The organism is Nostoc sp. 'Peltigera membranacea cyanobiont' 210A (assembly GCF_002246015.1).
GTDB lineage: Bacteria > Cyanobacteriota > Cyanobacteriia > Cyanobacteriales > Nostocaceae > Nostoc.
Genome location: NZ_NOLJ01000012.1, coordinates 1 through 57671, shown reverse-complemented (window position 1 = coordinate 57671; position 57671 = coordinate 1). Strand labels below are relative to the sequence as shown.

53 protein-coding genes and 1 pseudogene (1 of these 54 running past the window's edge) are annotated in these 57671 nt (G+C 42.3%); 28 read left to right on the top strand and 26 right to left on the bottom strand.

Features of this window, described 5'->3' with window-relative positions:
* Nucleotides 1–71 carry the 5' portion of a hypothetical protein gene (locus CDG76_RS37845; RefSeq protein WP_190241030.1) on the bottom strand. Its footprint begins 106 nt before the window's first position, so 71 of the gene's 177 nt are visible here — the first part of the coding sequence; it begins with the start codon at nt 69–71; the stop codon falls past the left edge of the window.
* 1 nt (nt 72) lies between these two features.
* Between CDG76_RS37845 and CDG76_RS30405 the strand changes: the two genes are divergently transcribed.
* Together CDG76_RS30405 and CDG76_RS30400 are read left to right on the top strand one after the other, a co-directional pair.
* Nucleotides 73–792: a response regulator transcription factor gene (locus CDG76_RS30405; protein WP_094352571.1), complete on the top strand. Its 720-nt coding sequence runs from the start codon at nt 73–75 to the stop codon at nt 790–792.
* Nucleotides 793–972: 180 nt separating this feature from the next.
* Complete coding sequence (locus CDG76_RS30400) at nt 973–1293, top strand: hypothetical protein (RefSeq protein ID WP_094352570.1); 321 nt, start codon at nt 973–975, stop codon at nt 1291–1293.
* 60 nt (nt 1294–1353) lie between these two features.
* Here CDG76_RS30400 and CDG76_RS30395 read toward each other — a convergent pair whose 3' ends face one another.
* Nucleotides 1354–1833 (bottom strand): hypothetical protein, encoded by a 480-nt coding sequence (locus CDG76_RS30395; protein WP_094352569.1) that lies wholly within the window; start codon nt 1831–1833, stop codon nt 1354–1356.
* Nucleotides 1834–2273: 440 nt separating this feature from the next.
* On the opposite strand from CDG76_RS30395, the gene CDG76_RS39465 reads away from it, so the two are divergent.
* The gene (locus tag CDG76_RS39465; protein WP_317616145.1) at nt 2274–2414 is read left to right on the top strand and encodes a hypothetical protein; all 141 of its coding nucleotides are present in this window, start codon (nt 2274–2276) and stop codon (nt 2412–2414) included.
* Nucleotides 2415–2491: 77 nt separating this feature from the next.
* Here CDG76_RS39465 and CDG76_RS30385 read toward each other — a convergent pair whose 3' ends face one another.
* From CDG76_RS30385 to pdxA, 3 genes are all read right to left on the bottom strand, one after another.
* On the bottom strand, nt 2492–2725 hold the full coding sequence (locus CDG76_RS30385; RefSeq protein WP_094352568.1) for a hypothetical protein: 234 nt from the start codon (nt 2723–2725) through the stop codon (nt 2492–2494).
* A gap of 8 nt (nt 2726–2733) precedes the next feature.
* A complete protein-coding gene (locus CDG76_RS30380) occupies nt 2734–2964 on the bottom strand; it encodes a hypothetical protein (protein WP_094352567.1) in 231 nt (76 codons plus the stop codon).
* A gap of 125 nt (nt 2965–3089) precedes the next feature.
* Nucleotides 3090–4229 (bottom strand): 4-hydroxythreonine-4-phosphate dehydrogenase PdxA, encoded by a 1140-nt coding sequence (gene pdxA, locus CDG76_RS30375; RefSeq protein WP_094352566.1) that lies wholly within the window; start codon nt 4227–4229, stop codon nt 3090–3092.
* A gap of 204 nt (nt 4230–4433) precedes the next feature.
* Here pdxA and petM point away from each other — a divergent pair, with 204 nt between their 5' ends.
* From petM to CDG76_RS30345, 6 genes are all read left to right on the top strand, one after another.
* On the top strand, nt 4434–4538 hold the full coding sequence (gene petM / locus CDG76_RS30370; protein ID WP_094344256.1) for a cytochrome b6-f complex subunit PetM: 105 nt from the start codon (nt 4434–4436) through the stop codon (nt 4536–4538).
* Between the two features lie 323 nt (nt 4539–4861).
* Nucleotides 4862–5860 carry an SDR family oxidoreductase gene (locus tag CDG76_RS30365; RefSeq protein ID WP_094352565.1) on the top strand — a complete coding sequence of 333 codons (999 nt, stop codon included), beginning with the start codon at nt 4862–4864 and terminating at the stop codon, nt 5858–5860.
* 130 nt (nt 5861–5990) lie between these two features.
* On the top strand, nt 5991–6908 hold the full coding sequence (locus CDG76_RS30360; protein ID WP_094352564.1) for an NAD(+) kinase: 918 nt from the start codon (nt 5991–5993) through the stop codon (nt 6906–6908).
* 323 nt (nt 6909–7231) lie between these two features.
* Entirely contained in the window at nt 7232–7918 is a 687-nt protein-coding gene (gene nblR, locus CDG76_RS30355; protein WP_094352563.1) for a response regulator transcription factor NblR, read from the top strand.
* Between the two features lie 151 nt (nt 7919–8069).
* A complete protein-coding gene (locus tag CDG76_RS30350) occupies nt 8070–8576 on the top strand; it encodes a DUF192 domain-containing protein (RefSeq protein WP_094352562.1) in 507 nt (168 codons plus the stop codon).
* 506 nt (nt 8577–9082) lie between these two features.
* On the top strand, nt 9083–9310 hold the full coding sequence (locus CDG76_RS30345) for a DUF2949 domain-containing protein (protein WP_094352561.1): 228 nt from the start codon (nt 9083–9085) through the stop codon (nt 9308–9310).
* 312 nt (nt 9311–9622) lie between these two features.
* Here the strand turns inward: CDG76_RS30345 and CDG76_RS30340 are convergent, their stop codons facing one another.
* The 4 genes from CDG76_RS30340 to leuS form a co-directional block, all read right to left on the bottom strand.
* On the bottom strand, nt 9623–10777 hold the full coding sequence (locus tag CDG76_RS30340; protein ID WP_094352560.1) for a pyridoxal-phosphate-dependent aminotransferase family protein: 1155 nt from the start codon (nt 10775–10777) through the stop codon (nt 9623–9625).
* Nucleotides 10778–11995: 1218 nt separating this feature from the next.
* Nucleotides 11996–12337, bottom strand: a complete 342-nt coding sequence (locus CDG76_RS30335) for a DUF5615 family PIN-like protein (protein WP_094352559.1) — start codon at nt 12335–12337, stop codon at nt 11996–11998.
* Between the two features lie 3 nt (nt 12338–12340).
* Nucleotides 12341–12667, bottom strand: coding sequence for a DUF433 domain-containing protein (locus CDG76_RS30330; RefSeq protein ID WP_094352558.1), 327 nt, complete (start codon nt 12665–12667; stop codon nt 12341–12343).
* 182 nt (nt 12668–12849) lie between these two features.
* Nucleotides 12850–15468 (bottom strand): leucine--tRNA ligase, encoded by a 2619-nt coding sequence (gene leuS, locus CDG76_RS30325; protein ID WP_094352557.1) that lies wholly within the window; start codon nt 15466–15468, stop codon nt 12850–12852.
* 337 nt (nt 15469–15805) lie between these two features.
* On the opposite strand from leuS, the gene CDG76_RS30320 reads away from it, so the two are divergent.
* On the top strand, nt 15806–16261 hold the full coding sequence (locus CDG76_RS30320; RefSeq protein ID WP_094352556.1) for a gamma-glutamylcyclotransferase family protein: 456 nt from the start codon (nt 15806–15808) through the stop codon (nt 16259–16261).
* A gap of 16 nt (nt 16262–16277) precedes the next feature.
* Here CDG76_RS30320 and CDG76_RS30315 read toward each other — a convergent pair whose 3' ends face one another.
* From CDG76_RS30315 to CDG76_RS37840, 3 genes are all read right to left on the bottom strand, one after another.
* The gene (locus CDG76_RS30315; RefSeq protein ID WP_094352555.1) at nt 16278–16901 is read right to left on the bottom strand and encodes an anti-sigma factor family protein; all 624 of its coding nucleotides are present in this window, start codon (nt 16899–16901) and stop codon (nt 16278–16280) included.
* Between the two features lie 166 nt (nt 16902–17067).
* Nucleotides 17068–17724: a sigma-70 family RNA polymerase sigma factor gene (locus tag CDG76_RS30310; protein ID WP_094352725.1), complete on the bottom strand. Its 657-nt coding sequence runs from the start codon at nt 17722–17724 to the stop codon at nt 17068–17070.
* A 365-nt stretch (nt 17725–18089) separates the two neighbouring features.
* On the bottom strand, nt 18090–18242 hold the full coding sequence (locus tag CDG76_RS37840; protein WP_190241029.1) for a hypothetical protein: 153 nt from the start codon (nt 18240–18242) through the stop codon (nt 18090–18092).
* Between the two features lie 666 nt (nt 18243–18908).
* Here CDG76_RS37840 and CDG76_RS39765 point away from each other — a divergent pair.
* Nucleotides 18909–19553 (top strand): L,D-transpeptidase, encoded by a 645-nt coding sequence (locus CDG76_RS39765; protein ID WP_442946398.1) that lies wholly within the window; start codon nt 18909–18911, stop codon nt 19551–19553.
* Between the two features lie 63 nt (nt 19554–19616).
* Here CDG76_RS39765 and CDG76_RS30300 read toward each other — a convergent pair whose 3' ends face one another.
* From CDG76_RS30300 to CDG76_RS30280, 5 genes are all read right to left on the bottom strand, one after another.
* The gene (locus tag CDG76_RS30300) at nt 19617–20156 is read right to left on the bottom strand and encodes a late competence development ComFB family protein (RefSeq protein WP_094352554.1); all 540 of its coding nucleotides are present in this window, start codon (nt 20154–20156) and stop codon (nt 19617–19619) included.
* A gap of 121 nt (nt 20157–20277) precedes the next feature.
* A complete protein-coding gene (locus CDG76_RS30295) occupies nt 20278–21213 on the bottom strand; it encodes a M23 family metallopeptidase (RefSeq protein ID WP_094352553.1) in 936 nt (311 codons plus the stop codon).
* A gap of 524 nt (nt 21214–21737) precedes the next feature.
* Nucleotides 21738–22436, bottom strand: coding sequence for a DevA family ABC transporter ATP-binding protein (locus tag CDG76_RS30290; protein WP_094352552.1), 699 nt, complete (start codon nt 22434–22436; stop codon nt 21738–21740).
* A gap of 75 nt (nt 22437–22511) precedes the next feature.
* The gene (gene devC / locus CDG76_RS30285; RefSeq protein WP_094352551.1) at nt 22512–23684 is read right to left on the bottom strand and encodes an ABC transporter permease DevC; all 1173 of its coding nucleotides are present in this window, start codon (nt 23682–23684) and stop codon (nt 22512–22514) included.
* Between the two features lie 94 nt (nt 23685–23778).
* Nucleotides 23779–24975, bottom strand: coding sequence for an ABC exporter membrane fusion protein (locus CDG76_RS30280; protein ID WP_094352724.1), 1197 nt, complete (start codon nt 24973–24975; stop codon nt 23779–23781).
* A 673-nt stretch (nt 24976–25648) separates the two neighbouring features.
* On the opposite strand from CDG76_RS30280, the gene CDG76_RS30275 reads away from it, so the two are divergent.
* The 4 genes and pseudogenes from CDG76_RS30275 (at nt 25649) to CDG76_RS30260 (ending at nt 31421) form a co-directional block, all read left to right on the top strand.
* Nucleotides 25649–28570, top strand: coding sequence for a HEAT repeat domain-containing protein (locus CDG76_RS30275; RefSeq protein ID WP_094352550.1), 2922 nt, complete (start codon nt 25649–25651; stop codon nt 28568–28570).
* 279 nt (nt 28571–28849) lie between these two features.
* Nucleotides 28850–29470 (top strand): annotated as a pseudogene (locus CDG76_RS30270) (hypothetical protein).
* Nucleotides 29471–29526: 56 nt separating this feature from the next.
* Complete coding sequence (locus CDG76_RS30265; protein WP_094352549.1) at nt 29527–30489, top strand: hypothetical protein; 963 nt, start codon at nt 29527–29529, stop codon at nt 30487–30489.
* A gap of 17 nt (nt 30490–30506) precedes the next feature.
* A complete protein-coding gene (locus CDG76_RS30260) occupies nt 30507–31421 on the top strand; it encodes a hypothetical protein (protein WP_094352548.1) in 915 nt (304 codons plus the stop codon).
* A 102-nt stretch (nt 31422–31523) separates the two neighbouring features.
* On the opposite strand, the gene CDG76_RS30255 is transcribed toward CDG76_RS30260, so the two are convergent.
* The 3 genes from CDG76_RS30255 to CDG76_RS30245 all read right to left on the bottom strand — a co-directional run bounded on the left by CDG76_RS30255 (nt 31524) and on the right by CDG76_RS30245 (nt 34802).
* Nucleotides 31524–32222, bottom strand: coding sequence for a DevA family ABC transporter ATP-binding protein (locus CDG76_RS30255; RefSeq protein WP_094352547.1), 699 nt, complete (start codon nt 32220–32222; stop codon nt 31524–31526).
* Between the two features lie 100 nt (nt 32223–32322).
* Entirely contained in the window at nt 32323–33498 is a 1176-nt protein-coding gene (gene devC / locus CDG76_RS30250; RefSeq protein ID WP_094352546.1) for an ABC transporter permease DevC, read from the bottom strand.
* A complete protein-coding gene (locus CDG76_RS30245; protein WP_094352545.1) occupies nt 33495–34802 on the bottom strand; it encodes an HlyD family efflux transporter periplasmic adaptor subunit in 1308 nt (435 codons plus the stop codon). The genes devC (CDG76_RS30250) and CDG76_RS30245 overlap by 4 nt, the downstream gene beginning before the upstream one ends.
* A gap of 404 nt (nt 34803–35206) precedes the next feature.
* On the opposite strand from CDG76_RS30245, the gene CDG76_RS30240 reads away from it, so the two are divergent.
* Nucleotides 35207–35821 (top strand): TetR/AcrR family transcriptional regulator, encoded by a 615-nt coding sequence (locus CDG76_RS30240; protein WP_094352544.1) that lies wholly within the window; start codon nt 35207–35209, stop codon nt 35819–35821.
* A gap of 159 nt (nt 35822–35980) precedes the next feature.
* Here the strand turns inward: CDG76_RS30240 and infC are convergent, their stop codons facing one another.
* Nucleotides 35981–36493, bottom strand: a complete 513-nt coding sequence (gene infC, locus CDG76_RS30235) for a translation initiation factor IF-3 (RefSeq protein WP_094352543.1) — start codon at nt 36491–36493, stop codon at nt 35981–35983.
* Nucleotides 36494–36708: 215 nt separating this feature from the next.
* On the opposite strand from infC, the gene CDG76_RS30230 reads away from it, so the two are divergent.
* From CDG76_RS30230 to CDG76_RS30215, 4 genes are all read left to right on the top strand, one after another.
* The gene (locus CDG76_RS30230) at nt 36709–38049 is read left to right on the top strand and encodes a DEAD/DEAH box helicase (protein ID WP_094352542.1); all 1341 of its coding nucleotides are present in this window, start codon (nt 36709–36711) and stop codon (nt 38047–38049) included.
* Nucleotides 38050–38234: 185 nt separating this feature from the next.
* Entirely contained in the window at nt 38235–39887 is a 1653-nt protein-coding gene (locus CDG76_RS30225) for an adenylate/guanylate cyclase domain-containing protein (RefSeq protein WP_094352541.1), read from the top strand.
* A gap of 232 nt (nt 39888–40119) precedes the next feature.
* On the top strand, nt 40120–41487 hold the full coding sequence (locus tag CDG76_RS30220) for an NAD-dependent succinate-semialdehyde dehydrogenase (RefSeq protein WP_094352540.1): 1368 nt from the start codon (nt 40120–40122) through the stop codon (nt 41485–41487).
* A 138-nt stretch (nt 41488–41625) separates the two neighbouring features.
* Complete coding sequence (locus CDG76_RS30215; RefSeq protein WP_094352723.1) at nt 41626–43269, top strand: acetolactate synthase large subunit; 1644 nt, start codon at nt 41626–41628, stop codon at nt 43267–43269.
* A gap of 373 nt (nt 43270–43642) precedes the next feature.
* Here CDG76_RS30215 and CDG76_RS30210 read toward each other — a convergent pair whose 3' ends face one another.
* On the bottom strand, nt 43643–43879 hold the full coding sequence (locus CDG76_RS30210) for a hypothetical protein (RefSeq protein WP_094352539.1): 237 nt from the start codon (nt 43877–43879) through the stop codon (nt 43643–43645).
* Nucleotides 43880–44094: 215 nt separating this feature from the next.
* On the opposite strand from CDG76_RS30210, the gene CDG76_RS30205 reads away from it, so the two are divergent.
* The 4 genes from CDG76_RS30205 to CDG76_RS30190 all read left to right on the top strand — a co-directional run bounded on the left by CDG76_RS30205 (nt 44095) and on the right by CDG76_RS30190 (nt 48299).
* A complete protein-coding gene (locus CDG76_RS30205; protein ID WP_317616144.1) occupies nt 44095–45192 on the top strand; it encodes an ATP-binding protein in 1098 nt (365 codons plus the stop codon).
* A 14-nt stretch (nt 45193–45206) separates the two neighbouring features.
* On the top strand, nt 45207–45425 hold the full coding sequence (locus tag CDG76_RS30200; RefSeq protein WP_094352538.1) for a hypothetical protein: 219 nt from the start codon (nt 45207–45209) through the stop codon (nt 45423–45425).
* Nucleotides 45422–45814 (top strand): type II toxin-antitoxin system VapC family toxin, encoded by a 393-nt coding sequence (locus tag CDG76_RS30195; RefSeq protein ID WP_094352537.1) that lies wholly within the window; start codon nt 45422–45424, stop codon nt 45812–45814. Before CDG76_RS30200 ends, CDG76_RS30195 begins: the two co-directional genes overlap by 4 nt.
* A gap of 121 nt (nt 45815–45935) precedes the next feature.
* Nucleotides 45936–48299 carry an AAA family ATPase gene (locus CDG76_RS30190; protein ID WP_094352536.1) on the top strand — a complete coding sequence of 788 codons (2364 nt, stop codon included), beginning with the start codon at nt 45936–45938 and terminating at the stop codon, nt 48297–48299.
* A gap of 32 nt (nt 48300–48331) precedes the next feature.
* Here the strand turns inward: CDG76_RS30190 and CDG76_RS30185 are convergent, their stop codons facing one another.
* Nucleotides 48332–48646, bottom strand: a complete 315-nt coding sequence (locus CDG76_RS30185; protein WP_094352535.1) for a hypothetical protein — start codon at nt 48644–48646, stop codon at nt 48332–48334.
* A gap of 365 nt (nt 48647–49011) precedes the next feature.
* On the opposite strand from CDG76_RS30185, the gene CDG76_RS30180 reads away from it, so the two are divergent.
* On the top strand, nt 49012–50094 hold the full coding sequence (locus CDG76_RS30180) for a class I fructose-bisphosphate aldolase (RefSeq protein ID WP_094352534.1): 1083 nt from the start codon (nt 49012–49014) through the stop codon (nt 50092–50094).
* A gap of 185 nt (nt 50095–50279) precedes the next feature.
* Here the strand turns inward: CDG76_RS30180 and CDG76_RS30170 are convergent, their stop codons facing one another.
* The gene (locus CDG76_RS30170; RefSeq protein ID WP_094352532.1) at nt 50280–50948 is read right to left on the bottom strand and encodes a ribonuclease T2 family protein; all 669 of its coding nucleotides are present in this window, start codon (nt 50946–50948) and stop codon (nt 50280–50282) included.
* Nucleotides 50949–51174: 226 nt separating this feature from the next.
* Between CDG76_RS30170 and CDG76_RS30165 the strand changes: the two genes are divergently transcribed.
* On the top strand, nt 51175–52341 hold the full coding sequence (locus tag CDG76_RS30165; RefSeq protein ID WP_094352531.1) for a pyridoxal phosphate-dependent aminotransferase: 1167 nt from the start codon (nt 51175–51177) through the stop codon (nt 52339–52341).
* A gap of 129 nt (nt 52342–52470) precedes the next feature.
* On the opposite strand, the gene CDG76_RS30160 is transcribed toward CDG76_RS30165, so the two are convergent.
* Together CDG76_RS30160 and CDG76_RS30155 are read right to left on the bottom strand one after the other, a co-directional pair.
* Nucleotides 52471–52728: a helix-turn-helix domain-containing protein gene (locus tag CDG76_RS30160; RefSeq protein ID WP_094352530.1), complete on the bottom strand. Its 258-nt coding sequence runs from the start codon at nt 52726–52728 to the stop codon at nt 52471–52473.
* A gap of 724 nt (nt 52729–53452) precedes the next feature.
* Complete coding sequence (locus tag CDG76_RS30155; protein WP_094352529.1) at nt 53453–54622, bottom strand: tetratricopeptide repeat protein; 1170 nt, start codon at nt 54620–54622, stop codon at nt 53453–53455.
* 428 nt (nt 54623–55050) lie between these two features.
* Between CDG76_RS30155 and CDG76_RS30150 the strand changes: the two genes are divergently transcribed.
* Complete coding sequence (locus CDG76_RS30150; RefSeq protein WP_094352528.1) at nt 55051–56313, top strand: proton extrusion protein PcxA; 1263 nt, start codon at nt 55051–55053, stop codon at nt 56311–56313.
* A 152-nt stretch (nt 56314–56465) separates the two neighbouring features.
* Nucleotides 56466–56942 carry a hypothetical protein gene (locus CDG76_RS30145; protein WP_094352527.1) on the top strand — a complete coding sequence of 159 codons (477 nt, stop codon included), beginning with the start codon at nt 56466–56468 and terminating at the stop codon, nt 56940–56942.
* Nucleotides 56943–57671 lie beyond the last annotated feature (729 nt).

The window sequence follows — 57671 nt, the reverse complement described above, 5'->3', positions numbered from 1 at the left end:
TGGTACTCAACAAAAACACGTAAAGTAAAGCTGGCACAACAGCAAATCGCCCAATCTACAATAGACAGCATTATGGTTATGGTTACTGCTACTACTCCCAAAATTCTGATCGTCGATGACGACTTCGGCGTGCGAAATCTCGTCTATCGTTTTTTAAGTCGGAAATATCAAATAGAGTCCGCAGCAGATGGTAAGACTGCCTTATCGTTGTTTGAGCAATTCAACCCAGCTTTAGTAATTCTGGATTGGAATTTGCCGGATGTTACTGGTTATAGCCTTTGCCAAGAAATGCAGAGTCGTACTAATGTTTTAGTGTTGATACTCACTAGTAGGACTGACGAGGCTGATAAAATTAAAATCTTAAGCGCAGGTGCTGATGATTTCATGACTAAACCATTTAGTCTTGCAGAAGTTGAAGTTAGAGTAGAAGCTCTTTTGAGGCGGATACGCTACATCAATCCCTCCCCAACACAACGTATCGTTTTCAAGCAGCTAGTAATTAATCCAGAGGGCCGCGAGGTAACACTTAACGATAAAACTCTTGCCTTAACAGCGCTGGAATTTAATATCTTACATTTTTTGGCAAGTCATCCTAATCAGGCTTGGAGTCGTCCACAGCTAATCCAAAAAATCTGGGGTTGCGATTACGTAGGAGATGGCCGGGTGGTTGATGTGCATATTGGTCAACTTCGCAAAAAGATGGAAGTCGACCCCAGCATACCGGAGTTTATTAAAACTGTGCGGGGCTATGGTTATAAGTTTGAAGCGCCTGATGATATTACTAATTCGTAATTCGTAGTTAATGAGTATTTGCACCATTGTTTATTAATGGAGAAAAAAAGCACATTTCATTGATGGGATAATAATCATAAATTATCATGACATCTAACTTACCTAAATACTTTTACTGAGGCTTGTTTGTATAAGTTGCGTTAATTTTGGGGCGTTGATACAAACTGATTTGGTAATTTCGTGTCTGCTCTAGCCTCAGACAGTAACTTTATTGCTTTTAATATATCGTCTAAAGATAAATTCCAACAAAATCAAAATTTACTGAGCTTATCAGAAGTTTCACCTATTGGTAAAATTTGGGATAAGCACAGAGCGAATACTGATAAAGTCTTGCAGTATTACGCCAAAGCAGACGAACATTATTTTCAGCAGTATGCTTGGCGCATGAAAATGTGTTCCGAGTTGCTGGAATTTCAATTAGTGCCAAACGAATCGGAAGGTATTCTCAAGTTAAAGTTATTAGATGCGCGATTTTGTAGGGTTCGTCATTGTCCAATATAGAGTGACATCAGCGATAGAAGAACAGCCCCATAATCCTTACAGGAAAAGGATTACATAAGTTTAGAACCGTAGATACTGTGGCTTAATCGGGCGAAAAGACAAAGACCAGCGATCAGATACAACCGGAAGTAGTTCATGGGTATTATTAGAATTAAAGTGGATAACCTGACCATCTTCAAGGTGATATTCCTGATTATCAATGCGGAAAGTAGCACGTCCAATATTGACTAATGCTACCAGAGGTTCAAAAACAGAGTGTTCAGGGTGTGGTTTCATGCCACCACATGGACGATAATGGCAGAGTAAGGCACAATTCCATCCTGGAAAAATGCGATCGCCAAGTCGATTAACCCTCTCATCCCAATGTCCTTTGTTAATTACCGCAGGGTGTACTAGTATTACCTCTGATCTAAACCATTTGTGAGTTCGACCAGAAGCAATCTCACTAGAAGGCATTGACTTCATGCCAAATTGATGATTGCACAAGTCATGAAGACTTTTAATATCGCAACCAAAGTCTTCAATATTATCAAAATTCATAATCAACTCCTAAAAATCAAAAACTCTTCAACCCAAAATGAACAAAAAAAAGGAAGTCCTATCCACTCAACGAGTAAAAAACTAGATTTCCTCACACCTCCCAGGCGTTAGCCGGTTCAATTTTCGCTACAACACGAAGGGCACAAAAAAAGAAATCCCAGCCACCCAACGAGGGGATGACTGGTTAAATTGCCTTTACTTGAAGCTAGTAAATAGCTTCGATGATTTAGTTATAAAATCTCAAAATAGATTAGAAAATAACAATGACTGATCCAAAGCCTACTCGCACAGTTCGTCAGGGAAGAATATTCCCTGATATTCGGTGGTCAGAAGAAAAAAAAGCTCAATAGAAAGCTGAACAAGAGGCATTTTACCAACGCTCTAAAGTTATTTTTGACCGAGTTCAGCCAGAGTTAATCAAAAGTCACTACAACTGGTATATGGCTGTTGAGCCTGAGAGTGGAGATTATTTCATTGATCAAGATGAATTAGCTGCTATAAATAAATCTCGCCAGTGCTACCTAAATGCTCCGGTGTTTATATTTCGGATTAATGAAACAGGAATAGCTGGCACAATATGATTCAAGGCAGCTTTGGTGATGAAATACAACCATTCTTTGAAATAGATTTTAGAGTCGTTGAAACGAATAATTAAATTTTAACTAGCCAGAGAAAAAGCTTCTGTAACTGCTTTTGGTAATTCAATCAATACGAAATAATTGCTAGGATATAAATAGTCTTCACCTGATTCATCAATAACTCTAATCATTTGGTGCTTAACAGCATCAGAATCAGGAACAGTCTGGTAAATTTTCCGAATTTCTAAAGAAGCAGGATAACCTTTGTTGTTAATGCAAACAACATATTGAGTTTCTGTGTTCGCTGACTGCATAACGACTCCTATAGAAAGCGTTTTATTTTGATTTCTTTCTTACCAATTCCGTGGGCTTCATACCAGTGTAACTCAGCTTCATAAATACTTCCGTCGTCTAAGCTAATGGTTGCAAAGCCTTTAAGTTTCCGCCACCGTCCTGAACCATAAGTTTTACGCAAGCGTTCGAGTTCACGAATGGAGTTACCAACAGCAATTATTTCAATATTGGTGATGTCTCCGATAATTTCAAAATTCAAGTAAGCATTACTCCTAGTAAATATTGCAACAAAGAACTTTTAACCACAACCCACCGCCAATCTTTGATTTGATGTCCGGGCAATTAAGCATAATACCCGGAACCCCACCCCGCAAAAGCTGCGCTTTAGCTCCCCTCCCCGCCGGCGGGGAGGGGTTGGGGGTGGGGTTCTTTTATGGGTAATTTGGCGGACATGATATGATTAACCAACTCAGCCGCTAAATGTATTGCTGCTTTCATACTCGTAGCATCAGCGATTCCTTTACCCGCAATATCAAACGCTGTTCCGTGATCGGGTGAAGTGCGAACGAAAGGAAGACCTATAGAAGTATTAACTGCCCGATCAAATGCCATCAGCTTCACAGGAATTAAGCCTTGGTCGTGGTAAAGTGCCAAGTAGGCATCAGCGGGATTTTGTACTAAAGAATTTCCATACCAAGCTTGACCAGGTTTAACCCACATTGTATCTGGCGGTATCGGCCCATCTAACTGCAATTGTGGTCGGTTTTGCCGCTCTTGCTCTAACCAGGGAATTAACCAATCTTGTTCTTCATGTCCAAGTTGTCCCTGTTCGCCACTGTGGGGATTTAACCCGGCGATCGCAATTCTCCCTCTATATATACCAAAATCTTTCTCTAAACACTCCACTAGCAAATCCAGTTTTTGTGTCAACAACTGCGGTGTCAATACATCGGCTACTTGACGTAGGGGAATATGTGTAGTTGCAAGTAAAGCGCGGAGTGTCCAACCAGTATGAGGCGATCGCGCTACAAATAACATCCCAAAACGGTCAACACCTGACTTCTGCGCCAAAAGTTCTGTTTGCCCTGGATAATTATATCCTGCGGTTTTCCAAGCAGATTTAGCGATCGGCCCTGTGACAATACCATCAAATTTACCAGCCAGTGTTTGAGCGATCGCATATTCCATATACGCAAAACTAGCCGCACCACTGGCTGCATTACCTATTCCTGAAATAATTTGATCTTTAATTTTTCCATCCAACTGCACATCACTGATTGACAACTCATCTGGATTTGCCAAAGCTACTAAATTCTCAGTTAAATTCAGTTTGTGATAAATCTGTGCCAGCAAATCTCCGTTACCCACTACTGTAACGTCATATTTTTGACGAATTTCTGGATCGGCTAAAGCTTTCAAAATCACCTCCGGCCCAATCCCCGCCGGATCTCCGAGCGTCAGCGCCAAACGCGGACGATTCTCTTTCACAAAATTTATTAAACCACCTTGATTATTTTGATACATAAAATCTCTTCATAATTATTATCATCAAATTTTTTCAATTTACCCATCTCTGCTTTTGGCAACAGTGGGGATTGCCCCCAAGCCAGTAGGGATTACCTGCTAAACTAGTTTAAAATTGTTTACACAGGTCTAATCCTAGCAACTGTTGAAAAGCTTCTAGTAGGCCTAGTTTACACACCAATTTGCATAAGGAGAATCACACTAATGGGCGGCGAAATCTTGAATGCAGCTCTATTGTCTTTCGGTTTAATCTTCGTAGGCTGGGGCTTAGGCGCGTTGTTACTGAAAATTCAAGGCACAGAAGAATAATTGAGTGCTGAGTTAGGAATTAAGAGTTAAGAGTTATAGCCTTTCCTAATCATATTAGGTACATCATAGTCCCCTCCTCGCTGGCGGGAAGGGGGTTGGGGGTGGGGTTCTTCTACCTCCACTCAACCGAGAACCGCTATACTATTCTCCCCACTCCCTTTTTCATTGAAATGAGAAAAAAGCTTGTCCGTTAATCGGACAGCTATTTTCCCATGAGTACATCCACATAAATTGATTTTCTGAGAAAAGATGTAAACTTTTGTTTGCATAGGTTATTCTGATAACATTCTTTTCATAAAACATTAAAATTTATTACAACCCTCATGACATTATTAATCGTCGGTGCCACTGGCACCTTAGGAAGACAAGTGGCTCGTCGTGCTATCGATGAGGGATATAAAGTACGCTGTCTTGTCCGCAGCAGTAAAAAAGCAGCTTTTCTTAAAGAATGGGGTGCAGAACTCGTCCCCGGAAATTTACGTTACCCCGATACCCTAGCGGAAGCTTTAGTTGGTGTAACCCAAGTTATTGATGCCTCAACCTCTCGCCCTACAGATTCATTGAGTATCAAACAAGTTGACTGGGAAGGCAAAGTAGCATTGATTCAAGCGGCAAAAGCAGCGGGTGTGGAGCGTTTTATTTTCTTTTCGATTTTAGATGCTGATAAATACCCAGAAGTGCCGCTCATGGAAATTAAGCGGTGTACAGAACTATTCTTGGCTGAGTCAGGCTTGAATTATACCATCTTGCGGCTAGCTGGGTTTATGCAAGGTTTAATCAGTCAATATGGGATTCCCATTTTAGAAGGACAGCCAGTTTGGGTAACAGGTAATTCTTCTCCCATCGCTTATATGGACACTCAGGACATTGCTAAGTTTGCAATCCGAGCATTGAGTGTACCAGAAACGGAAAACCAAGCTTTTCCTGTAGTCGGTACTCGTGCATGGAGTGCAGAAGAAATTATCAACCTGTGCGAACGCTTATCTGGAAAAGATGCCAGAGTAACGCGGATGCCAATAAGCTTACTGCGTGCTGTACGGGGCATAATGCGATTCTTTCAGTGGGGATGGAACGTAGCAGACAGGCTGGCGTTTACAGAAGTATTGGCTAGTGGTAAACAGTTAAATGCTTCAATGGATGAAGTATACACAGTGTTTGGTTTAGATCCGCAACAAACCACAACCCTAGAAAGTTATCTCCAAGAGTACTTCAGCCGAATCATGAAGAAACTCAAAGAAGTAGACTACCAAAAAAATAAAAATAAAAAGCAGAAACCTAAAAAAACTCCTTTTAAACAATCTTCAAAAGCCAACAGTCAATAGTCATTACAAAACAGACATTAGTCGTAAAACTCTAGACTCGGGATATTTGACTCTAGATTAATGACTACATGACCAAAAATGTGTAACGATTACATAATACAGAGCATCGCCTAAACTTGGATATTTGAGTGTGCCGAAAGCAGGCATTATCTACAATGACGTTAAACCGATAGCGGGCCGTGTCGCTATTGAGTTGAAAGACAAGCTAACCGCAGCCGGTTGGAATGTATGTATCACATCGAGTATTGGTGGGATACTGGGCTATCCTAACCCGGAGAGTCCTGTTTGCCACACCCCCATTGACGGTCTGACACCCCCTGGTTTTGACTCAGATATGGAGTTTGCAGTGGTATTAGGGGGAGACGGCACTGTTCTAGCAGCGTCTCGTCAAGTAGCCCCTTGTGGTATTCCACTGCTAACAGTGAATACCGGCCACATGGGATTTTTGACGGAAACTTTCCTGAATCAATTGCCCCAAGCACTAGAACAGGCGATGGCAGGTGAGTATGAAATTGAAGAACGAGCAATGCTCAATGTCAAAGTGTTTCGGGATGATTCAGTGCTATGGGAAGCCCTATGCCTGAATGAAATGGTGCTACACCGGGAACCTTTGACCTCTATGTGCCATTTTGAAATTGCCATAGGGCATCATGCGCCAGTAGATATTGCCGCAGATGGTGTGATTGTTTCTACGCCTACTGGTTCTACAGCTTACTCATTGAGTGCTGGTGGCCCAGTGGTGACTCCTGGCGTACCTGTTTTACAGCTAGTTCCCATTTGTCCCCATTCCCTAGCTTCTAGAGCATTGGTATTTCCAGATACTGAATCGGTCAATATCTACCCAGTCAATATTCCTCGGCTGGTAATGGTAGTAGATGGGAATGGAGGGTGCTATATATTACCAGAAGATAGAGTATATATGGAGCGATCGCAATATAGTGCCCGATTTATTCGCCTACAACCGCCTGAGTTTTTCCGAATTTTGCGAGAAAAATTAGGTTGGGGTTTACCACATATCGCTAAACCAACTTCGGTAGAATTGCCGTAGGGACTGGGGACTGGGGACTGGAGACCGAGGGATTGGGGCTGGGAAACAGGCTACAGGGTAAAGATTATTCTCTGTCACCTATCGTCTCTCCCTTACTTCCAATACCCAATCCCTAGTACCTAGTACCCAATACCCAATCCTCTAGTTATTAAGATTGCATCCGAGAATTCGATAGCTGACACCTGAACGTGCTAAAACATCCTTAGCAGCGTGTCAAATCAGAATTGCTACATCACTAAAAGCTCGTAATTGCACTTTATAACTGATGTAAAGATTTTCTCTGGAATATCTTTACAATCCCAAATCCAATATCCCAAATTGTTATGACAGTTGCTCAAAGTCCCTGTGTTTTGGTGATTGAAACCGATGAGAGCCTTGCAAATCAGCTTTCTTGCGATTTGCAAGAAGCCGGTTATGAATCAATTGTGGCTCACGATGCAGCTAGTGGTTTACAACACTGTCGCGATCGCCAGCCTGCTTTAATTGTCTTAGACCGGATGTTAGCAGGAGAATCAGGACTCTCATTGTGCAAAAATCTGAGAAGCACTGGTATGCGATCGCCTGTATTAATTTTAATGGCAAGGGATACAGTTGACGATCGTGTAGCTTGTCTAGAAGCTGGAGCGGATGATTACATCCTCAAACCTTACCGTTCAGAAGACTTTTTGAAATTGATTCGCCTCTACTTAAAACCCGATGTGGACACCACAGAGCAATTACGCTTTGGGGATTTAATTTTAGACATAGCAACTCGTCGTGCCATACACAACGGACGACCAATTGACTTGACAATGAAGGAATTTGAACTATTAAAATTCTTAATGGAACATCCCCGTGAGGTGTTAACCCGCGAACAAATTCTAGAAAATGTTTGGGGTTACGACTTTCTGGGTGAGTCGAATGTAATTGAAGTGTACATCCGTTACTTGCGGTTAAAAATCGAAGATGAAGGTCAAAAGCGCCTCATTCAAACAGTGCGAGGCGTAGGGTACGTTTTAAGAGAATCCTAGTATACTATAGCGGGAGTTTGCCTATCTCCTTGCCTCATTCCCAGTTTCGGATTGGGAATGTAAATTTGGGTGCTACTGCCTTCCAGCCAAGGGGTTTTTCTGGCTACAACACTGTAAAATTGAAGTCTAAATTACAAAATCGAAAAGCTATATGACTCGTCGGCTAAGTTTGCTCTCGATAGTGCTGAGTATTTTTCTGATGGGTTGTTCTGTGCCAACAACTGCTAAATCTCCTAGCCCCACCTCTGGTTCTAAAACTCCAGCACCAGAAAGTTTAGGTCAAAAACTACCAATTTCTGCTAAAGCCATTGTGCCCAATGGTACAACGATTCAATTAGAGGTAGCGCAAACGCCACAACAGCAAGCGATGGGGTTGATGTATCGACCGGCTTTACCAGATGACCGAGGGATGCTGTTTGGGTTCCCTTCAGCACAACCAGTCAGTTTCTGGATGAAGAATGTACCGGTACCCCTGGATATGGTATTTCTACATAAAGGTGTAGTGAAATATATTCAGGTTGCTGCACCTCCTTGTGCAAGTGAGCCTTGTCCTACTTATGGCCCCAATACACCAATTGATAAGGTGATTGAACTTCGTTCTGGAAGAGCTGCCGAATTGAAGTTGAAAGTGGGCGATATTCTCAAAATTGAGTTTTGAAACTCTGGTGCTTTGCGGGGATAGAAATTTGGGTAATTACTCGGTTGAGAACCTATACGGTCGAAATATATGTTTTTTCTGTAAAAAATGTCACTGTGTGTGGTCAAACAGCACTTGTAACGCTACTATTTAAAAACTGTGGTAATAATGTAAAATTCTACTGTATCAAACCTGAAATCGCAGTCTTCAGGTTTAGTCTCAAAAATATTCCCTTGGGCGTAAGTGTAAATAGTCGCCAATAAGAGAGTATAAGCTATGGAATCTTTATTACTACCTGTGTAATTAAATAAAATACAAAGGTAAATAAGATGAAGCCAATTTAATTAGGTAAAAATACTGCTTAATAAGCTAGCTGATGATTTGTATGAGATTTTTTATTTCTCAGACTATCTATAGGAAGGCTCTGTTGAAGGCAGATTAACAAAACTGTGCTGGGGTGTATAGCCGATAACGGCACAGTGACAGATGAAATACTGGCTACTGTCTACCGAGTAATGGTGTGATATATGACAATACATTCTGCACAAGGAGGTGAAATACAAATGTCACCATCAAAATATTCTCGACTGATTCATTTTTTGCAAGAAGATTTGGCAATTTCCACAGCATCACTAGCAGTGGCACTTCGGCATAGGGAGCAAGACCCAGGCCCTTTGACAATGATTCTTTGGCAATATGGGTTAATTACTCTAGAGCAATTAGAACAAATTTATGATTGGCTGGAGACGGCGTAGACTATACCGATTTTGGATTGTAGATTTTAGACTTTGGATAAAAAGTTTCTACCAAATACCTATTAGCAAAATCTCAAACAATACTATTTATACCAATTTGGGATGATACTAAGTTGCCAAAGTTAGTCTTGTTTGGTGTCAAAGATACAGTGCGACTTTCTTCAAAGCAAATAATACTATCTAGGGCAACTTGGTGTCATTTAGGAGAATTGAGGTATGTCACTTCAACTCTACACTTATGCAAAGGTTTCTACTCTACATACAAATTAAAAGAGCGAGTTGCTAATTTAACTCGCTCTTTTGATTTAGTACTCAGGACTGACTAAACACTTTAACTGCTGCTGCTATACCAGAACCAGGGGTAAAGTCTTCGTAGCCAAGTTCTGTGAGGGTAACTTCTAAAGATGCAATGCAGCTAAGTATATCGCGATCGCTTACAAAACCCAAGTGACCAATACGGAAAATTTTATTACTCAAATGGTCTTGACCACCAGCGAGGGCAATATCAAAGCGTTTTTTCATCAATGACCGAATCTTATCCGGTTCAATTCCCTGCGGTGCTACAGCTGTAATCGCCGGACTAGCGGAATTATCTGCTGCAAGCAGGGGTAAATTTAACCCTTTAATGGCGGCGCGGGTAGCATTCTTCAGCCGTTCGTGTCGAGCAAATATTGATTCTAAGCCTTCTTCTTTCATGATTCGTAACGTGGTGTGTAACGCTACGATCAAGTTCACAGGCGGAGTGAATGGAGTTGTATTTTTGGCTGTGGCTTTGCGATATTTGCCTAAGTCCAAATAATATTTCGGTAGCTTCGCAGTTTTGTAAGCCTCCCAAGCTTTGGGACTGACAGAGACAAAACCCAATCCCGGCGGAATCATATAACCTTTTTGGGAACCGGAGGCGACGATATCCAAACCCCAAGCATCCACGGGTAGATTGAATGCACCCAAGCTTGTGACGGCATCAACGATAATCAAAGCTTCACCGTGTTCTTTAACGTGGCGGTTGATAGTTTCTAGGTCATTCAACACACCCGTCGAGGTTTCGCTGTGAGTAATGATTACGGCTTTAATTTGCTTTTGGGTATCTGCTTGGAGTTTTTCAGCAAATACTGCGGGGTCTAAGGGTTTTCCCCATTCCACCTTAACTTCTTCTACATTCAAACCGTAGGCTTGGCCAACTTCTACCCAACGTTCACCAAATTTACCATTAGAGCCAACTAAAATGCGATCGCCTGGAGAGAGAAAATTAATTATTCCCGCTTCTACAGCACCCGTACCACTCACATTCAGCGTCAGCACATCACTTTGAGTTTGGTGCAGCCACTTGAGGTTTTCCGTCACCTCTGCCAATATGTTGCTAAATTCACTAGTACGGTGTCCAATTGGATGCTTGGCTAATGCCAGTAAGGCAGCTTCTGGCACCGGTGTAGGGCCTGGAATCATCAGCATCAGCTTATCGTTCATGTGTCTATCCTAAAAGTCAAATAAAAGTCAAAATTGTGGGAAGTTGGTTAAGTCTGATAGCAAATCCTAGATATTCATCTACAAATTACACTCAGATCGTCACCAGCCTTGTTGTATATTTTCCAAATTCATAGGAAAAGTATCATGGGAGTTAATCGGTAAGCTTGACCTTTGCAATTTATACCAGACTCTAACTCAGATCAAACCTCTGTTCCAGGCAATCTTACCACACACCTAGACGCTAGGTTAAGGTGTCTGATCGTAGGCGAACAGCTATTTTAGCCAAGGATGAAACATCTATCTAAAATTAGGCATAGGTAGGATAAATTATTAAATCTACCCATAATCCGCCTCAGTTGTTTTTATAGAAAAATGCGAAATCGTTTTGAACATCGCGGTAATTCTCGGTGAAAAAGCTGTGTTTTGCTTCCACGAAAGAAGTAACCCCCTACACTATACGGAAGACTTGGATGTCACCGTTTGCTAAGAGATAGAAGATACCCAACCCAAACTTTTCAATCTATTTGGGTCAAAGATTTGTTCTTGGGTTTCCATTGTCTAAAAAATACCTTCATCTATGATTTATTTGAGTCAAAATCGCTTCGATGCCAATATCCAAGCCTTTTCTGGTTTATTTGATAGTGACTAATTTGACGCAGAAGTTGAGATATCTATGCTACTAATTGCTGCACTTTTTGATACTGCACTTAGTGGTAAGCGATGCCGACAGCAGACTACGCCTATACTAATAAACTATAAGTTTTTATACTATACTTACAAAATTGCTACAATCGTGCTTAGTCTCCTTAATTACTATTCACGGTGAGTCGTTTTTAACTAGTGTTCAGTTCATAAACTGTCACTCACTAGATCCCCGGTATTCTTGTAAAAGAGATATTCTTAGTTAGTGCAAGGAGTGATACCATTTCACCAGATGTTTGTCACAAGTTATCCGCGTAATACTCCCTCCTCAGGGAGTGTTGCAGATTTCAAATGTTGCATCAAACAAGTGAGTTGGTATAAGCTTTTACGGAAAAGCGCTTGAGTGAGCAAAACTCTCAAGCGCTTTTTTGTGTATAAATAAAACAGTCCTACTCTCTGAATAGCTATACATCTGTGTTTAAATACACATCTATCAGAGGAATAAACTACTGCTATAAAAATTGTGACAACATATACTTGACGACTTTAAAATTTGTGCGTCCCGTCAAAACCTTTTTAAGTTACTGGACGTACCACACGAATTAGTTTTCCTTGCAAAGGTTCTTCTGTTGCTACAGCCTCATCTATCCGTGCTGCAAATTGTTCCCAATTACGATTATTCGTGCAAACAAAAATACCGAAGTGGTTAGAATCACGACGATGCAAACGGATAAAATCAACTCTGTTGATAGTTAATATTGAGCGTTCTTGACTTATGGCAAATGCTAGCACTTCCTCATCAGGTATACCTTGGTCTGCATTTTCTGCTTCTTGAACTGTCAAAACATCATGCCCCAAAGCGCGTAATAATTCCACAACTGGAAAGGGAAACTGCTCATCTGCGTAAAACCGTGCCATCGATTAGGCTACCTCATTACGCTCAATTGCCAATTCGATTTCATCGGGATGAGCTTCTGCATATACCCAAGCATTAGCTAAATCTGTAGCTGTGATAGTTGGATAGCTCGTCAAAAGGTCAGCATCACTATATCCAAGACTACGAGCTTCCACAAGTACCCAAACAGGAATACGAGTTTTAGCGATGCGAGCCTCTCCACCACAGACTCTAGGAGTTTTTTCAATTCCTTGCCAATTGTTGCCGAGACTTTGAGCAAGTAACTGTATAGCCTGCAATTTTTCACCAGGACTGAGGGCAAGCAGTTGTTGTTCTAACTCTTTGAGTGTCACGGATGTAAATCCTCTGATGTTTTGTCAGGCTAAATTCACAATTTTATCAATTGCTAAGTACAACATTTCATTAATTCGTAGCGAATTCCCTGCGGGAAGACGTTCGCGTAGCGTCTCGTAGAGAAGCGCATCTGCATTTAAATTTCAACCTCAATTCGCCACGATTTTACGCAAAGCTGTACTTAGCTAACTACAAAATTCACCAACTTTCCAGGCACCACAATTACCTTTTTAATCTCTTTGCCTTCGATGTAACGCTGGGCAATTTCTGATTCACGGGCATATTTTTCCAACGCTGCTTTATCTGCTTGTGCTGGTACTTGAATCGAGCCGCGAGTTTTACCCATAACTTGAATCACTAAAGTGATTTCATCAGCTACCAAAGCAGCCGGGTCAAATGATGGCCAAGTTTGAGTATGAACTGAATCACTTTCACCCAATAAATGCCACAATTCATCAGCAATATGTGGTGCAAATGGTGCTAGTAAAACCACCAAAGTCCGAATACCTTCTGCGTAAATTGGTGAACTTTTGCCGTCGGCATCAGTTAAGGCATTACTCAACTTCATCAATTCTGAAATAGCTGTGTTGAATTGATATTCGTCTTCCACGTCTTCTGTCACCGCTTGAATCGCCGTGTGAATTGCCCGCCGCAATTCCTTTTCTGCCTTAGTTAAATCAGATTGGGCTTTTTTACGGGATACCCCAGCAGCAATATAATCTGTCACCAAACGCCAAACCCGATTTAAAAAGCGGAATTGTCCTTCCACATCGGCTTCATCCCATTCCAAATCTTTTTCTGGCGGCGCTTTGAACAAAATGAACATCCGCGCTGTATCTACACCATATTTGGAAATTACATCTTCTGGCGCTACACCGTTGCCCTTTGATTTAGACATGGTGGCATAGAGACGTTGCAACGGTTCACCTGTCTGAGGGTCGCGCGGGTCGGCTGAATTTACCAGATTAGAAGGAATCCATTTATCTTTACCACCCTTCTTAGGATTTAGGTAAGTTAAACCCTGCACCATACCTTGAGTTAACAGGCGTTGAAAAGGTTCATCAAAATTTAACAAGCCTCTGTCCCGCAGAACCTTAGTAAAGAACCGCGAATACAACAAATGTAAAATCGCGTGTTCAATCCCACCCACATACTGGTCAACTGGCATCCAGTCGTTTATTTTACTAGAATCGAAAACTTGGTGTTCATTCTTAGCGTCAGGGAAGCGCAAGTAATACCACGAGGAATCAATAAAAGTATCCATCGTGTCGGTTTCCCGCTTCGCTGGAGTGCCACAAGTTGGACAAGGTACATTTACCCAACTGTCTAACTGAGTCAAAGGTGAACCGCCACGTCCAGTAAATTCCACCTCTTCTGGTAACTGTACCGGCAAATCTCGATCGGGAACTGGTACTATCCCACAGTTAGGACAGTGAATTACAGGTATCGGTGCGCCCCAGTAACGTTGCCGCGAAATCAACCAATCCCGCAAGCGATATTGCACCCGCACTTTACCAAAACCTTGTTGTTCGGCGTATTCAATTATTGCTTGTTTAGCATCTGTGGAGGTCATACCAGTAAAAGCCCCAGAATTAATTAAAATTCCTGGTTCAGTGTATGCCTGGTTATATTCAATTTGGATGAGTTGTGTGACTTCATCAATGTCTGATGTTGGGGTTAAGTCAAAACCTTCAACATCATCTGGGGAAACAATGACAAAATCAACTGGCAAATCGTAATTTTTGGCAAACTTAAAATCCCGGACATCGTGTGCTGGTACACCCATAACTGCTCCAGTACCATACTCATACAGTACATAGTCAGCAATCCAAATCGGCACTTCTTCCCCTGTAAATGGGTTAATTGCCTTACCACCTGTGGGGATACCCCGCTTCGGTTTATCTTCAGAGGTACGTTCCAACTCACTTTGATGGGAAACCTCTTTAATAAAGGCTTCTACCGCTGCTTGTTGTTCTTTTGTGGTGACGCGCTTTGTTAAGGGATGTTCTGGTGCTAACACTAGGTAGCTAACACCATAAACGGTATCTGGACGTGTGGTGTACACGCCAATTTTTTCATCTATCCCAATGATGGGAAATTCTAAGTAAGCGCCTGTAGATTTGCCAATCCAGTTTGCCTGCATCGACTTGACGCGTTCCGGCCAACCTGTCAATTTATGTAAGTCATTGAGCAATTCTTCGGCGTAGTCGGTAATCTTGAAAAACCACTGGCGTAATAATTTGCGCTCAACTATTACCCCACTGCGCCAAGAACGTCCTTCGTTATCAACTTGCTCATTTGCCAGTACAGTTTGATCGATCGGGTCCCAGTTTACAGCTGCTTCTTTTTGATAAGCTAACCCTGCTTGCAAAAACTGCAAGAAAATCCATTGCGTCCACTTGTAATAATCTGGTGAACAGGTAGCAAGTTCGCATTCCCAATCAATGGATAAACCAAGACGCTGCAATTGTTGCCGCATCTGAGCCATATTCTGATAAGTCCACTTTGCTGGCGGTACACCACGGTCAATGGCAGCGTTTTCTGCTGGTAAGCCAAAGGCATCCCAACCCATTGGGTGTATTACCCGATACCCTTGCATTCGCTTGAGGCGGGCAATTACATCGGTAATCGTATAATTACGGACGTGACCCATGTGTAGGCTGCCCGATGGATAAGGGAACATGGAAAGAGCGTAGAATTTTGGCTTGTTGCTAACTGTCGGTGTCTTATCTAAGCCAAGTTCTACCCATGTTTTTTGCCATTTTTCCTCAATTTCTGCTGGGTTATATCGGGAATCCACCAAAATTCTCCTACTGGGTCTACGTCTACTTACTATGTCAACCTACCTATGTCAACATAGCAGGTTAATCTAAATATTGTAGGTCAACTATTCACAGATTTATATATATCAGTGCGGTTGAGGAGCAGTCTGATTATGCTCAAACTGCGACACTTTCAGATATCGCAAGAATTAATTTGATGAAGGTTTAGGGACTTTCAATTAAAAAAACATCTTATCCCTGCGGGACGTTCCGCGTTCGCATAAGCGTCCCGCAGGGTACGTAGGGGCACAAGTCCTTGCGCCCCTACAAATCTACAAATAATTTGGGATAATTTATTTTTTGGAAATCCCTTAAATGGTTGAATCAAATATAAAACTTTCTGATTTGGTGCGGGTTTTTGTCTACGGCACGCTCAAACCAGGTGAAGCTAACTATAAAAGATACTGTGCTGGCAAAGTCGTTGATGTCAAAATAGCTCTTGTACAAGGCAAATTATTTGCTCTGCCAATGGGCTACCCAGCGATGACGCTAGGGGATAGCCAAGTTTACGGATATTTACTTTCTTTTTCCCACCCAAAGATTTTAAATGAGCTAGATGTGCTGGAAGATTACCAGCCCAATAGACAAACGCCAGAAAACCTCTATAATCGACAAATTATCGAGGTTTATGAGCCACAGTCGCTCTCTCTGGGTTGGGCTTGGGTTTATTTAATGACTTTAGAGCAAGTTGCTCAATTAGGCGGCTTCCTCCAACCTGGGGGCTGGTGGAGCGGCTGTGGTATAACCCCAAAGTCCAGTTATCAACTGTAAACTGTTAACTTTGCGATTAGTTTATGTCCTGTTTGGGGTCGTGTCCTTGCGGCTGTACCTGATAAATTGAATTTTCTGGAGAGGCTACTGCTGCTTTCGGAATTTCAATTACCGGGTTATTTAGCCCCACCATCAGCGGCGAAGGGGGAACTATAGACGCTGAGGACGTTTGTATCGGTTCTCTTTGTGGTCGTTGTGCTAGTTGTTGCACCATCGAACCACCACCTACTAAGCCAGATATTGCACCGATTGCACCGATCGCACAAGCAGCAACGGCTGCACTCCCCACCATCCAGTTTAAACGGGAGCGGCGGCGCAAACGTGACAATACTTGCTGAACTGTCTCTTCTGGCGACTGTTGGGCTGCTGGCACTGGGAGAGTCCGCAAGCCTTGGCGCAGTTTTAACAGTCGGGCATACAAACACTGAACCGAGGCATCATTTGCCAGCCATTCTTCTACTTGCCTGCGTTCGGTGGCTGTGACTTCACCATCGAGGTAAGCACTCAATAACTCGAAGCGATCGCGCTTCACCATATCCATAAGACCCGTTGATTCGTTGGTATGCTTGGCCATTCCATCTGACAAATCTTGAGGAAGTTGCAAAGGAGAACGGTCGTAAAACTGAGAATCAGTAGTCATCTTAACATTATTACCAATTCATTCACGGGTAAACTGGGCGGGAATTTCGGGAAAATTAGCCAATTTTCCTCCTAAAGGCAGAAACAATCTATGTCTTTCTAGTAATTCTTAATCTATGCTTAAATTCTGCCATTGAGCAGAGGCAAGATACTGTAAATTAAGAAAATTAGGAGTCTAGATAATTCTGCAAGTGGGCTTGCAGTCTCGATCTAGCTCTGGCTATTCTTGACTTCACAGTTCCTAGAGAAACTCCAGTGATTTCGGCAATTTCTTCATAAGCCATGCCTTCGATTTCTCTGAGGACAATGGTAGTACGAAAAACTTCTGGTAAATCCGCGATCGCTTCCCGCAATTGCTCGTAAAATTCTCTAGTTGTCAGTTCTTCCTCAGGTCCTGGGGTATCGCCAGCGATTTCCCAATCCATCTCGCCGTCCTCTAAGGAACGGGGAGCATCGAGTGACAAAGGACTCATAACCCGCTTACGTTTCCGTAACTCGTCGTAAAACAAGTTGGTGGCAATGCGGCTTAACCAGCCCCGAAATTTAGCAGGCTCTTGTAATCGGTTAATATTCCGATACACTCGAATCCAAACTTCTTGAGCCAAATCGGCTCTGTCAGGCCAATCTGGAGCTAGGTGGTATAGAACTCGATCGACTTGACTTTGATAGCGGCGTAATAGTTCCGCAAAAGCAGCACGATCTGGTCGCAGTCCGGCTTGACAGCGCAAAATTAAATCGTGGTTAGGGAGTTTGTCAACTTGCACTGATGCTTCTGGATACTTTGCATCAACCGTTGACCAGGATACAGTAATCGATTGACTCATAGATCGTACTGGCTCTAAATCATCCCTATCTATTAGACCTGCTAATGGGGTAGAAGTTCCATGCTCAGGTGACGGATTTATGACTGGAACACTGAAGCATACAATTTTGGATACATTTATAGCAATAAGCAGAGCCACTTTTCCTTATACTGCTCCCATAGTTGCCTAAGACCCATCAACGAACAAAGGCACGATACAATGCACATTTGAGTACTTTTAACAACTGGGTATATACGCTTGATCGAGATAATTAAATTTAGCTATAAAAATGAAGATAAAATTTTGTAATTCTAACTTCTTGATACCTTTAAAATTCGGGTAATAATTTCTGGAAGTTAGCTTGCTGTGGTTGCTAAGATGATGATTTAATTTTTTGATTTCGTTACCAGAATAGTTGCTGATTGTTCTGGTTGTGGGCCGAAAGCAGCACTAGAGTTATGTTGCTCTGGTACGCGAACTTGAAAAAAGAAATTGAGGGAAAATGTAATTGTGACCGCTAGCAATAGTTTTTCAAGCATGGTTTTTCATCCACTTACACCATTAATGATTGATTGCTACATTTCAAGAGTTCCACTAAAAAGTCCGAGGAGAGGCTTACGACCCTCAGAACTTTTGAGGAATGAGGTTGCTCACTTGGAATTTTGCCGCTGGGACAATTTGCATAGTCTTAGTTTGCCCAGAGGTGTTGGCAGATTTACAGCGGAAATGATAAGTATTGATAAATTTTTGATGATCGGATGATGAACTCATCCAATTACTCGGCTGGATATGTCAGGGATAAACAATAGGCGATGGCAATGGTAAGAAACGAATCTGTAGGGCGTATGGTAATGCTGCTTTGTTTTGGCACAGCATTTTTATCCTTAGCTGTCCATTGGCGCATTAGTACGGCGGAACGGCAGTATGAGAAGTCTGCATCTACTTCGATGCGGCGAGATTCTACCCGAACCAATCTTAAGGGAAGCCAACGAGAGGGAGTCTACAAGAATCTTTCCCAAGTGAGTTTGGGGGAAGTTGCGCTGGGTGGATCTGTGCCACCTGAGGAAGTTACCCAAGGCTCCACTGCCCAGAGGACATTTACACCAAAGTCCTCTGCTTTTAAACCTAAAACTAAATCAAAAATAATTAAGAAGAATCTAGCTAAAACAACTACTCGTAGGGCTTCTACACTCAAGTCTTCTACCATTAAATCGCAAATAATTAAGAAGAATCTAGCGAAAGCAACTATTCGTAGGGCTTCTAAACTCAAGCCTGCTACCATTAAGCCTCAAACTAAGCCCCAAATTATTAAGAATAATGTAGCTAAAGCCAGCGACCTACCAACTAAAACGCAGTTGGTAGCGCAAGTAGAAAGACAAAAACCAGTTGCAGATAGTTGGCCAAAAGGTTTGTGGTCTAAGGCTTCAGCCCAACAAGTACCATCTAGTAGGCTGGCAAATGCCAAGACGCAAGTAGTGGTTGATTTAAGCGATCGCCGTACTTATGTATATGCAGGAGAAGAGGTGATCGCCAGCTACCCGATTGCTGTCGGCAAGAAAGGTTGGGAAACACCCACAGGTTCTTTCCAGGTGATCCATATGCGACATTATCCAATCTGGCGTCACCCAATTACTGGCAAAGTATTTGAGGCTGGTACGGATAGTCCCTTGGGAGATAGATGGATTGGTTTTTGGTCAGATGGACGGAATGAAATTGGCTTTCATGGCACGCCGGATGTTGATCTGGTAGGAACGGCTGTATCCCACGGCTGCTTAAGAATGCGTAATTCTGATGTCCGATTGTTATATGAGCAAGTGAGTTTAGGGACAACAGTGTTAGTACGTGATTAATTAGTTAAGAGTCATTAGTCCTTTGTCTAAAACAAATGACCAATGACTAAGTAACTCTGAAAATTATAATTTTTGCTCAAAGTTAGGCGCGTATGTTTGGAGTAAAGCACTGACTTGGCGTACAACCTCGTTACCAGTATTTTTACCCAAGGCTTGCCGTTCTGGGAAGAAATCGGGTCGATCGAGGTAACGGTTAATCGCCTCACTTATTTGTTGAGAAATTAAGTCTTGCAGTTGTGCCTGAGCCGTTTGGCGCTGGAAGTTAGCACCCTCTTCTGTAGTAGCATACAAAGGTGGTAGCCGGTTGAGAGCGTAAGCGGCAATATCCCCAACATCTAAAGAACTTTCGCTGGTGGCTTCAATTTCTGCGACTCGTGCGATCGCTTCTGTCAGCACCAATTCTTCCATAACATTAATGAATTGTTTGCGAGGTACCGCCACTACCTCACCAGTCAATAGCGCACCCATCAACCGATCCAACGCCATATACTCTTCAATTGAGAGTTCCGAGGCGTTATCACAAATTCTACCGACTTCTGCTTCCATTGCTGGTGTCAAATAACCATCCTGGAGAGCTTGTTCTACAATTTTTTCGATACTCATAACGCTTATCATCATTTATGTTGGCCAAGCAAGGTAGGGACGGTATCAATCCAATTTATTTTGCCTAATTCTCAGCAAAAAATACACAAATTATGCAAAGACAGGATCAATTCTGCCTCTACTAGTTAACGACCTTAGTTCGCCAAGGTGTTGGATCGACAGATTGTCCGTTGACATATAGACCCCAGTGTAAATGTGGCCCTGTGGCAGCACCAGTTGAACCTACTGCACCAATTAATTGACCAGCTTTCACCAAATCACCTTCTTTAACGTTAATACGACTCAGGTGCATGAAAATACTGATTACTCCTTGACCGTGGTCAATGCCAACGACGTTACCGTGTATCCGAAACCCTTGGGATACCCTACCTACCAAAGCAACTCGCCCAGAGGCTGGGGCAATTACTGGTGAACCGGCAGCACCAGCGTAGTCAAGACCACGATGATAGTAGTCCTTTGCAAATGTACCATTATAGTAGCGACGTACACCATAGTTTGTACTCATCCGCCCTGCATTTGGCTTCAGGAATACTCCATTCCAATACTTTTCTGGTGTTTGTAGCGCCTTCAAAGCTGCCACACGCTTAAGTTCATACTCTGTGGCATCCACTCCGGCTTTGCCAGGTGGCAAAGTAATACGTTGTACGGGGAATTTGCGATTAAGCACATTCACTGCCAAGTTTTGCACTTGACCATCCCCTGCAACCCGAAGTGTTCTAGTTCCAGCTTTTTCTAATGGAGTTGTGGGAACAAAAGCCCGATATTGATTGGGCGCAATTTCAAAGGCTGGGTATGTATTCTTGCCACTGGCTACTGTTGGTTTTGTACCATTCTCTGGATTATCTAGATTAATCTGCACAGAGAGTGTATCCCCTAATTTAGGATTAGTTGGAATCACCTTTACTTGCAAAGCATCTACAGGTAATGCCAAGGCGATCGGGAGAACAGCAAATATTCCCTTTAATACATTTATTGCACGGTAATTAGCTGTCAAAGTTTTGACATCAAAACCGAGCAACTTTTTGTTTGAACTACTAGCGCTATTCTCAATAATCATAGAACTATAAAAAAACCCTTGCTTGTATTGGAAAATAGATTAGCTTATTATCGCTAGTGTTTCCTGTTTGAAGCCGATGTTGTTGACAACCATAAATTTTCGGAAATTCTCCAGGTATTTATGGATTGCAAGGGCGAATCATTTTATCTGTAATTTTAGGAAATTGGTCTTGACTCTAATAACCAAGGCGTATGACATTGGCAATGAGCATAAAATTTAACTGTGATTACATAAATAATACTTGAAGGAAATCTTGGAATCAACTGGACACTTTTTCAACTGGACACTAATATCACATTGTTAGGTTGAAATCGGTATGGGGAAATTACTTAAACTAGGTAAGTAAGTCAGTGAAGATAAATTAAATTATATATATACCATTCGGAAATATTTTAAAATTTACTGAGAATAGCGGTTTAGTCGCCAAAAAACTATGATATTAAGGGAAAAATGTGAGTCTGGCACGCCGCACTTCAGATTTACCTTATAAATCAACTCTGAATCAGGGAATACGCTAATTAACTTTAGGCTGATAGTATTACTTTTGACTTGATTTTGCCATCTTCCATTTGAACAATGCGATCTGCAATGTCTAGGATGCGGTTGTCATGAGTAACCATCAAGATTGTACAGCCTTGTTCTTTTGCTAGTTTTTGCATGAGATTGACTACATCTCGTCCCGATTGACTGTCAAGGGCGGCGGTGGGTTCATCCGCAAGGATTATTTGAGGATGACTGACTAACGCACGAGCGATCGCTACTCTTTGTTTTTGTCCTCCAGACAGTTTATTAGGGTAATAATGCAAATGATTTCCTAATCCTACTTGCTCTAACATTTGGGCTGACCTAGCTCGCATTTTTTTTAACCCAAGATGTTTGTGCAATTCTAAAGCCATTTTGACGTTTTGGAGTGCCGTTAAACTACCATGCAAGTTATCTCCTTGGAAAATATAACCGTTATGGCGTCGTGCTTGCACTAGTTCTTCAGCACTAGCACCACAAAGTTCTCGTCCCAACACCTGCAAATTACCAGATTGAGCAGAACGCAACCCACCCACTAAGGTCAGTAAGGTAGTCTTTCCAGAACCAGAGGGCCCAGTCATGATAATAATTTCACCAGCGTTAATCTCTAAGTTGATATTACATAAAACTTGCTTGCGGAGTGAGCCGTGACCAAAGTGGTGGTCGAGATTTTTAATAGAGATGACGGGTTGACTAGTCATACATAGCTTGATTACTCACAATGATGGTCATTGGTCATTTGCAAAGGACAAATGACCAATGACAAATGACAATTTTTAAAACATATCAGCGGGATCGGTGGCTTGGAGTTTGCGGGTGGCGATCGCACCGGAAATTGTACACATAATGATGGTCAGTACTAATACCTGCAATGCCCGAATCGCAGTCATGTACATGGGCAAATTTGTAGCACTGCGAGTCAGTTGATAAAGCACTAAGGACACTCCCAATCCGGGGAAGAAGCCCAGTGCTGCTAATATCAACGATTCTTCAAGCACCACACCTAGCAGGTAGTAATTGCGATATCCCATTGCTTTGAAGGTGGCATATTCTCGAACATGGGCATTAACATCGTTAGAGAGAACTTGATAGACGATGATCACGCCTACCACAAACCCCATCGATACACCTAGGCTGAAAATAAACCCAATTGGGGAATTTGTTCTCCAAAAGTTATTCTCAAATTCAATAAATTCGGCGTGGGTTAATACTCTGACATCATCTCTGAGGTAGGCTTTGAGCATTGCTGCTACTTTTTTCGGTTCATAGCCTGGTTTCAGAAGAATCAAACCTAGACTGACACTGCTGGACTGTCGCCCAGAAAATAGCCGCAAAAAGTTTTGATCGCTGGTAATCAGGTTGCCATCAAAGCCAAAGGAAGCCCCAACTTGGAATAAGCCACTAATGGTAATTGTGCGCCTTTCTATTTCGGCAGTCAGGGTTTTACCTTGGTCAATTTGAGCGATCGCTTTTTGATAATCTCCTCTTGCACCACGATCGAACAACACCGTATCCGGCATTTTGATCGCTTGCAATTGCTGGTTAACATCTGGTAAATCAAAGGCTGGCTTGTCTGGGTTAAAGCCGATAACTAACACCCCTGTCTCACGATGTGTTTGGGGATTCTTCCAGATTGTGTTGTTGAAATACATTGGTTCTGCTGACTTAACCCCTGGTATATCCATTGCTTGGTAAAGTCGCCGCCGAGAAAATGTAGACAAGCTTGGCAAGTTACGGGCTTGGGGACTGGTTAAAACAATGTCTGCTTGCAAACTGCGATGTAGTCTGGTGTTACTGTCATATAGCGCAGTCTGAAAACCTAGCTGCATGAACATCAGAAGATCCGCAAAGGCAATGCCTGATAATGCCACTAAAAGACGGCTTTTTTCATGATTCAGTTGTAGCCATCCTAGAGGGGTTCGCCGTTGCAGTTGTTTGATCAATCCCATCATAAGAAGTGGGGAGTTGGGGGATGAGGGAGTAAGGGAGTAACGAAGAAGAATTAATAACCAATGACAAATGACTAATGACTAATGACAAATTTCACAATTCAATTACTGCCTTAACTTGCATATTGGTTAAGTTGGCGGCTTTTTGACTGGAAGTTTCATCTAGTCGGATGTGGACTTCTACCACTCTGTTGTCGATATTGCTGACGGGATCTGTGTTAATGACATTCTGTCGTCGCACTTGCAAGCCTTTGCGATCTACGATTCCCTGCAATTCAATCGGGAGGTTATCACCAAAGATTCGCACTTGCTGCCCTGAATGCACTTTGCCGATATCACTTTCGTAGACTTCGGCGATGACATACATCTGGCTGGTTTGTCCAATATCTGCAATGCCATCATTTGATACTAATTCTCCAGGATGGGCATGGATCTCAAATACCTGTCCATTTTGGGGCGATCGCACCTCTGCTTGTTCAAGATTGACTTTTGCCAGATTCATGGCTGCTACGGCACGATTGACTTCTGCTTTAGCTGCTTCCACATCCACTCCGCGCACTTCAGCGATTTCATCGAGTGTTGCTGTAGCTTCTTTGACCTGTTGTTGGCTAGTTGATTGAGTACGATTTAACTGTGCCTGGGCTTCTTGCAAGCTTTTTTGGGCGGTTTCCAAGTTTAAACGCTTGCTATCCCGTTGAGAAGCGGAAATTGCGCCTTGTTGATATAGTTGCTGATAGCGTTCGTCTTCTGTTTGGGCGTTACGCACTTCGGCTTGGAATCGCTCAATTGTCGCGGCTTGGGCATTAATATCACCTTGGCGTTCGGCTTCTAGACGAGCGATCGCAGCTTTTTGGGCGGCAATTTCACCACGTTTAGCACCTGCTTGGGTGCGGTTTAGGTTTGCCTGGGCTACTTTTACCTGTTCCTGCGCCTCTTTTAAAGCTGCTTGGAGGCGATCGCGGCTGTTCAAAATTGCGATCGCTTGTCCTGCTTTTACCCTATCCCCTTCCTTCACCAACAACTTTTCTACCCGACTTCCTTCCGCAGACACCGCAGCAGAGAGTTTAATTACCTTTCCCTGTGGTTCGAGTCGCCCTAAAGCTGTTACAGTTTTTAACTGTGGCAATTGTGTTGTTGGTACTTGTGCCTCTTGATTGGCATAATTTTGCCCACGTTTTACTATATAAAAACTTATCCCGCCAACCAATAAAGATATAGTTATACCTATAGCAACGGATGGACGCAGAATAGACTTAGGGAACATTCTGTACCCTAGTTTTGAGTTTCGCACCATAGATTACCTCTTAACTAGTGGCGCAGAAAAAAGAACAGATTAGGCTTTTCTCCGTACTTATTTGCTAATTCCTACTTCTTGACTCAGTGATTGTCGATTTATCACTTAAAAGTCCATAAAATAATTTGGAAATTGTTGAGATTTTACTTAGATAAAGTGATTTAGCTGGCTAGGATAACAACGAATATCTCTACCAAATTATAGGTTTATGTTTTTAGCAAACTACTTTTGTTTTATGAAAGTACTCAGGTATAGTAAACGGTTTTAAAATTCCGGGTTGTAACAGCGCCAACAATCATAATCAAATTAAGTAAATAACAAAAAATATTTGGTGTAATTGCGATCGGTGGAAATTTATATCAAATTTTGATGATTATAGCGTTTAGCAATCGTATTAGGTACATCATATTCCACTCCTCACTTGCGGGGTGGGGTTTTTGTACCTCATAAGGGACAAGAACCGCTATAATCCCATTCAAAGGTTAAAACGAAACATTAACCAAACCGCATTGGGACACCTGTAGCTTGCAATTCTCACAAATCAAATAGGATTACTGTATTAAGTCTGTTTGCTATTGGTAATTATAAAGATAGGGATACAAAACTTTCACAATAGTTTTGACGTATTCCTTTTATAGTATAAATGTACTATGTCTTGAGTTGTACAGCCATGCAACCTCTTCAGCCAGTTAGCGGATCGGATTTGCAAAGATTTTTGTCAGCACCAGAGGAGTTATTGCAACAGTCGGTAGCATTGCAATTAGCTGTTGCTAGTTTCCACCAGACACCGCGAAGTCTTTTAGAGATTCTAGTTAATAGTCCTGATGCACAGGTAGCAGAAGCAGCAAGTTTACACGTAAATTTGGCAGGAGAAATAACAGACGGGTGGCAGCAAGCAGTTGATGAAATCCTGCAACAGCGTCAGCTAGGGCAAAACGACCGATTGGCGGTAGAACTACTCAAAATCGGGACTGTACCTCCTTGCTTTTTCAGCCAATGGGTTCCAGCCGAGCCACTAATTCAAGGGTTGCGAAATCCCCAAATGCCCTTGCGTTATCGGTTGCAATTATTACAACGACTGTCACAGGAACCAACTTTAGAACCAAGGTTACAGGTAGCAGAGTCGCCAGAAACGCCGTCAGCAGTGTTGGAACAGTTGGCGGGTGATTTAGAATTACCAGTCCGGTTGGCGGTGAAGTTTAATCCCAGTTGTCCACCACCATTAATTGAACTCGTGGAAGGACAGTATGCCGTTGCATCTGACTGGAATACCGATAGCGAACAATTAGCGATACTGGGGCAGAGTCGTTGGGCGTGGGTGCGGTTGGCTGTGGCGCAAAATCCCTCAGCGACAGCAGAGACGCTGATGCAGTTGGCTGGTAATGCGGTGTACAAAATTCAGTTAGCTATTTCTCAAAATCCTTTTACTCCAACAGAAGCACTCAATTTGCTTGCAAACTATGTCGATAAAGAAACTCAAAATGAAATTTCCATCGCTTTAGCAAAACATCCCAACACTTCAGAGCAAGTATTATTAAAACTCTATCCCAAACACAAACATACAATTATTACTCAAAGGAAAAATTTACCACTAAGCATTATAGAGCAACTGGTACGCGATCGCAGTGATAAAAATTTTTACTACTACGTTAATTTGGTAATAAATCAGTCGAACATATCAGGAGAAATTCTCGAAGTTTTGGCAGATGATTCATTAGAGTCAATGCGAGTTAAGATTGCTAAACATCCACAAATGCTGATAGCAAAAGAATACAAGCAAATGATTTTGGGATGTTATCGGTTGCTATTAAGTAAAGAAAAAACTCAAGAAATTACAATTGCTCACCAATTAATGGCACAGCGTCCCGATAGTTCTTATGCTTTGGCGCAGGTTTTGGAAAAGGGAGATCAAAAAGCTAAATTGATCGCTGCACGTAGTAATAAAACTCCAATTCAAGTATTACAGCAACTAGCAAAAGACACAGATGAAACAGTTCGTTCTGTAGTTTCAGAAAATTCTAATTTACCACTTAGCAGCTTATTGGAGTTGACACAAGATTCAAGTCTCAAGGTTCGTAGTGGTTTAGCCCGGAAGCGATCGCATAAAAAAACTCCAGTGCAAGTACTGGAACGGTTAGCCAATGATGAATCAGCACAAGTTAGAGCGCAGGTTGCAGCTAATCTTGACACTCCTGTGGAATTATTGAAGATGCTTGCGAATGACCAGAAATCAGAGGTTTGGAGAGCTTTGACTCGTAATCCCAATACTCCTATGGACGTTTTAGAATTTTTGGGAGTAGAGAAAGGAATTGTCAGTATTTGGAATACCAATACACCTGGTAATGCTTTAGCAAAAGCTGTCGAACAAACTCTAAAAATGGACTACAGTTCTCGGTATAAAGCATTGGATGATCTGCTCAGACCTGCCACAGGTTCACAGATGCCTGCAAGTGTATTGGTGCAATTAGCCAGCCGCGAAACATCATGGATTCGCTCGTTGGTGGCGGGTCATCCCAATACCCCGATTTCTGCTTTGGAACCATTACTTAATGATGATTATGGCCCTGTTCTGTGGGCGATCGCTCGACGTGCTGATACTCCGCCTCAACTCCTGGAACGACTGCTACTGACGGTTACAGATCCAAAGAGCCAAGACTACGAACAAATCAGTTTAGCAATTTGCGATCGGCGTGAGATTCCTCCCAACCTATTAGAACCTTTGATGCAAAGTAACCTACAACAGGTTTATCAGAGAGTAGCTGCTCAACCAAATCTTCCGCAAGCAATTGTAGAACGACTAATGGCTGTATCAAATGATTTAGTGTTAATTACCCTAGCAGGTAATCAAAGCCTGACTGCCAAATTTCTAAACAGACTTGCTGAAAATCCCAATCCCAAAGTTTGCAGTGCGATTGTTAATCATCTCAACATGACTCCTGAGCTTTGGCTACAACTTGCTAATCATACAGAAGTTAGTGTGCGTCAAGTAACTGCTGCTTACTCGAATACTCCTGTGAATATTCTCGAAATATTAGCGAGGGATTCAGATAAAGATGTTCGTGTCAAGGTTGCTGCTAATACCAACTCGCCAGTAAATATTTTAGAACAATTGGCACGAGATCAGGACGCATCCGTTCGTACAGCTACCGCCTCTAATTCCCATCTTCCTGCAACTGTGCTGACACAACTGGCAAACGATGAAAAAGTCGAAGTCTGCCGCGCAGTTGCTCAAAATCCCAACACCCCTGCACCCATCCGCGAAAGCCTCCGCGATTTGATTGTACAACCCACCACCCGCCAAACTAGTCCTACCTTGCGCGGACTCAACCGCCTCTACAACCCCAGCACTGATGATTTAGTCAGCATACTTGCAGAATACGCGAGTTCAGAAAATGCCTTTGTGCGGTTAGTGACACTCCTCCACCCGCTAACTCCCCATGAAGTGCTGACTCAAGGGGCGCAGTCTGCATCCTGGCTGGAACGCTACGCCGTTGCTGATAATTCTGGGACTCCAAGCGTTTTACGCCAGCAACTTGCTGAAGATAGCAACCGGATTGTCCGCGCAGCCGCTAGAGTTAATACTAATTCGTAATTCGTAATTCGTAATTCGTAATTCGTAATTAATATCCGTCAGATTTAGTCTGACTTTTCACGTTATGTGGAAAAGCCACGAAAAACCTAACCCCCTAACCCCCTTCCCTACCAGGGAAGGGGGAAAATTCAAAGTCTCTCTCCTTTTAGGAGAGAGATTTAGAGAGAGGTTTTCCAGATACCGTGAAAAGTCAGAGATTTAGTGTGGGTTTCAGAGTTTGAATTTGTTGCTGGATTTTAGATAATTGGTATAACTTGTGAATAATTGAGGATGTTGCAGATGGCATACAGTGATTTCACACTTGCCAAAGTTCGAGAAACGTTTCAACTTGTAATTGATGAAAAGCGCAATCTCTTCAAAGATGTGTCGCCTATTCAACCTTCCGCTACCTTAACAACGCTCTTAGAAGAATATACTCAACTAGCAACTGCCATCAACACGGAAAAAGCCCGTTCAGAATTACTAATTATGCCAGTTCTTACGGAAGTTAGACGACAGTTAAATTATCAAATTTCACTGTTTTCTGGAACAGATTTTGATGTAGATAGTAGTAAAGGATTGAATGGATTTTGTGATTTTATTCTCTGTGGTTCTGAAGAATAGTTTTACATTAAATCGCCTGTAATTACAATTATTGAGGCGAAAAATGAAAATATCAAAGGTGGTTTAGGACAATGTATTGCCACTATGATAGCTGCCCAATTATTCAATCAAAATACTCAACAAGAAGTTAAGACAATCTATGGAGTTGTGACTAGTGGAACCAACTGGCGATTTTTAATGTTGGAAGGAGTAACAGCATACATTGATATAGTTGAATACTACATCAATGATGTTGATAAAATTATTGGTATTCTGTTGCAACCATTTCAATCTGCTTTACTACAAGCATCGTTATGATAATAATCGCAAATTTATCAATCACATAACTGTAATTAAATTGCACCTAATATACTATGCACACTGAAACAGAACGCATTTTTGGAACTCTACAAGTTCTTGTTGATCCTTACTTAGCTGTTGATTTACCAGGTCATGAAGATGGTACTATTGTTCCATTTGTTTGGGACGTATCTGAGCAAGGAGAATTTAATGTTATCAATCTCTGTTTGGCTAATGGTTGGCTACAGCTTACAGATGTAGATAAGCGAATCAGAAGTTGGCAAAAAATGGAATATGCTAAATCGTTTTATGACTTTTATTTAGGTGTTGAAGAGGAAAATCTCAGGAAAAATAAATTTGAATATTTATTACAACTTTTACACATAAATTTACAAGATTTAGAATCTTTTTTACAAGATTTAGACTCTTTTAGCTCGATGCCTTATTCTTGTAGTAGAGGTGTTATTTTACCAGGTTTAGTAATTGGTAGAACAGGAGACGGAACTTGGATTTGTATTTGTCCAACTGTTTATAAACAAACAACAATTCCACAAGAGCTAATTTATCGTTCTCCTCTATCTCAATCAACCTCTAGTCAACTATACGGAGAAAATACACTAAACTTAATTTCACAAATTGAAGCAATAACCTCAGAACTAGGCATAATTTCTTTAGAAGGTGATTTGGGTGGTGGTTATTACTATCACTACGATCATCAAATTGTTTATGGTGTTGCTGTATCTAAAGAACTAGCATTTGAACAGGCTTTCCAAAAGTCTGGAATTCTAGAACTAAAACAATTTCATAGTTTTTATCCTGACAAAAACTACTTAGGAGAGTACTATGAAGGTTATAAGCTTGAAGAAGTTTTTGCAAAATATGAGCAAGTTAATAATTTTTTTAACCAGATATTTCCTGAAGTAATTATGTATAGATTCAGTTTTTTTACTCAGGAGCATATATACATAATAGGTCAAAGTAACCCTGGAGATTGGGTTGGACTATATCTAAAAAGTGAATTTGTTTACAATCCCTAGATTTATTAATATCAAAAATGAAACTCGAAACAGAACAACTTCTTGCTACATTAGAACTACTCTGCTCAAGTTCCTTTGTTTGGGAAACTGCAACCCAAGGTGAATTTAACATTTGGAGTTTAATGATTTCCGAAGGCTTTGTCAACCTCACAGATATAGAACTTACTTTTAAACATTGGCAAAATATTGAAGAATGGGGAACTCCTACTAATCAACAAGAATATGGTGAATACGCCCCGCCGCGTTCTAAACGCGAGGACAACAGTTGGAACGAAAGTATTGCTAATGAACGCCTTGGCTACTATCAACAACTTCAGCAGTTAGTTAAAAATAATCTGCAAAATATTCAAGCATATAATTTATCTGTTCCCAAAGCAGCACATCAATACTTTGAGTGGGAACATCCATATTTTTCTGTGTCGATTGTGGTTGGTGAAACTAGCGATCGCCACTGGTTTTGCCTTGCCCCCACTGTCCCCGATCAAGTAAGCGATAATTACCGCGATCGCAATCAACCCACAACACAAATTGTCTCCGAAGAATCACCAAGCGAAGCACCTCAAATGATAACTGAAGTTCAAATTCTGCTTAATAATCTCACCCCAATTACCAACTACGGCTACTACCACGGCGGATACAACTACACGTACGAACATCAAATTGTCGGTGCGATCGCCAAAACCAAAACGACAGCCATTGAACTTGCACTGCAAGCAGCAACTATGGTTTTTTTGGAGAAACGAACAGTTGAATATGCTGATGATGGCTACAATAGCCGTAAACTCAGCCAGTTTATGAACCAGTGTTTAGCTCATCGCACTTGTTACAGTATCAGTTTTTGGGATGTTGACTACACCTACGAAGTCGGACAAACCCCAGCAGGTGATTGGATAGGGGTGCGATCGCAAGGCGAATTTGAATACAATCCTTAGAAAGAGTAGCAAAAACCTAATGTCTAAAAAGTCTGATTCGCAGTTCCAAAATCTCTTTACTTCACAAATTTGATTTGTGAGAATTGCTCAAAAAGAATTTGCTTAAGATGCTGCAACAACAGCACGGTCATTTACTAGCTTGCCATCTTCCATGTAGACGATGCGATCGGCAATATCTAGAATGCGGTTGTCATGAGTAACCAAAAGAATGGTACAATCTTGTTCCTTAGATAATTTTTGCATGAGGTTGACCACATCTCGTCCCGATTTACTGTCAAGGGCGGCGGTGGGTTCATCCGCTAAAACAATTTTAGGACGACCGACTAAAGCACGAGCGATCGCAACTCTTTGTTTTTGTCCCCCAGATAAATCATCAGGATAATAATTCAAGCGCTCTCCCAATCCTACCTCCTCTAATATTTGGGCTGACCGGGTTTTCATTTCTGCCGGTGAAATATTATTATGCACTTCCAAGCCCATTCTGACGTTTTGGAGTGCTGTTAGGCTACCATGCAAGTTATGTGCTTGGAAAATATAACCGTTACTGCGTCGCACCTGGGTAAGTTGTGCTTTGCTAGCGCCACACAATTCTTGTTCCAATATCTGCAAACTGCCGGATTGGGCAGAACGCAAGCCGCCTGCTAAGGTGAGAAGTGTAGTCTTACCAGAACCAGAAGGCCCTGTCATAATAATAATTTCGCCGGCGTTAATATCCAGGTTGATATCAAAGAGAACTTGCTTGCGGAGTTGGCCATGACCAAAATAGTGGTCGAGATTTTTAATAGAGATTACAGAAGGCATACTAATTTTAGATTTTAGATTTTATATTTTAGATTGGCGATTAGGGATTTCCCAATCCCCAGTCCCCAATCCCCAGTCCCCAGTCCCCAGTCCCCATTTTCTAAAACATATCTGCGGGGTCAGCGGATTGTAATTTACGGGTGGCGATCGCACCAGAAATTACACACATAATCATAGTCAGTGTTAATACCGTCAAAGCCCGCGCTACGGTCATATAAAGTGGTAAATTGGTGGCATTACGAGTTAAATGATAAAGTCCTAAAGGTGCGATCGCTCCTGGGATAAAGCCCAAGATAGCTAAAATAATCGCCTCTTCAAACACCACACCTAATAAATAAAGATTGTTATACCCCATTGCTTTGAAAGTGGCGTATTCTTTGATATGAGAATTCACATCTGTAGAAAGAACTTGATAGACGATAATCACGCCCACCATAAATCCCATTGCTACACCCAGGCTGAAAATAAATCCGATGGCTGTATTTGTTTTCCAGTAATTTATTTCAAATTCGATAAATTCTGCTCTGGTTAAAACTTTGACATCATCATCTAAATAAGCTTCTAAAGCTGCTTTCATCTGCTTTGGGTCGTAGCCTGGTTGTAGTTGCACCAAACCGAGACTGACACCGCTGGCTTCTCGTCTAGGAAATAGTCGCAGAAAGTTCTGGTCGTTGGTGATTAAAGTACCATCGGCGATGAAGGAAGCCCCGACTGAAAATAAGCCGCTAATCGTAATTGTCCGGCGTTCTATTTCGGTTGTGACAGTTTTACCTTGGTCAATTTTAGCGATCGCATCATTATAATCTCCCCTAGAGGCGCGATCGAACAAAACGGTATCTGGTAGCTTAACAGCATCTATCTGGCGATTTACATCTGCTAAGTTAAACACTTGCCGATCGGGATTGAACCCCATAACTAATATTGTCGTCTTCTGTTGTGTTTGGGGATTTTTCCAATCAACAATGTTGACATACATTCCTTCTGCCGACTTTACACCGGGTACATCCATTGCTTGATACAGCCGCCGCCGCGTAAAGCTAGACATATTTGCTAGGTTACGTGCTTGGGGACTGATGACAAACATATCAGCCTGCATACTGCGATGCAAGATTGTGTTACTTTCAAACAGGGCAGTCTGAAATCCTAGCTGCATGAACATCAGAACATCGGCAAAGGCAATGCCTGACAATGCTACCAAAAGACGGCCTTTTTCATGACTCAGTTGCAGCCATCCTAAAGGCGTTCGCCGCCGCAGTTGCTGGATAAATCCAATCACAGTTCAATTACCGCCTTGACTTGCAAATTAGTTAAGCTAGAAGCATTTTGGCTAGATAGTTTATTCAGTTGCACATGCACTTCCACTACTCTGGCATCAATATTGCTAGAGGGATCGGCGTTAATCAGATTTTGCCGCTTTACCTGCATACCAATCCAATCCACTCTTCCCTCTAATTCATTGCGGAGGGAATCACTGCTTACCAGCACCTCTTGTCCCGGACGCACTTTCTTGATATCACTTTGGTAGACTTCTACTACTGCATACATCTGGTCGGTTTGACCTAGAGCCACAATTCCTTCATCGCCAACAGTTTCTCCGGCTCGTGTATTAATCTCCAAAATTCGACCAGCTTTTGGAGCCACAACATAAGCCTGTGCCAGTTCTGCTCTAATTTTCTCCACGGTGGCTTGAGCGCTGTCCACCTCTGCTTGTGCATTTGCTATATCTGTGGGACGGACTTCAGCAGTTTGATTCAGGTTAGCTTTTGCTTCGTTAATCTGCTGTTGCAAGCTGGCGAGGGTTTGATCCTGGTTAGCTTTTGCTTCGTTAATCTGCTGTTGTAGGGTTGCGACAGTTCTTGTCTGAGTGGCTTGGCTTTCAATTAACGCTTGCGTGGAAGTTTCGGCACTTAAACGTCTGCTATCAACTTCCTGACTAGAAATTGCTCCTGCTTTATATAAAGTCTCGTAGCGCTGCACCTCAGCTTGAGCATTACGTCTCTCGGCTGCTACGCGAGCCACTGTTGCTTGCAAGCTCCGTTGTTGCCCTTGCAATTCTGCTTCTAGACGATTAATTGTGGCTTGCTGAGTTTTAATGTTTCCTTGTAGTTCTACTTGCACACGATTCACGGTTGCTTGACGCGCCCCAATTTCTCCCTGTTTGGCTCCAGCTTTTACTTGGTTAAGGCGGGATTTGGCAACTTGAACTTGTTTTTGGGCTTCACTCAAAGTAGCTTGTAGGCGATCGCGGTTGTCCATAATCGCAACTACCTGCCCAGCTTTGACGCGATCGCCTTCTTTCACCAATAGTTGCTCTACCCGATTTCCTTCATTAGAAGAAGGCGCTGACAGTTTTATTATTTCTCCCTTTGGTTCCAACCGCCCTAATGCTGTTACTGTTTTTACCACTGGCTGAACTGCTACTGGTGCTGTTTGCTTTTCATTAGCTGTAGCCTGAAGCTTCATCAACGTATAAACACTGATTCCACCTATTGCTAGAGATGTAAGTATTGCAAGTAGAAGTGGCGATCGCAAAAGATTCTGAGAAGACCCTAAACCCTCTGAATTCCTGTTTTCCCTCATCCTATTCCCCCTTACCACCAGTAGCAACCTGTACTAAACTGTCCAGTTCAATTTATGCTAAACTAAACGGACTAGTTTAGTCAATAGGACACAACTAAACTTGTCACTCGATTTGCTTGGCATTAGGGACTTGCAAAAAATAAATTATCCCCAATCATTTCTAGATTTGTATGGGCACAGGTATTGCGTCCCTAGACGGGATATTTTTTTAACTGGAAATCCCTTATGCTGCGGAATGCTATTCCCTATTGGGATTGATTATCTACGACAAAAAAGTAGAGGAGAGGAAAGCTGATAATAGAGGCTTTGGGGCTTTATCAAAGGGTATATTTATTTTCGCCATTTTGTACTAAAGCATTTTGCAGCATCTATTAATATTGTTGAGAAGAAAGGATAATTAATAAATGGTACGCATCAAAACTGACGAAGTTGATCGAGATAATTCTGTTGATAAAGTAGAGCAAATTCTGCAAGGTGCAATGCAAGAGTTTCTCCAAAATGGCTATGCTGGTACGAGCATGGATCGGGTAGCAGTAGCAGCAGGTGTTTCTAAAGCGACAGTCTACAGCCACTTTCAAGATAAAGAAGGACTATTTAAAGTACTGTTAGAGCAACTGACAAGTAAAAAGAATAGCTCCATTTTTGGCACAGAACCGATTGAGGGAGAACCAGCCACTATAGTGCGCCAGGTAGTAACCAAAGCATTAGATCAAATGCTTAACGACAAAGAACATAGTGCATTTATGCGAGTACTAATCGGGGAATCTGGGCGTTTTCCTGAGTTAGCTCAAATTTGTGTTCGGGTGATGATTAAGCCAGTAGCCGAAACTCTCACCCACTACTTGGCGGCTCCAGAATTAAAGATACCCGATCCAGAGGCGACAGCGAGAATTCTCTTAGGAGCATTAGTGCATTTTCATATTACTCAAAATGTGATGCATGGACAGGACATTGTACCAATGGAAAGCGATCGCTTGATTGATGCCTTGACACACCTGATCGCAAAATGCGCCGATTGATTGGTTATATCCCGGCGCGTGGCGCTTGTTTGGTCGGAAAGTCAAATTCACCTTGAATAACAGTTGACTGTTTTTTCCATAGAAGCTACAGTACTGTGTCCGGCTTTTTTCGTTCCTTACAAGCTGCCACCAATACATCCTCTAGCGATCGCCAGATAACTAAGCAGGAATAACTTGAACAACTAGAGCGCGTTTATCCAGCGACTGGATTTTACCTACTTGACTGAGATCGTTTGCAATTCGGTCTAGCAGTTCTCCTGCTTTGTCACGATATTGATGTTCTCGGCCTCGTAAACGAATGGCAAACTTGACAGAATCGCCTTTACTCAACCATTGACCTGCTTGTTCGATACGTAAATTGTAATCAGCCATACCCACGTTTAGACCGAATCGAACTTCTTTTACCGTGGGTCTAGCACTCTGGCTCTGACGTTTTTTCTTTTGATATTGTAGCTTGCCATAGTTGAGAATCTTGGCGATTGGAGCGTCTTTACCTTGAGAAACTACAACTAAGTCAAGCTCTAAGCTTTCGGCTAGCTGTAACGCCTCATTGGTGTCGATCAGACCACGATTATTATTCTCATGGTCAATCAAGAAGACGCTAGGTGATTTGATTTGTGAATTAATCAGTTGCTTTTGGATTGCGATAATGAATTTCTCCCATTTGTTCAATACTTTGCTTTACAAGCAGGTAATGCTAATTTAACACAACACTGAATCAGAGCAACTTTAACAACACAATAGACGGCAATCTGATAGAATGAGGGACTGCGGCACTCGCTCTCAGTCTTTGCGCTACTGCCCATCCAGCTTTTCAATGATTTTTATCCGTCCGCCTAAGACTGACGCCATGATTGGCGACAGGCCGATGTTATTTTTGGAGTCTTATGTCTTTTTCCGATCTCGGCTTGTCCAATGAAATTATCCGTGCTGTTACCGAACGAGGGTACACGGAACCCACGCCAATCCAGATGCAGTCCATTCCTGCTGTCTTGTCGGGTAAAGATTTATTAGCTGGGGCACAAACTGGCACTGGAAAGACCGCTAGTTTTACATTACCGCTTTTGCATCGGTTGTCGTCTAACAAGAGCAAAGGTACGCCTAATGGATACCCACCAATCCGGGCGTTGATTCTCACCCCGACTCGCGAACTCGCTGCCCAAGTGGAAGAAAGCGTGCGCGAGTACGGCAAGTACTTAAATCTCAACTCGATGGTGATGTTTGGCGGAGTCAGTATTAATCTGCAAAAACAGCGTTTGAGGAGTCGAGTGGATATTTTGGTCGCGACTCCAGGGCGACTCCTAGACCACGTACAGCAGGGTACGCTGAATTTATCACAGATTGAGGTTTTGGTGCTGGATGAAGCCGATCGGATGCTGGACATGGGTTTTATTAATGATATCCGCCGCATCCTCTCACTCCTGCCCAAACAGCGGCAGAATTTGCTATTCTTTGCCACTTTCTCAGACAAAATTAAGGCACTGGCCGCCGGACTACTCAATAACCCAACAATGATTGAGGTAGCACGCCGCAACGTTACCGCCGACACGATCGCCCAGAAAGTTTACCAAGTAGACCGTGACAAGAAACGCCAATTACTTGCTCATCTGATTCGGCGAGATAATTGGTATCAAGTACTAGTATTCACTCGCACCAAGTATGGCGCTGACCGTTTAGTGAAGCAGTTGGGCGAAGACCGCATTCAAGCATTGGCAATCCACGGTAATAAAAGCCAGCCGGTGCGTACTAACGCTCTGGCCAAGTTCAAAAATGGCACCTTACAAGTATTGGTGGCGACAGACATTGCTGCTAGGGGTCTTGACATCAGCGAACTGCCCCATGTTGTTAACTTTGATTTGCCCAATGTACCCGAAGATTATGTTCATCGTATTGGTCGCACCGGTCGCGCTGGCGCATCAGGTGAAGCTGTATCGCTAGTGTGCATTGATGAACAGCATCTATTGACAGATATCGAAAAACTGATTGAGCAACGCTTGCCGAAGGAAGTGGTTGCTGGTTTTGCGCCCAACCCCGATATCAACCCCGAACCAATTGCAAATGTACGGCAACACAGAGCCAAGCCCGGAAGTGAGAAGCGTCCGGCTCGTACTCCTAAACCGTTACCACAGACATCGGCTAAACGTAAAGCAGCGCCACCTGCCACTAATGGCGAGAAACCTGGCGCTCGTTCATCGGCATCGCGCCGTTCTGCTAAACGCGATCGCTAACATTCGTTAGCTGTTCAATAGATTGATTTTTCACGGATTCTGGAAAACATTCAATGTAATATCTGTCACATACAGTTGTCGGAATGCAGTTAACAGTGTCATAAACAAAAGGTGAAGGTTAACCTGTAGGGTATAACTTACCTTAGAGTTGCTTGACCTCTAGCTTCGATGGATCTATCACACTCATGACTGAACTGACGCTACGCCTACAAGAGGGAGATACCGAGACCACGATCGCAGTTGACCAAGATGTATTTACAATTGGTCGTTTGCCGGAATGTAATTTGTACTTACCTTTTGGTGGAGTATCCCGCAACCATGCTCGCCTGGTAAAAACGGCTGATGGTGTGTGGACTATTGAGGATCTGGGCAGCAAAAACGGGACGCAAGTCAATAAATATCTGGTTAACTATCCCCAAGAGTTACATCACGGCGATATCGTTTGGCTGGGCAATGTCAGCTTGGTTGTGCTGCTCACAACCCGTGTTTCTCAACCGACACCTGAGTATCCCGGAATTTCGGAGATTAATGAGCAAAGAACAATCCTTCACAATGTCGAACAATTACAACAGCAATGGATTGCAGCTGATAGTAAGGATGGCAACATCAGCAATAAGGACAAAACCATTGCCCGTCTCAAAGACTTAGTGGACATAGCGAAAAATCTTTGTGCAGCCGCATCTATAGAAGAGATTTTTTCGCAGGTGCAGCAAGTAGTTTTTCGTTATCTTGATAGTATCGATCGCTTGGCATTATTAATTGATGTCAATGGTTGCGGCCAGTTAGAATTAATGAATGCTGCCACTAGAAATATTTCTCAACAGAAAAATCTCCCTTCTGATGGTAGTTGGATTAGTCGTAGTATTTGTCAAAAAGTATTTGATGAAAAAGTAGTCATTCAAACCGGTGATACTCATCAGGATGAACGGTTTGCTAGCGAACAGAGTATTTTGGTCAAAGGCATTCGTAGCGCGATGGCAGTGCCTTTATGGGATGAAAATAAAGTTGTGGGCGTATTGTATGCCGATGCCAATTTTTCTTCTTACCATTGGGCAAATGAAGGTGAGGAAGAATTGAGCTTTTTTTCAGCTTTGGCAAACCTTGTCGCTTCTAGCGTGCAGCGTTGGCTATTAGTAGAGAAACTCAAAACTGAAGAGATGATTCGTCACCGACTAGAACGTTATCATTCTCCAGCAGTTGTACAACAGTTGATATCTGTAGGCGGATTACCGGGTGGTCGTTTAGCTCCCGCCGAGAGCGAAATCAGTATTTTGTTCGCGGATTTAGTTGGCTTTACGGCAATTTCTGAAAGGTTAACACCAACTGCGATCGCTCAACTATTAAATAATTTATTTGAAGAAATGCTAAAAGAAGTGTTTGGTTGCGGCGGCACTTTAGATAAATATATTGGCGATTGCATTATGGCATTTTTTGGCGCTCCAGAACCGCAAGCAGATCATGCCGATCGCGCTGTTACTGCTGCCAAGGGAATGCTCACTCGTTTGGAACATCTTAATGCCAATGGTTTTTGGCACGAACCCCTGCAATTACGTATTGCGATTAATAGCGGTAAAGCTGTGGTGGGAGATGTCGGTAGTTCCCAAAGGGTAGATTATACGGCATTAGGCGCAACGATTAATCTTGCTGCTCGGATGGAAGCAGTTTGTCCCCCTAGTGAATGTGTGATTAGTGAAGTCACCCATAAAATGCTTTCAGAACCCTCAGACTTCCAAGAAATGGGAGATTATCGTTTCAAAGGTATTGAGCGATTAGTTAAGGTTTATCAGACAAAATTGCAGCCAGTGCCAACAATCATTGCTCCAATCATGAATCTTTAGGTATTGGGTATTAGAAAAACAATTAACAGCTAACTAAATAATTAACAAATGCTAATTTATCATGATAAATACATAGTTTACTTGTATATTTTGTTTCAAAATAATTTCAAAATTGTAATATTAAGCAACCAATTCTGGGTTAAAAGACTAGAATTTGGGTGGTAGCTTCCAGAATTGATCTGTGTAACACTAGGAAGCCTACCGAAGCTATTTTTTAACGGGAGGTCAGGTAATGGCGATCGCCACCATTAATCCCGCCACTGGGGAGACGCTCAAAACCTTTGAGGCGCTCAATGATGCAGAAATTGCCGCTAAACTCGATTTAGCCGATCGGACTTTTGAACAGTATCGTCAGACAAGTTTCTCTGAACGATCGCACTGCCTGCAAAAAGCTGCCGACATTTTAGAGCAAGATAAAGCAGAATTTGCTAAGTTAATGACTCTAGAAATGGGTAAACCATTTAAAGCTGCGATCGCAGAAGTCGAAAAATGCGCCGTTGTCTGTCGCTACTATGCCGAACACGCCCCTGGTTTCTTAGCTGATGTCAGTGTAAAAACTGATGCCAGCCAGAGTTTTGTACGTTATCAACCAATAGGTGCAATTCTTGCGGTGATGCCGTGGAATTTCCCTTTCTGGCAAGTGTTCCGCTTTGCTGCACCGGCACTCATGGCGGGAAATGTCGGCTTACTCAAACACGCTTCCAATGTGCCGCAGTGCGCCTTGGCAATTGAAGATATTATCCGACGGGCAGGTTTTCCTGAAGGTGCTTTTCAAACTCTATTAATAGGCGCTGCCAAAGTTGCCGATTTAATGGCTGATGACCGCGTAAAAGCTGCTACCTTGACCGGAAGCGAACCAGCAGGTGCATCCCTCGCCGTCGCCGCCGGCAAACAAATTAAAAAAACAGTTTTGGAATTAGGAGGAAGTGACCCGTTTATTGTGTTAGAAAGTGCTGACTTAGAGACAGCAGTTGTCACAGCAACTACAGCGCGGATGTTAAATAACGGGCAATCATGTATTGCAGCGAAACGTTTTATTGTCGCAGATGCGATCGCAGACAAATTTGAAAAATTGCTTTTAGAAAAATTTGAGGCGCTGAAAGTAGGCGATCCTATGCAACCAGATACCGATTTAGGGCCACTGGCAACACCTGGTATTCTCCAGGATTTAGATCAACAAGTGCAAGGTGCTATTAGCAGTGGTGGTAAAGTCATCATCGGTGGACATCCTTTATCAGATCGTCCTGGAAACTTTTATCCGCCAACGATTATCATAGATATCCCCACCGACACAACAATTGCAAAAGAAGAATTCTTTGGTCCAGTAGCCTTGTTATTCCGGGTTCCAGATATCGATGCTGCCATCAAACTTGCTAATGACTCACCCTTTGGCTTAGGTGCAAGTGCTTGGACAACCAATAAACAAGAGAGCGATCGCTTGGTTGAGGAAATCGAAGCTGGTGCAGTGTTTATCAACAGTATGGTCAAATCCGATCCTCGGTTGCCCTTTGGTGGCATCAAGCGTTCTGGATATGGCAGAGAATTGAGTATCCAAGGTATACATGAGTTTGTAAATGTTAAAACCGTGTGGATTAAATGATTAGTCATTGGTCATTAGTCATTGGTCACTTGTACTGAGCGTAGTCGAAGTATTAGTCATTGGTCATTGGTCAAAGGACAAATGACTAATGACAAAGAACAAAAGTCTTATTCGTTAATAGAGTTGTCGGAAAATAAAATGAATACAGCAGAATTATTGGTGCAGTGCCTAGAAAATGAAGGAGTGCAATATATTTTTGGACTACCTGGTGAAGAAAACCTTCACGTTTTGGAAGCGTTAAAACATTCTTCGATTAAATTTATTACGACTCGTCATGAACAGGGTGCAGCATTCATGGCCGATGTCTATGGACGCTTAACCGGAAAAGCTGGAGTGTGTCTTTCTACTCTTGGCCCTGGGGCAACTAATTTGATGACTGGGGTAGCAGATGCTAACCTCGATGGTGCGCCCTTAGTAGCGATTACCGGTCAAGTGGGAACAGATAGAATGCACATTGAATCCCACCAATATTTAGATTTGGTGGCAATGTTTGCACCTGTTACCAAGTGGAATAAGCAGATTGTGCGACCGAGTATTACACCCGAAGTAGTGCGGAAAGCATTTAAGCGATCGCAATCCGAAAAACCTGGCGCAGTTCACATCGATTTGCCAGAAAATATTGCTGCCATGCCCGTCGAAGGCAAACCTTTGCGTAAGGATAATAGCGAAAAAACTTATGCATCTTTTGCTAGCATTCGGGCAGCAGCAGCCGCAATTTGCCAAGCAGTTAACCCATTAATTTTAGTCGGAAATGGGGCAATTCGCGCTCATGCGAGTGATGCAGTCACGCAATTTGCCACCTTGCTGAATATACCTGTTGCCAATACCTTCATGGGTAAAGGCGTTATTCCCTACACACATCAATTAGCGTTGTGGTCAGTGGGATTACAGCAAAGAGATTTTATTACCTGTGGCTTTGATAACACAGATTTAGTAATTGCGATCGGCTATGATTTGATTGAGTTTTCCCCCAAGAAATGGAATCGAAATGGTGAAATTCCTATTGTGCATATTGGGGTAAGTCCAGCAGAGATTGATAGTAGTTATATTCCCAACGCCGAAGTAGTGGGAGATATTTCAGATTCCCTCTATGAAATCTTAAAATTAGCAGACAGACAAGGCAAACCAGATCCCTTTGCTATTAGCTTAAGATCGGAGATTCGCGCTGATTACGAACAGTATGCCCATGATGACGGATTTCCCATTAAGCCGCAAAAGTTAATTTATGACTTACGCCAAGTGATGGGCCCAGATGATATCGTCATCTCTGATGTTGGCGCACATAAAATGTGGATGGCCCGTCATTATCATTGCCATAGTCCCAATACTTGCATAATTTCCAACGGCTTCGCGGCTATGGGTATTGCCATTCCTGGCGCTTTAGCAGCAAAACTGGTTCATCCCAAGCGCAAAGTCGTGGCTGTAACAGGTGATGGTGGCTTTATGATGAATTCTCAAGAATTAGAAACAGCCTTGCGTGTCGGTACGCCCTTTGTCACCATAATTTTCAATGATGGTGGCTATGGATTAATTGAGTGGAAGCAAGAAAATCAATTTGGTAAAGGAAACTCATCCTTTGTGCATTTTAGCAATCCTGATTTTGTTAAATTCGCCGAAAGCATGGGTTTAAAAGGCTATCGAGTTGAATCGGCTTTAGATTTGATTCCTACTTTGAAAGAAGCCCTCGCTCAAGATGTACCTGCGGTGATAGATTGTCCCGTAGACTATCGGGAGAATCACCGCTTTAGTCAAAAAGCCGGCGAGTTGACTTGTGCGTTGTAAAAAGTAGAGACGCGATTAATCGGCGTCTGTACAAGAGTTAGGAGTTAGGAGTTAGGAGTTATTTATTCCCAACTCCTTATTAATTTCTACTCCTTTAGTGTTTTGGTAGGGTGCGTTACACCAAGGACTAACGTACCGCTTTACTTCACTTCATTTATAGATATATTTTTCCTCTTTCTTTGCGTCCTTTGCGTCCTTCTCTAACGAGACGCTGCGCGAATGCGGTTCGTAAAAAAAAACCACGAAGCTCAAAGGTTCATTCACGAGTATCAAAGACTCATTCACCAAGCTCAGAGGTTCATCGACAAAGCTCAGAGGTTCATTCACAATGAGTTAAAAGTTATTAATTCTAGCTCATCACTGATTTTTACTCCTAATTAATTGTTTTCTGGTCTAAATTTGTGATTTCCTGCTTTTGGGCAATATCTTCTACTGCTTTGCATTGTCTTTTGTCAATATCTGACTTAATAATGAGTCCCTTAGTATTGAGCGCTATTTCAACTCGGTATTGACCATTCACCATATTAATAGCGGCGTAGGTTACTGTACCAAATATAATCATTCCGCAAAGTGATAAGGTAATTTGCAGAATTCCCAATTCTCGTTTCATTTTTAAAGCCCCTAATCTCTTACATTCCCATTACAACTTGGTGCTGGCTGAGAACGGAGTTGAGAAATAGTCACCGATTAGACGAGTTGTGAGTTGATTATCGGTTAAGTTCAGGATGACTATAATTCCTAGAGTGTAAGACGTTATAGCTAAACAGCTTTGTTATTTAGCGAGTATGAAAAGCTGATATACTCACAGCAGTTTCTCGATGAGGAATGATGGCGCGATCGCTCCGAGTAGCCCCAGAGTATAGTGAAAAAGTAAAGTCAGCACTTGGGCGTAACGGCTATCCTAGCCAGCAGTCCTTGGCTACTGACACAGGGTTTTCTCTCTCCACAGTCAAAAACTTTCTCACTGGTAAATCTGTTGACTATCTAAATTTTGTAGAACTTAGCAAAAAACTGGGGTTAGAGTGGCAAGACATTGCATACAAAGAACCAGAAACTCAACCACCGAAACCTCAGCCAACTAACGGGGAAGCATCACCCTTCATCACTGGCGCACCCATAACCCAACCGCGTTACTTTTTTGGACGAGAGAAAGAATTAAAACGCCTCTTCAACTTACTCAAACGCCATCCTCTACAAAACTCCGCCATTATCGGAAAAAAGCGCAGTGGCAAAACATCCCTGCTGCACTACCTAAAAAATATCACCACCACCCCAGCAGAACAGCTGCGTCCTGAGCAAAAATCTGACTGGCTACCGCATCCAGAAAATTACTGTTGGATTTTCGTAGACTTGCAAGACGCACGAATGCAAAGCCGAGAAGGACTGCTAAAGTACATCCTAGAATCACTGAAGATGCAAGTGCCGACACCTTGCAATTTAGATCGTTTCATGGATGTAGTCAGCGATAATTTGCATTCTCCTACGGTCATCTTATTGGATGAGATTAGTGTTGGCTTGCAACGCTGTTCAGAATTAGATGATGGCTTTTGGGAATGTTTGCGGTCTTTGGCGACTAATCACACAGGGGGGAATCTAGCATTTGTTTTGGCTACCCCCGAATCACCGATTGAAATGGCGCATAACACAGGACACAGTTCACCCTTTTTCAATATTTTCGGCTACACCGCATATCTGGGGGCATTGGCTGAGACAGAAGCGCGAAAATTGATAGCAAGTTCGCCCATTCCCTTCACTGACGAAGATGTGGAGTGGATTTTGACAGAAAGTCACTGCTGGCCACTGTTGTTACAAATTCTGTGTAGAGAAAGATTATTTAACTTAGAAGAAGGAGAGAATGATGATAATTGGCGTGAGGAAGGATTACGACAAATGAAATCATTTACTCATTTATTAGATTCATAACTAGCGGAGTAACTATGAAAGCACACCGAATTGAAACAAAGTTAACTAAAAACGGAACCTTGATTCTTGAGGATTTACCGTTTCAAGCAGGTGAAGCAGTAGAAATCATTGTTTTAGAACGTTTTCCCCAACCTTCAGAATCTAATCCTTATCCTTTACGGGGAACGGTTATTCACTATGATGATCCTTTTGAGCCTGCTGTACCTATAGAGGATTGGGAAGTCTTGCAATGATAATTTTAGATACCCATATTTGGATTTGGTGGGTAGATAATAATGAACGACTAAACCAGAAATATAGAGATTGCATTGAAGAATATCAATCTCAAGGACTAGGAGTCAGCATTATTTCTTGTTGGGAAGTCGCCAAACTGGTTGAGAATCGCAAACTTGCTTTTTCAATTTCAGTTGACGAGTGGATAGCAGTAGCTTCAGCTTATCCACGAGTGCAGCTACTCGAACTGACAATTCCAATTATCGTTGAATCAACCAAACTCACTGGTTTTCACCGAGATCCATCTGACCAAATCATTGTAGCCACTGCCAGAATTTACGGCTGTCCGTTACTAACTGTTGATGCCAAAATTCTGGCATATCCTAGGGTGCAAACTCTCAAAAAGTGAAAGAAAAGTTGGCGTTGCCGAATTAACCTATGAATTGTTCTTTGGGTCTTTGCGCTTTTACGTGAAACTCTTTAACATCCTGATTCAGTAAAGCCGAGCATTAAATAGGAGTGCAGAAACGTTGACCTCACCACAACTACCGCCCAACGCCTACACCGATGCACCCCAGCAGCACCCCAACTTAATCCTCGGTAGTCTGCAATTGCTTTTCTGGCTTATCTTCCGTCCTTCAGCTTGGCGTAACCACCTTAAGCGCATTGACCCTGCTTTAGACACCCACTCCCCGCTGATTATCTTGTTGAGACAGGGGCGATGGCGAAACCTTGCTCTGTGGTGGCTGCTCATTCAGGGATACTTAATCTTACCTATCCTGGCTAACTTACTATTGGGCTTGGTGCTGTGGGCATTGGGTAAACCAATCATAAATATAATTCTCTTGCTGGTGTTTGGCGTGGTAGTAGGTGTAGCCTTCGGCGTGGCGGCTGATGTGGCGGGAGATGTGGCGGGAGGCGTGGTAGGAGGCGTGGCGTTCGGCATGGCATTCGGTGTGGCGGTAGGCGTGGTGGGAGGTGTGGTGGGAGGTGTGGCGGGAGGTGTGGCGGTAGGCGTGGCGGTAGGCGTGGTAGGAGGCGTCACGGAAGGCGTGGCGGAAGGCGTGGCGTTAAGCTTGGCGGTAGGCGTGGCGTTAAGCTTGGCGGTAGGCGTGGCGGTAGGTGTGGCGGTAGGCGTGGCGGTAGGTGTGGCGTTAAGCTTGGCGGTAGGTGTGGCGGTAGGTGTGGCGGTAGGTGTGGGAGTTACTATTAATTCATGGCGACCTGTTTTATCCTTTGGATTTGTCATTCTCTGGAATTATCTGCTCTATAGATTAGATAAAAGGCGTAATGGTAAAAGCCCTTACTTATTGCGCTTTCACTCTGCCTTCTGGGATGAGTGGCAGCTTTTACATCTGCCTGGTTTGAATGAGCATCTCCTATTTGTAATCGAAAATAACCCAGTTGAAGGCAAAGCTGCTTTAGAATATCTCAGTACCAGCCCCCAGCGCTGGGCAGCTCAAGCTGCACAAATTGAACTAGATGCACGCAATTTACAAGCCTGTACAGATGTGAAAGCTATCCGTGAAGCTCATCACAGTTTAGCAACTGACAAACTACAGAGTGAAGTTAGCCCTCTACTAGAAATCTTTAGCGGTATCAGCAAGAATGTAGACGCTGCCCTGAATCAAGCAAGTGCTTATAACCAGCGCTTACTCCTCAGAGATGTTGCAGACAAATTAAATCTACAGTTGCAGGACTTCACTCGTAACACTGATAAATATACAGTTCGTTTCCGTCCCATTATCAAAAATTGGCGTGAGATAGTCACTAACCATATATATGAACTGGCTAAAATTACTGAACTGAGCCAAGAAATCGATTTGCCTTACATTATCGGCGTACCTCTCACACGGGAGCAAGAAATTTTCACGGGGCGTGATGATATCGGCTTACGCATTGAGCAGTTACTTTTAGATCGCCGTCGTCCACCTCTGCTACTATATGGTCAGCGACGTATGGGTAAAACTTCCCTCCTCAATAACATCGGAAAATTACTACCTAGTAACATCATCCCCATGTTTGTAGACTTGCAAGGCGCACCTTCATCAGCTAACAACCATGCAGGTTTTCTCTACAACCTGGCTAGAGATATGGAGAAGTCAGCGAAAAAGCAAGGTTTAACTCTACCGTCCCTACCCCGCGAAGTGTTACAATCTGACCCCTTCACCTATTTCGATGAATGGCTAGATAAAGTAGAACAGGCTTTAGAACAAAATACCGCTTTACTAGCCCTGGATGAATTCGAGGTGCTAGACAACGCCATTGCCAAAGGTCGCTTTGATGAACAGGATGTTTTGGGAATGCTGCGTCACCTTATCCAACATCGTCCCCGCTTCAAGGTTTTACTCGCTGGCTCTCATACTATCGAAGAATATCAGCGCTGGGCTAGTTATCTAATTAATGTCCAAGTTGTGCATATTTCCTACCTCAAAGAAGTGGAAGCACGACAATTAATTGAACGTCCCGTCAAAGATTTTACTCTCCGCTATGAACCTAATGCCGTTGAGCGAGTGCTACAACTCACCCGTTGTCACCCATTCTTAGTACAACTACTCTGTGCGGAAATTATTGTCCTTAAAAACGAACAAGACCCCTCTATCCGGCGATTGGCAACTTTCGAGGATGTGGAAGCCGCGATACCTGAAGCTTTGCAAAGTGGCGGCTTTTTCTTTGCTGACATTCAAAACAACCAAGTAGACGCTACTGGACAAGCTATTCTACGTTTTATCGCCGCTCAAGGGGAAGGGGCTATAGTTAGCCGCCAAATTCTATTGCAACAGTTTCCTCATGCTGATATTACACTCAACTTGCTGTTACAACGTGAGTTAATTGAGGAAGTTCACGACGGCTATCGCTTCCAGGTGGAGTTGATTCGCCGCTGGTTTATTTGAATCATGTCCGTTAAATTAACTTATGCCAAATACTACTTGTGTTGGCGTAATTGCTCTACTATATAGTCTTCTAGTTCTTGTTTTTCTCTGTTACTAGCATTTCGTTGATAAGTTCTTCCGGTTTCTTGAATAAACCTACGTTTCTCGCTGGGAGAAGATTTGAGTTTACCTCCATTTCCTTGCAGCTTTTCCTGTAATTCTTCCCAAGTCTTTTCACCCACACTTTCACCTAGTTTGACCAGTGCCTTTGGGAGTAACATTTTTGCCTCTCTTTGAAAATCTTCTTCTGTCTCAAGGGAAGCTAAATCTATACTGCTAAAGTCGATATCGATTTGAAACTTACTCATAGAATTGTATTTCTTCTGTTCACAATTATTACCACAATTGGGGGAAGATGGGTTTTCAATTTTCAGCTACGATGCCAAGATAGTATGATTGTACTCTTTGAAGTTGATAACTGATTTGAAAACATCAATTCCGAAATTTGATTGAATACTTCCGGTAGTATAGCCCTACTTAATCATTCACAACAAGATTCCTGACTTATTAAAAGTAAGTAGGGAATCTGAGCCTTTTGATTTTCACTTATACAATAAGATTGCTATATCTTCAGAAAGAAGACATATCACTAATCTCCGTACAACCAAGTTAGCAATATTAGAAATGCTATCTTAAAGGCAAGGTCATTTGCTCAAATTTTGAGGATAATACTATGACTACAACGCTCAAAGAGGCTAATTCTATTGAGTCATTGCTAGGTAAAGAGGCTGAAGACCTGCTTACCCACAAAGCAAAAGTTTCTCGTGATTTAATACATTTGCCGGGGCCAGACTTTGTAGATCGAATCTGGCTCAACAGCGATCGCAATCCTCAAGTATTGCGTAATCTCCAGTTACTTTATTCTACTGGTCGTCTGGCAAACACAGGTTATCTCTCGATTTTACCAGTAGACCAAGGGATTGAACACTCAGCCGGCGCGTCTTTTGCGCCCAACCCGATTTACTTCGATCCAGAAAATATTATCAAGCTAGCGATCGCCGCAGGTTGCAATGCTGTTGCTACCACTTTGGGAACATTAGGTATAGTTTCGCGCAAATATGCCCACAAAATTCCCTTTATTGCCAAAATCAATCACAACGAATTACTGACTTTCCCTAACCAATTTGACCAAGTATTGTTTGCAGATGTAGAACAAGCTTGGAATTTAGGGGCGGCTGCCGTAGGTGCGACAATTTACTTTGGTTCCGAGAATTCTACCAGACAGATTCAGGAAATCAGCAAAGCTTTTAAACGCGCCCATGAACTGGGTTTGGCAACAATTCTTTGGTGTTATCTGCGGAATAACGCTTTTAAACAAGATAAAGATTACCACCTTGCGGCTGACCTCACCGGACAAGCGAATCATTTGGGTGTAACCATTGAAGCCGACATCATTAAACAAAAGTTACCCGAAAATAACAATGGTTACGGTGCAGTTGCCAAAGCCACTGGTAAAAGTTACGGTAAAACCGATGAGCGGGTTTACACAGAACTGACAACCGATCACCCAATTGATTTAACTCGTTACCAAGTACTGAATTGTTACTCTGGGCGTGTGGGGTTGATTAATTCTGGTGGCGCGACTGGTAAAAATGATTTCGCCGAAGCAGTACGCACCGCAGTAATCAACAAACGCGCTGGTGGTTCAGGATTAATTTCTGGGCGAAAGACCTTCCAACGTCCCTTTGAGGAAGGTGTGAAGCTATTTCATACCATTCAGGATGTTTACTTATCACCAGATGTGACGATAGCTTAGGGGCTGGGGATTGAGTAAAAAATTAAAAGATGCGATCGCTATTCCCGCAGCTTACAATCGCCCTAATAAACCCGTGCGTACCACAATTACAAATTTTAAAAATTCATTTGTGAGTGCGAATAANACTGGGGATTGGGGACTGGGGACTGGGGAAATAACCAATGCCCCATGCCCAATCCCCATTGTTATCTAACGTTTCTTAGTAAGAAATCTGGCTGACCACAACTTTTTTGCGATCGCTTCAAAATCTCGGCGCTACAAATACCAGGTTCACCGTTTTTGGAATAACAAAAGAAGACTTCTTGTAAAAATCTTCCCGAACCAGAACAAAAAGGTGCTACGCCATCAGCAGTAATTTTATTATTCGCACTCACAAATGAATTTTTAAAATTTGTAATTGTGGTACGCACGGGTTTATTAGGGCGATTGTAAGCTGCGGGAATAGCGATCGCATCTTTTAATTTTTTACTCAATCCCAAGTATTCCGCAGGAGTTTTCCCCGAACAAGTACCATGTTTTTCCCATTCATGATCGTAAAGTTTATTACTAGGATACAAATTGGGAAACCGTCGCTTTACTTCCGACGGTAATTTTTGCGTGGAACAATTAGCAGGATAACCAGTTTGGTACTGCGGCCACAAACCATGTAGTACAAAACCGAGTTTTCTTCCAGAACCGCACTGCTGCGGGTCACGAGTACCATTTTTTGCACAATAATCCGGCGACCACGAGAGTGTCAGTACATAAAAATCAAATTTACCCGGAGTACCGCTATTTTGAGCAATGGCAGCATTAGGTATAAAAAGACTAGTAATTAGCAGAGAAGATGCAATTAAAAGTTTCTTAATCTGCATAAAAACAGTTAGTTTCCACTAAAAATAAAGTTATATACGATACATTCTTAAGAGTCAATAATCAAACTGCTTCGCGGAGTCATTTGTCATTAGTTATTCTCCTTTTGCTCCCCCTGCTTCCTCATATCCCCCATCCCCGATTATCAATGAATTCAGAAAAAGCAAATCTTGGTAGGGATTCTGGGATATCCTTAGATAAGTGAAAGATTTGCCAAAAATAGTAAGAATGAAGCTGGCAGCAAGAGTAAGTCAGGTAACACCTTCATTAACCTTAGCGATCGCAGCCAAGGCTAAGGCACTGAAGGCGGAAGGAATAGATGTTTGTAGTTTTAGCGCTGGAGAACCAGATTTTGATACCCCGGCGCATATTAAAGCCGCAGCAGTCAAAGCTTTGGAAGAAGGCAAAACCAAATATGGTGCAGCAGCCGGAGAACCAAAGTTAAGGGAAGCGATCGCCCATAAGCTTAAAATTGATAACGGTCTTGATTACAAGTCTGAGAATGTCATCGTCACTAATGGCGGTAAGCATTCTCTTTACAACTTAATCGTGGCGCTAATCGATCCAGGTGATGAGGTAATTATTCCTGCACCCTACTGGTTAAGTTATCCCGAAATGGTGACTTTGGTCGGTGGAGTCTCGGTAATTGTGCCCACAGATGCAACGACGGGTTATAAAATTACTCCCGAACAACTCCGTAAAGCAATCACGCCGAAGACAAAGCTATTTATCCTCAACTCTCCATCTAATCCTACAGGGATGGTTTACACGCCAGATGAAATCAAAGCACTGGCGGAGGTAGTAGTTGATGCAGATATCTTTGTTGTCTCTGATGAGATTTACGAAAAGATTCTCTACGACGGTGCAGAACATATCAGCATCGGTTCTCTTGGGAAGGAAATTTTTGACCGTACTTTGATTAGTAATGGGTTTGCGAAAGCTTATTCCATGACTGGGTGGAGACTTGGTTATTTAGCGGGGCCTGTGGAAATAATTAAAGCAGCCAGTACCATCCAAGGGCATAGTACATCTAACGTGTGTACCTTTGCTCAATATGGTGCGATCGCGGCGCTACAAAGTTCTCAAGATTGTGTCGAAGAAATGCGCCAAGCTTTCGCCAAACGCCGACAGGTAATGCTAGACAGACTCAACGCCATTCCCGGTTTGAGTACCGCAAAACCAGATGGCGCTTTTTATCTGTTCCCTGATATCAGCAAAACTGGTCTAAAATCTCTAGAATTTTGTGACGCTTTGTTGGAAGAACATCAAGTTGCAGTCATTCCCGGAATTGCTTTTGGCGCTGATGACAACATTCGCCTTTCCTACGCCACAGATATGGCGACGATTGAAAAGGGAATGGATAGATTAGAGAAATTTGTCAAGTCGCGTATTTAGTTGGTTGTCATTTGTGAGGAGAATTTATCAACTCTCCAACTTTTTAACTCCACCTTTTCGACTCAGAACTGGTGGAGTTCATTTTTAAACCTCAAGTTCCGAGTTCCGAAGCTCAAGTTCCAGAGATTTTTAGTAAAACATCGCTTGTTTCATTGGCTCTATGTCATCTAAAGAGAACTCACGGGATTCAAGATAATATAAGATTGCTTCGATAGGATCTCGTGCTTCGGTTGGGTAATGCCTTTGCTCGTATGCTTTCACAAGCGTAGTTAAAACTTCCAAGCGGTCAAACTCTGGTGTATTGAGTTCTGCATCAAACAATCTTTCGATTTCATCAAGTGCAGCACGATAATCAGCTTCGGTGTGGATAAGATGGGTTTTAAGCATAGATATTACTTCCTCAAATACTTATTGCATCTACGTTGTCGTATTCTTTAAAGAATTATGCCCGTCGAAGGCAATTATGCTGCCAACATCACCGAATATGAACAAAATATACGAAATAACTTTATTTCTTCATTCATAAAATATTGAAAGGTTTGATACCGTCAAAAGTTTTGATTTCAACTTTTGGGTTGATATTTTTAGATTAGGTAAAAATCGAGGAGAACTAGGGGAGTAGGGGAGCAGCACTTCGCATTGGTGTAAACTTAAGCCGAAAACTATATCAGACAAGCGTTTTGCAAATCCCTCACGCCCTCATCCCCTAACCCCTTCTCCCAAGGGAGAAGGGGAATTGAATGTCTAGTCTAGCTCCCCTCTCCCCAAGGGAGAGGGGCTGGGGGTGAGGGCAAAACGTTGTCACCAAGCGGGTTTAGCGTTAAGTTTACACCTATGAGCGCTTCGTCGGCTCCCTTCCCTACGGGACGCTACGCGTAGCGAGGGGTACGACTTCGCTACCTCAGCTCCGGTTCCATCGAGCGACTTGTCCTGAGCTTGTCCTGAGCTTGTCCTGGGCGTAGCCGTTGGCGCAGCCTCTCGTAGAGAAGGGCGTAGTCGAAGTAAGTCGAGATGCTCGGCAAAAGTCAGGGCAAGTCGCTCTGTAACCGAGGAGAAGTTGCAGTAAGTTTTTCCCCTCTGCTCCTCTGCCTCTTCCCATGCGCCCTCACCTCTACATCAACTGCATCTCCTGCAATCCCTGGCGTAGTCTCTTCGCCTCTTCGGGATTATACCTTTCGTGAAGGGCGATCGCTTTTTTAAAAGCTGCTAAACTATCTTGATGATTGCCAATTTTGAGCAGCACTACCCCCAAATTTTGATATGCTTCGGCATAGTTGGGATTTAACGCGATCGCATGTTGATAATATACGATCGCATCTGCAAATAAACCCAAAGCCTTAAATGTCATCGCCAAATTATAATGCCCAAAAACAAAACTAGGATCAATTTTCAAAGCTGTGGCATAAGCAGTTTTCGCACCGTTGAAATCTCCTGCTGCTTTGAGTAAGTTACCCAAATTGTTGTATGCTCCTAGTTTGAGCATGGGATAAATTGGCAATTTGATGGCAGCTTGATAGTGAGAAATCGCCTGTGGGGATTTTTGCAACCGACTGTAGGCAATGCCTAAATGATAGTGGAGTTCATATAAAATATCGTAGTTGTCTTCAGCAACGGTGATTCCTCGTCTTAGCAAATCCATACCTTGAGAAATTTTCCCAGTTTGCACATACAACGCCCCTAATTTACTGCAAACATAGGGATCGTTGGGATGAGCTGCGAGAAACCCTGACATCGCTGTAGCGGCTTTGGCATATTTGTTATTTTGAGCGATCGCACTTTTTTGATATCCTGTGTGTACAAGGGCAACCCCAGGTAAATAACCTATTTGCCAGTGGGGTTCTTTGGTTAAAATTTCTGACACACTATCATCTACCAAGGCGTGGTAAGGACGGTCAAAACGAATATCTGGATGATTGCGGAATAGCCTAGAAACCAGAGAATAGGGAGATTGTTCTGCACCGACTTCCTGACGGACGAGGTTGATGAGCAGATATTCGTCTCTTGCGATCGCCTCTCGCAACTGCGGTACAATTGCAGGAGTCAAAGTTTCATCAGCATCTAATACCAAAATCCAATCACCAGTGACATATTTGAGAGCTGCATTGCGGGCAGCACTGAAGTCATTACACCATTTAAAATGATGGACTTTTGCACCGAGTTGTTGGGCAATATTGGGAGTGCGATCGATTGAGCCTGTATCCAAGACTATCATTTCATCCACTACTTTTCTCACACTGCTCAGGCATTTAGGCAGTGTTGCTGCTTCGTTTTTCACAATCATACATAGACTCAAACTCATAATTTAAAACTTGGGAGTGAGGAGTAGTGAATAGAGGGATAAGGGAGATGATAAAGCAACATCTTTACTTCCTATTCCCTTTAACAGTGATAGACTCTGCATAGTGGAAAATTTGCCTCAATTGTGAAATGTTATAATCAAGGCTATTCTATCGAGCATAAACACTGAGACATAGTGTCAATAATGACAGTGTAATGGATAAACTGTCAATATAAATAACCAGTGTCAATTTATGCTAATCCATCTGATTTTACAGGTAATATAAAATTGCTAGCGTAGACGTAGCCCGTCCTAGATATCGCATCAGGGAGTATTACCTGAATCTGGATTGGACTAATTATTTAGCTGTTATTATCCATTTTTTATGATTATATAACTATAATACACATCATCTAAAAGTCATATATGTAATGAAAAACTCACTTACCAGAACATTCCAAAAATATTTGCGATCGCTGAACCGTTGGTTTTCAAATACACCAGAAAGGGCACTTTTAGAAGCTTACGAAGCAGCTCAGAGAATTAAAAACATTGAGAACGAACATTTTGATAACAAAAAAATATCTTTACAATCAGTAAAGTATACTGAAAATGTAATGGCTTACTGGCAAGTATATCTTAATAAGAACCTAACTATTATTAAGATCAGGCTTGCAGAATTCCAGCTTAGTCGCGGAATTGTCAATATCTCTAATTCTGTTTTATTAGAAAAATTGAAGGTTATTGATGAAGTAGTAGAGAAATATGCTATCAAAGATGGACTAATTAACAATACTCCATTAGTGCCAACTTATCAGCCTTTAAAAATCAATGATAACGAAATAAAAAAACAGCTAAATTCATCTAACATAAATGATACTCAAGTTCAAGCTCCAATTCTAAAATCTGGACTACCTAAGATTTCTATTGGTAGAAGAATTAATAAAATCCAGGCAGATTTTGCACCGCAGACAGAAGAAGAGTTTCTCAGAAATTATCGCATTTCTAAAGGTAGAACAATAATTGCCCTGCGATTTTTGATAGCTCTCATTATTGTACCGCTTTTAACTCAATATTTATCTAAAGAATTTATAGTAACTCCAATACTAGAAAGGGTTAGAGGAGATAATGCGACTAAAATATTTATCAATTCTGACATGGAAAAAGAAGCTCTCCATCAATTACATAATTTTCAAGAAGGACTGAGATTTGAATATTTTCTTAATCAAGCACCACCACTTTCTTCAGAGCTAACACAAGAAAAAATCAAAACTAAAGCAATTGAAATCTCTGAAGAATTTAGCAGAAAGAGTAATAGTAGTATTAGTAATGCTTTTGCTGATTTAATCTCACTCTTTTCTTTTGGTATAGTTATCGCTATGAGCAAAAGAGAAATTGTGATTCTGAAGTCTTTTATGGATACCATTGTCTCTGGTCTCAGCGATAGTGCCAAGGCTTTTTTAATTATTCTGCTTACAGATATATTTGTAGGATTTCACTCACCAGATGGGTGGGAAGTCCTTCTTGCAGGATTGGCAGAACATTTAGGTCTACCAGCCAGTAGAAATGTAATCTTTTTCTTTATTGCTACATTTCCTGTGATTTTAAACACTATCTTTAAATACTGGATATTCCGCTATCTCAGTCGTTTATCTCCATCGGCATTAGCTACATTAAAAGAGATGGACGAGTAATTTGTAATTATCCAATGCCAAAATTCACTTACTTTGAGTAAAGAATATATTTCTTACCAGAAATCAATGTAATTACAAATTACGAATTATTTTCACGCATTTGTCTTTTGATTCGCTAGGCTATGTATATCCTGGTTTTCCCGAAGTATACTATGGATTTTGAAAGCAAAGTTAATGCCTCAACTCCTACAGACAACATAGAGTTTGCTCAACCAACTACTACCCGTAAGCCGCTGGAACTGCTGCGAGATACTGAGGCTTTACTTCGTCGCCCAACTGTAGCGAAACTGTCGCCGATTTTGCCACCAAAACTGAGCAATAGATTCCAAGCAACCTCATCTTTGGCGGATGACTCCTTTAAAGAACTGGCAGAAATTGACCTAAATACTATTAGTGATTTTGAACTGCGTCCCGCACGAATTCTTGTTGGTTTGAGCCTTGTTGGTTTTGGGGCGCTCATGATATTGGTGCTGTTGTTATACTTAAACACATTGCATCCAAAAACCAGTACAGTTGTACAGATTCGGCAATATTGGTATCAATATATTTGGTTTGTCTGTTTAGGTATCACAGGGATGTTTCTCTTGGGACGTGAAGCAATGCGTCCTATGCCAAAACGACGGAAGTAATTCATACAGCAGAATTCAGAATGGGCTACGCCCCGCTGCGCTAACAGGAGTAAAACACGCTTTATACCTGGGTAACAGACTTAGCTTGTGTACCTCACCAAGTTTCTGGATAAGTAGGCGGGACTAATTAAATAGGTTGAGGCACGAAACCCAACATCCGCATGGGTTCATCTTACCTTTGATTCCACCCACCTACTTAACGCATAATATAGCGCTTCTTGTTCGGATGCAATACACTTTGACCTCACTTCCATTCCTCTCTCCTAATCCCGACACTCTAAGGGGGAAAATTCAAAGTCTCTCTCCGTTTAGGAGAGAGATTTAGAGAGAGGTTTTTCAGATACCGTGAAAAGTCAGGGGTGCGTTATGGACACGCCGAAGTAACAAATGCGAACCCCGAAATAGCAAATGCGAACCCCGAAATAGCAAATGCGAACCCCGAAATAGCAAATGCGAACCCCGAAGTAACAAATGCGAACCCCGAAATAGCAAATGCGAACCCCGAAATAGCAAATGCGATCAAACCTGGATTTTACCCCACCCTAACCCTCCCCTTATAAAGGGGAGGGAACTAGATTTATTTCTTTTTCCCCCCTTTATAAGGCTATGCATTAGTCACATGTTTCTTAACATTGCTGTAAGTAAGTCAGGAAAAGGATTATGGAACAATGCAACATGTAGATAGTTGACAAAAGGAGGAGAATGTGAATAAGGTTAATTTGATCGGCG

Excerpts from the sequence above, each read along its gene's own strand:
- CDG76_RS30405 (WP_094352571.1), top strand. The coding sequence starts at position 73 with ATGGTTATGGTTACTGCTACTACTCCCAAAATTCTGATCGTCGATGAC.
- CDG76_RS30395 (WP_094352569.1), bottom strand. The coding sequence starts at position 1,833 with ATGAATTTTGATAATATTGAAGACTTTGGTTGCGATATTAAAAGTCTT.
- CDG76_RS39465 (WP_317616145.1), top strand. The coding sequence starts at position 2,274 with ATGGCTGTTGAGCCTGAGAGTGGAGATTATTTCATTGATCAAGATGAA.
- CDG76_RS30385 (WP_094352568.1), bottom strand. The coding sequence starts at position 2,725 with ATGCAGTCAGCGAACACAGAAACTCAATATGTTGTTTGCATTAACAAC.
- pdxA (WP_094352566.1), bottom strand. The coding sequence starts at position 4,229 with ATGTATCAAAATAATCAAGGTGGTTTAATAAATTTTGTGAAAGAGAAT.
- petM (WP_094344256.1), top strand. The coding sequence starts at position 4,434 with ATGGGCGGCGAAATCTTGAATGCAGCTCTATTGTCTTTCGGTTTAATC.
- CDG76_RS30365 (WP_094352565.1), top strand. The coding sequence starts at position 4,862 with ATGACATTATTAATCGTCGGTGCCACTGGCACCTTAGGAAGACAAGTG.
- nblR (WP_094352563.1), top strand. The coding sequence starts at position 7,232 with ATGACAGTTGCTCAAAGTCCCTGTGTTTTGGTGATTGAAACCGATGAG.
- CDG76_RS30350 (WP_094352562.1), top strand. The coding sequence starts at position 8,070 with ATGACTCGTCGGCTAAGTTTGCTCTCGATAGTGCTGAGTATTTTTCTG.
- CDG76_RS30345 (WP_094352561.1), top strand. The coding sequence starts at position 9,083 with ATGACAATACATTCTGCACAAGGAGGTGAAATACAAATGTCACCATCA.
- CDG76_RS30340 (WP_094352560.1), bottom strand. The coding sequence starts at position 10,777 with ATGAACGATAAGCTGATGCTGATGATTCCAGGCCCTACACCGGTGCCA.
- CDG76_RS30335 (WP_094352559.1), bottom strand. The coding sequence starts at position 12,337 with ATGGCACGGTTTTACGCAGATGAGCAGTTTCCCTTTCCAGTTGTGGAA.
- CDG76_RS30320 (WP_094352556.1), top strand. The coding sequence starts at position 15,806 with ATGGTTGAATCAAATATAAAACTTTCTGATTTGGTGCGGGTTTTTGTC.
- CDG76_RS30315 (WP_094352555.1), bottom strand. The coding sequence starts at position 16,901 with ATGACTACTGATTCTCAGTTTTACGACCGTTCTCCTTTGCAACTTCCT.
- CDG76_RS30310 (WP_094352725.1), bottom strand. The coding sequence starts at position 17,724 with ATGAGTCAATCGATTACTGTATCCTGGTCAACGGTTGATGCAAAGTAT.
- CDG76_RS37840 (WP_190241029.1), bottom strand. The coding sequence starts at position 18,242 with ATGCTTGAAAAACTATTGCTAGCGGTCACAATTACATTTTCCCTCAAT.
- CDG76_RS30300 (WP_094352554.1), bottom strand. The coding sequence starts at position 20,156 with ATGAGTATCGAAAAAATTGTAGAACAAGCTCTCCAGGATGGTTATTTG.
- CDG76_RS30295 (WP_094352553.1), bottom strand. The coding sequence starts at position 21,213 with ATGATTATTGAGAATAGCGCTAGTAGTTCAAACAAAAAGTTGCTCGGT.
- CDG76_RS30290 (WP_094352552.1), bottom strand. The coding sequence starts at position 22,436 with ATGACTAGTCAACCCGTCATCTCTATTAAAAATCTCGACCACCACTTT.
- devC (WP_094352551.1), bottom strand. The coding sequence starts at position 23,684 with ATGGGATTGATCAAACAACTGCAACGGCGAACCCCTCTAGGATGGCTA.
- CDG76_RS30275 (WP_094352550.1), top strand. The coding sequence starts at position 25,649 with ATGCAACCTCTTCAGCCAGTTAGCGGATCGGATTTGCAAAGATTTTTG.
- CDG76_RS30265 (WP_094352549.1), top strand. The coding sequence starts at position 29,527 with ATGCACACTGAAACAGAACGCATTTTTGGAACTCTACAAGTTCTTGTT.
- CDG76_RS30260 (WP_094352548.1), top strand. The coding sequence starts at position 30,507 with ATGAAACTCGAAACAGAACAACTTCTTGCTACATTAGAACTACTCTGC.
- CDG76_RS30255 (WP_094352547.1), bottom strand. The coding sequence starts at position 32,222 with ATGCCTTCTGTAATCTCTATTAAAAATCTCGACCACTATTTTGGTCAT.
- CDG76_RS30245 (WP_094352545.1), bottom strand. The coding sequence starts at position 34,802 with ATGAGGGAAAACAGGAATTCAGAGGGTTTAGGGTCTTCTCAGAATCTT.
- CDG76_RS30240 (WP_094352544.1), top strand. The coding sequence starts at position 35,207 with ATGGTACGCATCAAAACTGACGAAGTTGATCGAGATAATTCTGTTGAT.
- CDG76_RS30230 (WP_094352542.1), top strand. The coding sequence starts at position 36,709 with ATGTCTTTTTCCGATCTCGGCTTGTCCAATGAAATTATCCGTGCTGTT.
- CDG76_RS30225 (WP_094352541.1), top strand. The coding sequence starts at position 38,235 with ATGACTGAACTGACGCTACGCCTACAAGAGGGAGATACCGAGACCACG.
- CDG76_RS30220 (WP_094352540.1), top strand. The coding sequence starts at position 40,120 with ATGGCGATCGCCACCATTAATCCCGCCACTGGGGAGACGCTCAAAACC.
- CDG76_RS30215 (WP_094352723.1), top strand. The coding sequence starts at position 41,626 with ATGAATACAGCAGAATTATTGGTGCAGTGCCTAGAAAATGAAGGAGTG.
- CDG76_RS30210 (WP_094352539.1), bottom strand. The coding sequence starts at position 43,879 with ATGAAACGAGAATTGGGAATTCTGCAAATTACCTTATCACTTTGCGGA.
- CDG76_RS30205 (WP_317616144.1), top strand. The coding sequence starts at position 44,095 with ATGATGGCGCGATCGCTCCGAGTAGCCCCAGAGTATAGTGAAAAAGTA.
- CDG76_RS30200 (WP_094352538.1), top strand. The coding sequence starts at position 45,207 with ATGAAAGCACACCGAATTGAAACAAAGTTAACTAAAAACGGAACCTTG.
- CDG76_RS30195 (WP_094352537.1), top strand. The coding sequence starts at position 45,422 with ATGATAATTTTAGATACCCATATTTGGATTTGGTGGGTAGATAATAAT.
- CDG76_RS30185 (WP_094352535.1), bottom strand. The coding sequence starts at position 48,646 with ATGAGTAAGTTTCAAATCGATATCGACTTTAGCAGTATAGATTTAGCT.
- CDG76_RS30180 (WP_094352534.1), top strand. The coding sequence starts at position 49,012 with ATGACTACAACGCTCAAAGAGGCTAATTCTATTGAGTCATTGCTAGGT.
- CDG76_RS30170 (WP_094352532.1), bottom strand. The coding sequence starts at position 50,948 with ATGCAGATTAAGAAACTTTTAATTGCATCTTCTCTGCTAATTACTAGT.
- CDG76_RS30165 (WP_094352531.1), top strand. The coding sequence starts at position 51,175 with ATGAAGCTGGCAGCAAGAGTAAGTCAGGTAACACCTTCATTAACCTTA.
- CDG76_RS30160 (WP_094352530.1), bottom strand. The coding sequence starts at position 52,728 with ATGCTTAAAACCCATCTTATCCACACCGAAGCTGATTATCGTGCTGCA.
- CDG76_RS30155 (WP_094352529.1), bottom strand. The coding sequence starts at position 54,622 with ATGATTGTGAAAAACGAAGCAGCAACACTGCCTAAATGCCTGAGCAGT.
- CDG76_RS30150 (WP_094352528.1), top strand. The coding sequence starts at position 55,051 with ATGAAAAACTCACTTACCAGAACATTCCAAAAATATTTGCGATCGCTG.
- CDG76_RS30145 (WP_094352527.1), top strand. The coding sequence starts at position 56,466 with ATGGATTTTGAAAGCAAAGTTAATGCCTCAACTCCTACAGACAACATA.